Origin of the sequence: Xenorhabdus littoralis (assembly GCF_033949345.1) — a bacterium.
GTDB classification, from domain to species: domain Bacteria; phylum Pseudomonadota; class Gammaproteobacteria; order Enterobacterales; family Enterobacteriaceae; genus Xenorhabdus; species Xenorhabdus littoralis.
Genome location: NZ_VCDP01000022.1, coordinates 57,672 through 104,257 on the forward strand (window position 1 = coordinate 57,672; position 46,586 = coordinate 104,257).

Annotated in this window: 41 protein-coding genes and 2 pseudogenes (1 of these 43 only partly in view); 23 read left to right on the forward strand and 20 right to left on the reverse strand. The window is 45.1% G+C overall.

Translation table 11 applies throughout. The features are described 5' to 3' along the window. A protein-coding gene (rfaL, locus tag FE394_RS06605) for an O-antigen ligase RfaL (protein ID WP_319925605.1) crosses the window boundary here: on the reverse strand, positions 1-682 show its 5' portion. It extends 557 nt beyond the left edge of the window; the window shows 682 of its 1,239 coding nt (coding positions 1-682); its start codon is at positions 680-682; the stop codon falls past the left edge of the window. A 278-nt stretch (positions 683-960) separates the two neighbouring features. On the opposite strand from rfaL, the gene FE394_RS06610 reads away from it, so the two are divergent. From FE394_RS06610 to FE394_RS06625, 4 genes are all read left to right on the forward strand, one after another. Further along, positions 961-1,905: a phosphatidate cytidylyltransferase gene (locus tag FE394_RS06610; protein WP_319925606.1), complete on the forward strand. Its 945-nt coding sequence runs from the start codon at positions 961-963 to the stop codon at positions 1,903-1,905. 31 nt (positions 1,906-1,936) lie between these two features. Then, entirely contained in the window at positions 1,937-2,836 is a 900-nt protein-coding gene (fieF, locus tag FE394_RS06615) for a CDF family cation-efflux transporter FieF (protein ID WP_319925607.1), read from the forward strand. Between the two features lie 220 nt (positions 2,837-3,056). Next, complete coding sequence (gene pfkA, locus FE394_RS06620) at positions 3,057-4,034, forward strand: 6-phosphofructokinase (protein ID WP_319925608.1); 978 nt, start codon at positions 3,057-3,059, stop codon at positions 4,032-4,034. Positions 4,035-4,298: 264 nt separating this feature from the next. After that, positions 4,299-5,303 carry a sulfate ABC transporter substrate-binding protein gene (locus tag FE394_RS06625; protein WP_319925609.1) on the forward strand — a complete coding sequence of 335 codons (1,005 nt, stop codon included), beginning with the start codon at positions 4,299-4,301 and terminating at the stop codon, positions 5,301-5,303. A 94-nt stretch (positions 5,304-5,397) separates the two neighbouring features. On the opposite strand, the gene tpiA is transcribed toward FE394_RS06625, so the two are convergent. Then, entirely contained in the window at positions 5,398-6,165 is a 768-nt protein-coding gene (gene tpiA, locus FE394_RS06630; protein ID WP_319925610.1) for a triose-phosphate isomerase, read from the reverse strand. A gap of 88 nt (positions 6,166-6,253) precedes the next feature. Then, a complete protein-coding gene (locus tag FE394_RS06635; RefSeq protein ID WP_419836311.1) occupies positions 6,254-6,874 on the reverse strand; it encodes a DUF1454 family protein in 621 nt (206 codons plus the stop codon). 58 nt (positions 6,875-6,932) lie between these two features. Between FE394_RS06635 and FE394_RS06640 the strand changes: the two genes are divergently transcribed. Continuing rightward, positions 6,933-7,379, forward strand: a complete 447-nt coding sequence (locus tag FE394_RS06640; protein ID WP_319925612.1) for a DUF805 domain-containing protein — start codon at positions 6,933-6,935, stop codon at positions 7,377-7,379. Here the strand turns inward: FE394_RS06640 and fpr are convergent, their stop codons facing one another. Continuing rightward, positions 7,380-8,126, reverse strand: coding sequence for a ferredoxin--NADP(+) reductase (fpr, locus tag FE394_RS06645; RefSeq protein ID WP_319925613.1), 747 nt, complete (start codon positions 8,124-8,126; stop codon positions 7,380-7,382). It abuts the gene before it with no gap. A 378-nt stretch (positions 8,127-8,504) separates the two neighbouring features. Here fpr and emrD point away from each other — a divergent pair, with 378 nt between their 5' ends. Then, positions 8,505-9,692, forward strand: coding sequence for a multidrug efflux MFS transporter EmrD (gene emrD, locus FE394_RS06650; protein WP_319925614.1), 1,188 nt, complete (start codon positions 8,505-8,507; stop codon positions 9,690-9,692). 120 nt (positions 9,693-9,812) lie between these two features. On the opposite strand, the gene glpK is transcribed toward emrD, so the two are convergent. Both glpK and FE394_RS06660 read right to left on the reverse strand, forming a co-directional pair. Further along, positions 9,813-11,336 (reverse strand): glycerol kinase GlpK, encoded by a 1,524-nt coding sequence (gene glpK, locus FE394_RS06655; protein WP_319925615.1) that lies wholly within the window; start codon positions 11,334-11,336, stop codon positions 9,813-9,815. Between the two features lie 85 nt (positions 11,337-11,421). Continuing rightward, on the reverse strand, positions 11,422-12,219 hold the full coding sequence (locus FE394_RS06660) for an MIP/aquaporin family protein (RefSeq protein ID WP_319925616.1): 798 nt from the start codon (positions 12,217-12,219) through the stop codon (positions 11,422-11,424). Positions 12,220-12,533: 314 nt separating this feature from the next. Here FE394_RS06660 and zapB point away from each other — a divergent pair, with 314 nt between their 5' ends. Next, on the forward strand, positions 12,534-12,776 hold the full coding sequence (zapB, locus tag FE394_RS06665; RefSeq protein ID WP_319925617.1) for a cell division protein ZapB: 243 nt from the start codon (positions 12,534-12,536) through the stop codon (positions 12,774-12,776). 91 nt (positions 12,777-12,867) lie between these two features. Here the strand turns inward: zapB and rraA are convergent, their stop codons facing one another. From rraA to priA, 7 genes are all read right to left on the reverse strand, one after another. Then, positions 12,868-13,371, reverse strand: coding sequence for a ribonuclease E activity regulator RraA (gene rraA / locus FE394_RS06670; protein ID WP_319925618.1), 504 nt, complete (start codon positions 13,369-13,371; stop codon positions 12,868-12,870). 108 nt (positions 13,372-13,479) lie between these two features. Then, positions 13,480-14,397 carry a 1,4-dihydroxy-2-naphthoate polyprenyltransferase gene (locus FE394_RS06675; RefSeq protein WP_319925619.1) on the reverse strand — a complete coding sequence of 306 codons (918 nt, stop codon included), beginning with the start codon at positions 14,395-14,397 and terminating at the stop codon, positions 13,480-13,482. 167 nt (positions 14,398-14,564) lie between these two features. Next, positions 14,565-15,896 carry an HslU--HslV peptidase ATPase subunit gene (hslU, locus tag FE394_RS06680; protein ID WP_319925620.1) on the reverse strand — a complete coding sequence of 444 codons (1,332 nt, stop codon included), beginning with the start codon at positions 15,894-15,896 and terminating at the stop codon, positions 14,565-14,567. An 11-nt stretch (positions 15,897-15,907) separates the two neighbouring features. Further along, the gene (hslV, locus tag FE394_RS06685) at positions 15,908-16,438 is read right to left on the reverse strand and encodes an ATP-dependent protease subunit HslV (RefSeq protein ID WP_319925621.1); all 531 of its coding nucleotides are present in this window, start codon (positions 16,436-16,438) and stop codon (positions 15,908-15,910) included. 138 nt (positions 16,439-16,576) lie between these two features. Beyond that, positions 16,577-17,440 (reverse strand): cell division protein FtsN, encoded by an 864-nt coding sequence (gene ftsN / locus FE394_RS06690; protein ID WP_319925622.1) that lies wholly within the window; start codon positions 17,438-17,440, stop codon positions 16,577-16,579. A 69-nt stretch (positions 17,441-17,509) separates the two neighbouring features. Next, positions 17,510-18,535, reverse strand: coding sequence for a DNA-binding transcriptional regulator CytR (gene cytR, locus FE394_RS06695; RefSeq protein ID WP_319925623.1), 1,026 nt, complete (start codon positions 18,533-18,535; stop codon positions 17,510-17,512). Between the two features lie 267 nt (positions 18,536-18,802). Continuing rightward, positions 18,803-20,998 (reverse strand): primosomal protein N', encoded by a 2,196-nt coding sequence (priA, locus tag FE394_RS06700; RefSeq protein WP_319925624.1) that lies wholly within the window; start codon positions 20,996-20,998, stop codon positions 18,803-18,805. Positions 20,999-21,229: 231 nt separating this feature from the next. Here priA and rpmE point away from each other — a divergent pair, with 231 nt between their 5' ends. Then, entirely contained in the window at positions 21,230-21,445 is a 216-nt protein-coding gene (rpmE, locus tag FE394_RS06705) for a 50S ribosomal protein L31 (RefSeq protein ID WP_319925625.1), read from the forward strand. 105 nt (positions 21,446-21,550) lie between these two features. On the opposite strand, the gene metJ is transcribed toward rpmE, so the two are convergent. Then, positions 21,551-21,868, reverse strand: coding sequence for a met regulon transcriptional regulator MetJ (metJ, locus tag FE394_RS06710; RefSeq protein ID WP_319925626.1), 318 nt, complete (start codon positions 21,866-21,868; stop codon positions 21,551-21,553). A 348-nt stretch (positions 21,869-22,216) separates the two neighbouring features. Between metJ and metB the strand changes: the two genes are divergently transcribed. The 3 genes from metB (at position 22,217) to ppc (ending at position 28,793) form a co-directional block, all read left to right on the forward strand. Continuing rightward, the gene (gene metB / locus FE394_RS06715; RefSeq protein ID WP_319925627.1) at positions 22,217-23,377 is read left to right on the forward strand and encodes a cystathionine gamma-synthase; all 1,161 of its coding nucleotides are present in this window, start codon (positions 22,217-22,219) and stop codon (positions 23,375-23,377) included. A 9-nt stretch (positions 23,378-23,386) separates the two neighbouring features. After that, positions 23,387-25,822 (forward strand): bifunctional aspartate kinase/homoserine dehydrogenase II, encoded by a 2,436-nt coding sequence (locus tag FE394_RS06720; protein ID WP_319925628.1) that lies wholly within the window; start codon positions 23,387-23,389, stop codon positions 25,820-25,822. A gap of 334 nt (positions 25,823-26,156) precedes the next feature. Beyond that, a complete protein-coding gene (ppc, locus tag FE394_RS06725) occupies positions 26,157-28,793 on the forward strand; it encodes a phosphoenolpyruvate carboxylase (RefSeq protein ID WP_319925629.1) in 2,637 nt (878 codons plus the stop codon). A gap of 61 nt (positions 28,794-28,854) precedes the next feature. On the opposite strand, the pseudogene FE394_RS06730 reads toward ppc, so the two are convergent. Then, positions 28,855-29,691: pseudogene (locus FE394_RS06730) on the reverse strand (LysR family transcriptional regulator); the annotation flags it as partial. Between the two features lie 95 nt (positions 29,692-29,786). Between FE394_RS06730 and FE394_RS06735 the strand changes: the two are divergent. After that, positions 29,787-30,026: pseudogene (locus FE394_RS06735) on the forward strand (MFS transporter); the annotation flags it as partial. Positions 30,027-30,163: 137 nt separating this feature from the next. Here FE394_RS06735 and FE394_RS06740 read toward each other — a convergent pair. Together FE394_RS06740 and metF are read right to left on the reverse strand one after the other, a co-directional pair. Continuing rightward, entirely contained in the window at positions 30,164-30,673 is a 510-nt protein-coding gene (locus FE394_RS06740) for a hypothetical protein (protein ID WP_319925630.1), read from the reverse strand. Between the two features lie 354 nt (positions 30,674-31,027). Further along, entirely contained in the window at positions 31,028-31,915 is an 888-nt protein-coding gene (metF, locus tag FE394_RS06745; protein ID WP_319925631.1) for a methylenetetrahydrofolate reductase, read from the reverse strand. Positions 31,916-32,241: 326 nt separating this feature from the next. On the opposite strand from metF, the gene FE394_RS06750 reads away from it, so the two are divergent. Together FE394_RS06750 and FE394_RS06755 are read left to right on the forward strand one after the other, a co-directional pair. Then, positions 32,242-32,424: a type II toxin-antitoxin system HicA family toxin gene (locus tag FE394_RS06750; RefSeq protein ID WP_319925632.1), complete on the forward strand. Its 183-nt coding sequence runs from the start codon at positions 32,242-32,244 to the stop codon at positions 32,422-32,424. A gap of 30 nt (positions 32,425-32,454) precedes the next feature. Next, entirely contained in the window at positions 32,455-32,892 is a 438-nt protein-coding gene (locus tag FE394_RS06755) for a type II toxin-antitoxin system HicB family antitoxin (protein WP_319925633.1), read from the forward strand. 163 nt (positions 32,893-33,055) lie between these two features. Here the strand turns inward: FE394_RS06755 and argE are convergent, their stop codons facing one another. Then, on the reverse strand, positions 33,056-34,213 hold the full coding sequence (argE, locus tag FE394_RS06760) for an acetylornithine deacetylase (protein ID WP_319925634.1): 1,158 nt from the start codon (positions 34,211-34,213) through the stop codon (positions 33,056-33,058). Positions 34,214-34,315: 102 nt separating this feature from the next. Here argE and argC point away from each other — a divergent pair, with 102 nt between their 5' ends. From argC to oxyR, 5 genes are all read left to right on the forward strand, one after another. Then, positions 34,316-35,320: an N-acetyl-gamma-glutamyl-phosphate reductase gene (gene argC / locus FE394_RS06765; protein WP_319925635.1), complete on the forward strand. Its 1,005-nt coding sequence runs from the start codon at positions 34,316-34,318 to the stop codon at positions 35,318-35,320. A gap of 83 nt (positions 35,321-35,403) precedes the next feature. After that, complete coding sequence (gene argB / locus FE394_RS06770) at positions 35,404-36,177, forward strand: acetylglutamate kinase (RefSeq protein ID WP_319925636.1); 774 nt, start codon at positions 35,404-35,406, stop codon at positions 36,175-36,177. A 17-nt stretch (positions 36,178-36,194) separates the two neighbouring features. Beyond that, positions 36,195-37,421, forward strand: a complete 1,227-nt coding sequence (locus FE394_RS06775) for an argininosuccinate synthase (protein ID WP_319925637.1) — start codon at positions 36,195-36,197, stop codon at positions 37,419-37,421. A gap of 35 nt (positions 37,422-37,456) precedes the next feature. Beyond that, positions 37,457-38,830: an argininosuccinate lyase gene (gene argH / locus FE394_RS06780; RefSeq protein ID WP_319925638.1), complete on the forward strand. Its 1,374-nt coding sequence runs from the start codon at positions 37,457-37,459 to the stop codon at positions 38,828-38,830. Positions 38,831-38,930: 100 nt separating this feature from the next. Beyond that, positions 38,931-39,848 carry a DNA-binding transcriptional regulator OxyR gene (gene oxyR / locus FE394_RS06785; RefSeq protein WP_319925639.1) on the forward strand — a complete coding sequence of 306 codons (918 nt, stop codon included), beginning with the start codon at positions 38,931-38,933 and terminating at the stop codon, positions 39,846-39,848. Here the strand turns inward: oxyR and sthA are convergent. Further along, complete coding sequence (gene sthA, locus FE394_RS06790; protein WP_319925640.1) at positions 39,840-41,237, reverse strand: Si-specific NAD(P)(+) transhydrogenase; 1,398 nt, start codon at positions 41,235-41,237, stop codon at positions 39,840-39,842. The two genes, oxyR and sthA, sit on opposite strands and share 9 nt — an antisense overlap. Before the next feature lie 206 nt (positions 41,238-41,443). Between sthA and fabR the strand changes: the two genes are divergently transcribed. Continuing rightward, complete coding sequence (fabR, locus tag FE394_RS06795) at positions 41,444-42,106, forward strand: HTH-type transcriptional repressor FabR (protein ID WP_319925641.1); 663 nt, start codon at positions 41,444-41,446, stop codon at positions 42,104-42,106. A gap of 20 nt (positions 42,107-42,126) precedes the next feature. Next, positions 42,127-42,504 carry a YijD family membrane protein gene (locus tag FE394_RS06800; RefSeq protein WP_319925642.1) on the forward strand — a complete coding sequence of 126 codons (378 nt, stop codon included), beginning with the start codon at positions 42,127-42,129 and terminating at the stop codon, positions 42,502-42,504. Positions 42,505-42,599: 95 nt separating this feature from the next. On the opposite strand, the gene trmA is transcribed toward FE394_RS06800, so the two are convergent. After that, positions 42,600-43,700 carry a tRNA (uridine(54)-C5)-methyltransferase TrmA gene (trmA, locus tag FE394_RS06805; RefSeq protein ID WP_319925643.1) on the reverse strand — a complete coding sequence of 367 codons (1,101 nt, stop codon included), beginning with the start codon at positions 43,698-43,700 and terminating at the stop codon, positions 42,600-42,602. Positions 43,701-43,887: 187 nt separating this feature from the next. Between trmA and btuB the strand changes: the two genes are divergently transcribed. Both btuB and murI read left to right on the forward strand, forming a co-directional pair. After that, positions 43,888-45,726, forward strand: coding sequence for a TonB-dependent vitamin B12 receptor BtuB (btuB, locus tag FE394_RS06810; RefSeq protein ID WP_319925644.1), 1,839 nt, complete (start codon positions 43,888-43,890; stop codon positions 45,724-45,726). Further along, entirely contained in the window at positions 45,671-46,534 is an 864-nt protein-coding gene (gene murI / locus FE394_RS06815; RefSeq protein ID WP_319925645.1) for a glutamate racemase, read from the forward strand. The genes btuB and murI overlap by 56 nt, the downstream gene beginning before the upstream one ends. Positions 46,535-46,586: the final 52 nt, after the last annotated feature.

The following is a 46,586-nucleotide window of genomic DNA, read 5'->3' on the forward strand; positions in this document are numbered from 1 at the left end:
TTTTCCAATTTTTGTTCATGCTTATCATCATGAAAAACATGACAAAAACTGCAAGCCAAGCTCCCCTGGAAAGGGTTCCTAACAATACAAAAAGTACGGATAAAATAAGCAGAGTTGTTAGTGCTAAACGAACATAATTTTTGTGGTTTTGAAAATGCCAAAGAGCGACTAATGCGGGAAAAAAGAAAACAATGCCATCTGATACGCTGCGGTGGTTGTAGTTGGTAAATGGCATAATATTGTTCTGGTAATCCAGATAGAACAGATACATTTCTTTCAGCGTAATGAATAACAATCCAAGTAGAAATGAACCAATAATCATTTTCTGGATCTTAAGCTTATCCGTATGGCTTAACGCTAAAGTGATGAGAATTCCAGAAAGAACGACATCTCTGAGAAAAGGTGTTTTAAGTTCATTCAAACTAAGCTTGGGGTCAGGCGAAATAAAAATCGAATAGAGATAGGTTAAGGTTAATATTCCCAAAGCCAACACAATATTGTTTTTCAGTGCTGCAAGGCATCCTTTGGGATTTTTAATAAGAAAGTAGAGTGCGGTTAATGCTATCAGAGCAAAAAATAAGTTTTTATAGCGTGTGATACCTGTTACGTAGACAAGCGCGATGTAGCCCCCTACGAAAAATGTACTCCAAGATAAGTGATTTTTAATGGTTTCTTTAAACATAGTCTTACCAGTATGGAAAGTGGATTTCTGGTTGGTATTTTGTACCATTTTTGTAATGCAGGCACGAATAATAATATGACTCTGTTGTTATCTTAATCAATCTTGATTATCTTACGTCCAATCACATCTCTATTTAGCTCATAAGGTATTGCGTGCGCTATTAATCTCAATGGAAAACAATTTGTTAGGAGATGGTGAGCAAATCTAATCCGTTCAAGAGGGCGAAGGCAAGGAAGCGTTCCTGCAACGTGCTCAGTCTGCATTAGGGAGTTAGTGCTATGACGAAGATTGATCATGATCTGATGCTGTTGTTGGGTGGTTTATTTGGGATATTAGTCATCGCCAGTGTGATTGGCGGAGGGTTGGCTCTTTGGTCTTCGAGAGAAAAGAGCAATGCCACCATTGATAACCTGAATGCCCGAATCCGTAGTTGGTGGATGATGTGCATCGTCTGCGTGATAGCCGTTATTGCCGGGCCTGTGGGAGCGGTGATTTTGTTTGCGGTAATGTCATTTCTTGCCTTGCGCGAATTTATCACGTTAATACCGACTCATCGCAGTGATCATGGAGTTCTGTTCTGCTGTTTCTTTGTGTTTATGCCTGTGCAGTATGCCTTGATTGGTGGGCAATGGTATGGACTATTTTCGGTATTTATTCCTGTATATGTCTTCCTGTTCTTGCCCGCCTGTATTGCTTTAGCCGGGGATACAACGCATTTTCTGGAGCGAACCGCCAAAATTCAGTGGGGGATGTTGCTGACGGTGTTTGCTCTCAGCCATGCTCCGGCATTATTGATGTTGGATATCCCTGAGTATAAGGATCAAAATATCAAGTTATTGCTGTTCCTGATGATTGTGGTGCAAATGTCGGATGTTTTGCAGTACGTATTCGGGAAGTTATTTGGCAAGCATCCGATTGTGCCGAAACTCAGTCCGAATAAAACGGTTGAGGGGTTTGTCGGGGGCGTTGTAGCTTCTGTGCTGTTGGGGATATCTTTGTTCTGGGTAACGCCTTTTTCTCCGTGGGAAGCCGGTTTGATGTCGTTGGCAATGACTCTGATGGGATTTATCGGAGGATTGTGTATGTCGGCGATGAAACGGGATAGTGGGGTGAAAGATTTTGGTGGAATTATTGGAGGGCATGGTGGGATGTTGGATAGAATTGACTCTCTTTGCTTTGCCGCCCCTATATTTTTCCACTTAACACGCTATTTTTATACCTGAGACTAGCTGAATAACCGAAGGGTGATAGTCAATGAGTATAAATTATGGGAAATGGGTCAGTACTGCTGCGTTAGCGGCAACGGTACTGGCCAGTTTGTTATTGATAATAAAGATTTTTTCATGGTGGATTACGGGTTCGGTGAGTTTATTGGCCGCGCTGGTAGACTCTTTAGTCGATCTGGCGGCATCACTGACCAATTTTTTTGCCGTGCGTTATTCACTTCAACCCGCAGATGAAGAGCATGCATTTGGGCATGGTAAGGCTGAATCACTGGCAGCTCTGGCCCAAAGTATGTTTATCTCGGGTTCGGCCATTTTCCTGTTTTTGACGGGTTTTCAGCATCTGTTTTCTCCCAGGCCATTGGAACATGCGACGATAGGTATTTGGGTCATCGCCATTGCGCTGATTTCAACATTATGTTTGGTGGCGTTCCAGAGATGGGTGATTAATAAAACCCAAAGTCAGGCAATCCGCGCGGATATGCTGCATTATAAGTCCGACCTCTTGATGAATGGGGCAATTTTAGTGGCGCTGCTTTTGAGCCTGTATGGTTTTAAACATGCGGATGCGCTATTTGCTTTGGGGATTGGGGTTTATATCCTCTATAGTGCGTTACGGATGGGATATGATGCCGTACAATCTTTGCTTGACCGGGCCTTGCCGGATGAAGAACGGCAGGAGATTATTGAGATTATCCAGAATTATCCCGGCGTTGAGGGTGGGCATGAACTGCGAACCCGCCAATCCGGTCCGACCCGTTTTATCCAGTTCCATCTGGAGATTGATGATGACTTGCCGTTGGTGCAGGCTCATGCTCTGGCAGAGGGAATTGAAAATAAATTGCGGGACAGGTTTCCGGGTGCCGATATTATGATTCACCAAGATCCTATCTCTGTCGTTCCTGAGGAGAATAAAAATCGTTGGGATTGATGGGGAATTTATTCATAATCAAAAGGTCGTCAAAAAATAGACATAATCTTAATGCAGACTGAGTGTTTTTCCGTATCATAGATTTTGTTGAATCAATTCAGCTTATGAAGTGATAATCAGGTTTTGCAAAATCGCCGTAAATCTTCTCTTTTAGGGAAGCAGTCAGCAGATTGGCAAATGCTATGCCTACAAATAATGCATCTACAAGTCAGAGGTCATCATGATCAACAAGATAAAAAGAATCGGAGTCTTAACGAGTGGCGGTGATGCGCCTGGCATGAACGCCGCTATTCGTGGTGTTGTTCGTGCCGCTTTAACCGAAGGGTTGGAAGTTTACGGCATTTATGATGGCTATCTGGGGTTGTATGAAAACCGCATGAAGAAGCTCGACCGTTTCAGTGTTTCTGACATGATTAACCGTGGCGGCACGTTTTTGGGATCAGCCCGGTTCCCGGAATTCAGAGATGATAAGGTTCGTGAAATTGCCATTGAAAATATGCGTAAAAATGAGATTGATGCGCTGGTGGTGATTGGGGGCGATGGTTCCTACTTAGGTGCTAAAAAGCTGACGGAAGTGGGCTTTCCTTGCATTGGTCTGCCGGGGACGATTGACAATGATGTTGCGGGTACGGATTACACCATTGGTTATTTTACGGCGCTGGAAACAGTCGTGGAAGCGATTGACCGTCTCCGCGATACATCCACTTCTCACAAGCGGATTTCCATTGTTGAAGTGATGGGGCGTTATTGTGGCGATTTGACTTTATCGGCCGCCATTGCGGGTGGATGTGAGTTTATTGTTTTGCCAGAAAGTGAAACTCCGTTTGATCGTGAAGAACTTCTGGCTGAAATTCAGGTGGGAATACAAAAAGGTAAGCGACATGCGATTGTTGCCATCACTGAACATGTTTGCGATGTTGCAGAATTAGCGAAATATATTGAAGCGGAAACTCGTCATGAAACCCGGGCAACGGTACTGGGACATATTCAGCGTGGTGGTGCTCCGGTAGCTTATGACCGCATTCTTGCTTCCCGCATGGGTGCTTATTCCGTCCAATTATTGTTGGAGGGACAGGGAGGACGCTGCGTTGGTATCCAGAATGAGAAACTTGTTCATCACGATATCATTGATGCAGTCCAAAATATGCAGCGTATCTTTAAGAAAGATTGGTTGGAAACAGCGAAAAAACTCTATTAATCCTTCCTTCTAACCCTGATTAATCTGCAAAATTCTATTCCAGAGACAGCCACTTTTATGTGGCTGTTTCGTATCCCATATTCTTCTTATGCATAAGCATAAATTTTAAATTATTTCAGCGTTATAACGCTTTCTGTCAGTTTTTATGGTGAAAATCATAATAGCTTAGGGGAGCATGTCACTGTGGTTATGAACGCAATGATTATAAATACAAGAGTGATGAAGTCAGGTTTGAAAGGGTATGGGGTACCGTCAGGATTCTTGATGGTATTGGTAACCGCGTGGTTGGCCGGGAGTATATGGGCAGGTAGTACATGGACAAATAGTGCATGGGCAAAAGAGACTCAACTGTTGAATGTATCCTATGATCCGACCCGTGAATTATATCAACAGTATGATCAGGCATTCAGCGAATACTGGCATAAAAAAACGGGGGACAATGTGAAGATACGGCAGTCACATGGCGGTTCCGGCAAGCAGGCAACTTCAGTTATTAATGGCCTTCAGGCGGATGTCGTGACTCTGGCGCTAGCTTATGATGTGGATGCCATTGCAGAGCGTGGTCGCATTGATAAGCATTGGATTAAACGCTTGCCGGATAATTCTGCACCTTATACATCAACCATCGTTTTTCTGGTGAGAAAGGGCAATCCTAAGCAGATAAAGGATTGGTCTGATTTAATTCGTTCTGACGTCTCTGTCGTTACACCGAATCCGAAAACTTCCGGCGGTGCTCGTTGGAATTATCTGGCGGCTTGGGGATATGGATTGGCACATAACAATCAGGATCAGTCTAAAGCCAAAGAGTTTGTAAAAGCTCTTTATCAAAATGTTGAAGTACTGGATTCCGGTGCGCGTGGTGCAACGAATACTTTTGTGGAGCGCGGGATTGGTGATGTGTTGATTGCTTGGGAAAACGAAGCTCTATTGGCGATTAACGCTCTGGGTAAAGGTAAGTTTGATATCGTCACACCGAGCATGTCTATTTTGGCTGAGCCAACGGTTGCTGTCGTCGATAAGGTGGTAGATAAGCGAGGAACGCGTGAACTGGCTACAGAATATCTGAAATATCTTTATTCTCCGGTTGGACAGGAAATCGCAGCCGAAAATTATTATCGTCCCCGAGATAAAGCTATCGCAGAAAAATATACTGCCATTTTTCCTGATCTGAAACTTTTCACCATTGATGAGGTTTTCGGTGGCTGGGATAAAGCGCAGAAAGAGCATTTTGCCACGGGCGGGACTTTTGATGAGATTATTCGTCGTTAGCCATTGAGTAGGAAAAAATGAATCGAAAAAACCGCCGCGGGTTATATCTCGTGGCGGTTGAATAGCTGAGCTGCTAAATAGCTGAGCTGCGATATCAGGCTTTTTTCGCTTCGGCGGCGGCTTTTACAATCACAGCGAAAGCGTCAGCTTTCAGGGATGCACCACCGACCAGTGCTCCGTCGATATCCGGCTGGGTGAACAGCTCTGCTGCATTGCCGGCATTGACTGAACCGCCATATTGAATAATGACTTGTTCAGCGATAGCTGCATCTTGTTTCGCGATATGATCACGGATGAATTTATGAATTGCTTGTGCCTGGGCAGGAGTTGCAGACTTACCGGTGCCGATTGCCCAAACTGGTTCGTAGGCAATAACGGTATCTTGGAATGCTTCAGCGCCCAGAGTGTTCAGGACCGCATCGATTTGGCGGGCACATACCGCTTCAGTCTGACCAGCTTCATTTTCCTGCTCTGTTTCGCCAATGCACAGAACTGGGATCAAGCCCTGTTCTTTCAGGATGGCAAATTTCTTGGCAATGAGTTCGTCGCTTTCTTTGTGGTAAGTACGACGTTCAGAGTGGCCGATAATGATATATTTCGCGCCGACGTCTTTCAGCATTTCTGCGGAAGTTTCGCCAGTGAATGCACCAGAAAGGTTAACATCCACATCTTGCGCACCCAGAGCGATGCGGCTGCCTGCCAGTGCACTTTTTGCCAGAGAAACATAAACTGTTGGTGGTGCGATAGCGACGCCACAGCCGTCAACGTTGCTCAATTCTTTACGAAGGCCTGAAATCAGGTCGTTAACCATGTGGGTACTGCCATTTAATTTCCAGTTACCCATAACCAATGGATGTCGCATGTTTTTCCCTCCAACCAGAAAATAATCAAATTGCGAACAGAATGAACATTATAAAGATCATCAACGTGAATAGCTCTGCGCTATGTCACTAATTTTCATTTGCTGAGGCGCCAGATAGCGATAGCTTAATCGGTTCAATTGCGAAGGTCATTATATTTTCGCTACTTTTCACGATGACATAACGCACCGCTCCCATTTTTTGATTGGAGTTCGGCTGTTTTTCCGCTGCATTCAGAAGATTTTTCAATAGAACGTTGGCTTGATCAGGTGAAAGAGTGGGTTCAAATTGGCTGATCAGGGCTGCAATATATTGTTTCGCAAGCAGGCGGTTTTTCTCATCTTCTTGTTCGTTTTGTGAGAGCAGCAGAGTAATTTGCAGGCTTTTAATCTTTTCGCTGCCGCGTTCCAGTACTGCGGAAGAATAAATTTTTTCATTAATTTTACTGGCTGCGCGGATGAAAGGCTGGGAAATATCCCTGCTTGCAACCACCCGATATTCGTACAGCGGGATTTCAGGGTGTTTTTTGTTGTATTTTTCCCGAAAGACAGGGATGGTATCTTCGAAAGTCGGGGAGTCGGGCAGCAAATAGCTCAACAGTGAGTTTGTCTCTGGTGTGACAGAAAGCTCACCCGCAACGGCAGATAATGGTAAACCAATACCAAAAGCGATTAATATTGTCACCAGAAGTTTATTCATGCCTGTTTTCATTTTTCTACTCACTGAGTTAAATATCGGAAATACAGCACCCACAATTGGAAAAGAATACATGACATTACAACAATGGGGATTCTCATTCAAAGGTCGAATTGGACGGAGAGAGTTTTGGATCGGCGTCGGTATCTGTTTTGCCTTGATCTTTATAATTCTGACACTGCATGGAATGAATGTCCTCCCCATAAATTATGCGGCGGCGGGTGTTGCCTTGCTATTGTATCCAACTGCGGCGATTTTTGCGAAACGCTTACATGACCGCAATAAAAGCGGAGGCTGGATATTACTGCTTGCACTGGCCTGGATATTGCTGTCTCTCGACTGGAGTATGATGGCTTCAATATGGCAATGGGGAATTGGTCGTTTTGTGCCAACGCTGGTTTTCGTTATGGTGATGCTGGATTGTGGCGTCTTCCGTGGTTTTGAAGAAGCTAATCGTTTCGGTGAGGCGGCAGAAATAGTTGATTATATTTCTGCCGTAGAGCCTGCTCAAAAACGCTGATTACCAATATTGCTCGCTGGTGATATGACCGGGTTTACGACGCAGATGTTTGGTCATATTGCGCTGTTCTTTCAATAGTTGCCGGGTATCCCTGACCATTTGGGGATTCCCGCACAGCATGATATGGCTGTTTTCTGCTTGCATGGGTAATCCGACAGCGGCTTCCAGTTCCCCACCCTCAATTAATGCCGGAATCCTGCCCATCAGTGATGTTGGCTGTTTTTCCCGGCTGATGATGGTTTGTATTCTCAGTTTGCCCTGAAATGTTTTTTCTAATTGCTGCATCATCGGCAAATAACTGAGATCTTTATTCCATCTGACGGCATGAACAAGAACAATGTTTTCAAATCGTTCCAGATTTTTGCCTTGCTGGAGGATGGAAAGATAAGGGCCAATCGCGGTGCCGGTTGAAAGCATCCAAAGTGTTTGGCAATCAGGGATTTCTTCAAGGACGAAAAAACCAGCCGCCTGTTCCGTGACCAGAAGTTTATCTCCGGTTTTTAAAGCTGCTAATCGTGGGCTGAGCTTTCCTTCCGGCACAGTGACTAAGTAAAATTCCAGATTATTGTCATTGGGTGAATTGACGTAAGAGTACGCTCGCTGAATGCGCTCACCTTCAATTTCTAGTGCAAGTTTTGCAAATTGTCCGGCAGTAAATTTTTCAATCGGGGCATGAATCTTGATGCTGAAGAGTGAATCTGTCCAATTGGTTATGTCGGTAACTTTTCCTGTAACCCAGTTTGCCATTACGATTAACCTCTCTGCGAGATGCGGTGCGAATTAATTCTGTGTGAACGGATGATTTTTATGACGATTCTACGTGATTGTCTGAAATCGCATTATCGATTACGTGTTACAGTTATATTCACTGCATATTAGCCAATATCATGGATTGATATGTACACTTTTATTGACAATGATGGGGAATTTAACTGTCATTTTTTCTTGATGTAAAATTGTATACTACCAAGAAAAAATATAGATTTGCGGAGCGACAACACCTAACAGATTTCAGATTGCAGTGTGGCCAATTCGTTCGCGGCTAACACCGGAGCAAACTGAAATATGAAAGACATATCTCTAATGAAGTCAGTACATCATCATGAACGATAGTATGTAAATGCGATGAGAAAAATAGAACACTTTAATTTATTGTTGATGCTGATTGCCTTAGCTGCGGTCGGGCAGATGACACAGACAATCTATGTCCCCGTTATTGCAGATATGGCTGGTGATCTTAGCCAGCCTGCGGGTGAGGTTCAACGGGTAATGGCGGCTTATCTATTCTCTTATGGGCTTTCTCAGCTTTTTTATGGGCCCCTGTCCGATAAGATAGGACGACGCCCAGTGATTTTAGCGGGAATGTCCATTTTTCTGGTGGCAACAACATGCGCGCTGTTCGCCCCTAACCTGTTGATATTGGTAATGGCCAGTGCATTTCAGGGATTAGGGACAGGCGTTGCTGGTGTGATGGTGCGTACCATGCCACGGGATTTATATACCGGGACGATGTTGCGTTATGCCAATAGCCTATTGAATATGGCTGTGTTGGTCAGCCCTCTGGCGGCCCCGATGATTGGCGGGATAGTTGCCCACTATTTTGGTTGGCGCGCTTGTTATTTTTTTCTGTTGGTATTGGGAGCGATAGTCGCGCTCTGTTTATTCCGGCATCTACCGGAAACGCGTCCCACGCAGACTGCACATAGCACGATGCTGGCCTCTTTCCAGCAATTACTCTCCCAAAGTTCCTTTGTCGCCTATCTGATTATGCTGGTGGGTGGCTTGGCTGGGGTGGCTGTTTTTGAAGCCAGTAGCGGTGTATTGATGGGTTCTGTTTTGGGGCTGGATAGTTTAACCGTCAGTATTCTGTTTATCCTGCCAATTCCTGCTGCGTTTTTTGGTGCATGGTATGCCGGACGTGACAGTAAAACGTTTCATCGGCTGATGTGGAATTCTGTTACGTGTTGCTTGCTGGCCGGAACATTAATGTGGTTGCCCGGTTGGTTCGGGATTATGAATATCTGGACGTTACTGATACCTGCGGCACTATTCTTTTTTGGTGCAGGGATGTTGTTCCCATTGGCAACAACAGGAGCGATGGAGCCATTTCCTTATCTGGCAGGCGCGGCGGGTGCTTTAGTTGGCGGATTCCAGAATATAGGTTCGGGGGTAGCGACATGGCTATCGGCAATGCTGCCGCAAAATAGTCAGTTCAGTGTCGGCATGTTAATGTTTTCCATGGCGTTGCTGATCCTGTTTTGCTGGTTGCCTATTTCTCAGCGGATTCAGCGACAGGAACATACAGTTTCTTGAAATCGAATGTATTTTCATGAAAGGTATTTTCATAAAAAGTATCTTCATAAAAAATATCTTCATGAAAGAAGCTCTGGTATTGCAAACAATGCCAGAGCTTCTGTTTATCTGATTGTTCCGTTAGGCGCGATCTTCCCACTCCTGAGCACGGGCAACGGCTTTTTTCCAACCATTGTATTTATGATTGCGCTCCGTCGTCTCGATACTCGGGCGGAATTCTTTTTCGATTGTTGCTTTGCTCTTCACTTCATCCAGATCCTGCCAGAAACCGACCGCCAGACCTGCAAGGAAGGCAGCTCCCAATGCGGTACTTTCGCGCACTTCCGGACGCTCTACACGAGTGCCGAGGATATCAGACTGGAACTGCATCAGGAAATTGTTGGCCACAGCGCCGCCATCTACGCGCAGGGCTTGCAGACGTGTACCTGCATCGGCCTGCATCGCGTCCAGTACATCACGGGTCTGGTAAGCGATGGATTCCAGTGTGGCGCGAATAATGTGATTGCTGTTTGCGCCACGAGTCAGACCGAAAATCGCGCCACGGGCATAAGGGTCCCAATATGGTGCGCCAAGGCCAGTAAAGGCGGGAACAACATAAACGCCATTGCTGTCTTTGACTTTGGTCGCGAAATATTCTGAATCTGTGGCATCAGCGATGAGTTTCAATTCATCACGCAGCCATTGAATGGACGCTCCACCAACAAATACTGCACCTTCCAATGCATAGTTGACTTCACCACGCGGCCCGCAGGCAATGGTAGTTAACAGCCCGTGATTGGAACGAACGGCATCATTGCCTGTATTCATCAGCAGGAAGCAGCCTGTGCCGTAAGTATTTTTTGCCATACCGGGGTGAACACACAACTGTCCGTACAGGGCAGCTTGCTGGTCGCCTGCGATACCCGCGATAGGGATACGTGTGCCGCCTTTACCACCGATATTGGTTTGGCCATAAATCTCTGAAGAAGCTGCGACTTTTGGCAGCATAATGCGAGGCACCCCCAATTCTTCAAGGATTTTCTGATCCCAATCCAGATTATGGATATTGAACAGCATGGTTCGGGAGGCGTTGGTGTAATCGGTGACGTGTACGCGTCCCTGAGTCATTTTCCAGACCAGCCATGTATCGACTGTTCCGAATAATAGTTCACCATTTTCGGCACGTTGACGGGCACCCTCAACGTTGTCCAAAATCCATTTTATTTTTGTGCCGGAAAAATAAGGGTCAACGACCAACCCTGTATTTTGGCGGATATATTCTTCCAGTCCATCTTTTTGCTTCAGCTTGGTACAGATGTCTGCTGTCCGGCGGCATTGCCATACAATCGCGTTATAAACAGGTTTACCTGTCTCTTTTTCCCAAATAATGGTTGTTTCCCGTTGGTTGGTGATACCAATGCTGGCAATTTCGTCAGAACTGATATCTGCTTTTGCCAGTACTTCAACCAATGTCGAACTCTGGCTTGCCCAAATTTCCATCGGGTCGTGCTCTACCCAGCCTGGCTTGGGATAGATTTGCGGGAATTCACGCTGTGAGATGCAGACAATATTGGCATCATGATCAAGTACGACGGCTCGTGAGCTGGTTGTGCCCTGATCCAGAGCGACAATATATTTTTTTTTGGTGATATTTTCTGTTGTCATAACGATAACCTGGTTTATTCATGCATTTTTTATTGTTTTATTCGTTTGCCGTATTTCACTATGGTAAAAGTTTCATATGGCAAATTTAAATCTCGCGCGGTAAATGGCGAGCAATGAGTTTTCGGTAGCCAAAGGCACCTAAAATCGCACCCACAATCGGTGCGACTAATGGGACGAGACAATAGGGAATGTCCCGGCCACCAGTCAGGGCAATATCTCCCCAGCCGGCTAAATAAGCGACTAATTTAGGGCCGAAGTCACGGGCGGGGTTCAGGGCAAATCCGGTCAGTGAACCAAATGAACCACCGATAACCGCGATCAGAATACCAATCAGCAGAGGTGCCAAAGGCCCCCGTGGAATGCCATTGCCATCATCTGTCAGAGCCAGGATCAGGCATAACAGAACGGCTGCGATGATAACTTCGACGATAAATGCCTGTAATACGGAGATTTGTGCGACCGGGTAAGTAGAGAAAACGCCAGCCGTAAAAAGACTTTCCTGTGAGCCGCGAACCGTGTTATGAACTTGCTCATAATCAAGGAAAAGGTTGTAATACATCATGTAGACAATGAGCGCGGCAATAAAGCCACCGAGCATTTGGGCAATGATGTAAGGCAGCACTTTTTTTCTGTCAAAATTGGCAAATAGGCTTAAAGCAATCGTTACTGCGGGGTTGAGATGAGCTCCTGAGATCCCGGCGGTGAGATAAACTGCCAGGGCGACACCGAAGCCCCAGATAATGCTGATTTCCCATAAGCCTAGTTGTGCCCCTGCGAGTCGGGCGGCAGCAACGCAGCCTAAGCCAAAAAAAACGAGCAACGCAGTGCCCAGAAATTCTGAAATGCATTGACCTGATAATGTTGGAGTAGTGGTCTGGCTCATTTCTATATCCTATAAAAAAGTACAGAGAAGAGATTAATTATTAGTCATTTCTTATATATTGAGAAAAAGATCCCTGTGAATTTATCGTTAATGCGCGTAAACGAGAAATAGCGAAATTGAAATCTGCGTGTTGCGTCAACAAAATGAGCGAATTCGCATTTGATTTTGGTTTTATTTGGCTCTGAAATGTGATCTCATAAACATTTTGGTTTAGTCATTATATTTCACGTTATACCGCACATTGAAAGGATGAAACTAGACAGGCGCTAATAGGCTAAATACAATCAAGACATTGCTTACAAGAGGGCCAGAGAATGTCATTTGAAGTTTTTGAGAAGCTAGAATCTAAAGTTCAGCAGGCGATTGATACCATCACTTTGCTGCAAATGGAAATTGAAGAATTAAAAGAACAGAATGCAGTGCTATCTAAGGATGTCCAAAATGTGACAGACAACAGTGAAGCACTGGTACGTGAAAATGAGCAGCTCAAACAAGAACAATCAGCATGGCAAGAGCGCTTACGCACCCTGTTGGGTAAAATGGAAGATGTACAGTAAGGTATCTAATGAGTTAGCTGAAAAAGGGCGATGATTGCGCCCTTTTTTTATTTTTTATATAGCCAATACAGCCAACTAAAGATGATGAATATCAGACTTCATTCTCATCGTCATCAGCTTCTAGTGATACGTCTGATAAGACGATTCCTGTGTTATCCGCATAGAGATAGTCACCAGAGAAGAATGTCACGCCACCGAAATTCACCCTGATATCACTTTCTCCCACACCTTCACTGTTGGAGCCGGCAGGAATGGCGGCCATAGCCTGAATACCAATATCAAGTTCAGCAAGGTAATCGACCTGACGCACTGCGCCATAGACGACAATACCTTCCCATTCATTATTGACAGCAAGTTGAGCCAGCTCTGCATCAACGAGTGCCTTGCGTACCGATCCACCGCCATCAACGAGCAAAATGCGACCATGCCCATTTTCTTCTAGTAAATCGTAAAGCAGACCGTTGTCTTCAAAGCATTTTACCGTGATGATCTGACCACCAAATGAAGTACGTCCACCAAAGTTGGAGAATAGCGGCTCTACCACGTTTATATCTTCTTGATAGATATCACAAAGTTCGGAAGTATCATATTTCATGGGATTTACGTCTGGTTTATGCAAGGAACGGACAGTATATCCTTTTAACGATAGCGTTGGCAAAATCATCAATCTTAAAACGTGGGTATAAAATTGATATCTACTCGCCTAATTAAGTATTAATCCAATAGAAAACAGCACATTGGTCAATAATGCCGCTTTTACCATTTGTACCAGCTTAGGACGCATGCCTTCAGGTGTCGGATCATTCAGCACTTGCAAGAGATGTTTCAACAGCAGAGGACAGGCAAGCAGAAATAACCAGCTAAACCAACCGTTCAGATACACAAGCGTAAAGGCAACAAGGCAAATGATAGCGCCGATTATCAGTACAGAATGGTAATAACGTGCTTTTTTTCCACCCAATCTGACAGCCAGCGTATTTTTTCCGTTTTGGCGATCATTTTCGATATCGCGTAGGTTATTGATATTCAGAACCGCTACGGAGAGTAAACCACAGGCCGTTGCGGGCAGCACTGTACTCAGGGAAAAAGTATTGGCTTGCAGATAATAAGTACCAAGAACACTCAGCCAGCCAAAAAAAATCAGGACGGAGATATCACCGAGTCCCATATAACCATATGGTCTGGTTCCTATTGTGTATGTAATGGCAGCGGCGATCGCCAGCAAACCCAGAACCAAGAAACCGATAATATCGCTTGGGCTATTGCAGGCGACGATGATGAGGGATGTACCGGACAGACAAGAGAGCAGAACAGTGATTTTCAATGCGTTCTTCATCTGTTTTGCTGTAATCAGACCTTTTTGCATGCCACGCATCGGGCCAAGACGTTTTTCTGTATCGCTGCCTTTGGCAACATCACCATAATCATTCGCGAGGTTAGAAAGAATTTGCAGTATGGCTGCGGTTAATAACGCCAGCAACGCCACAGGCCATTTGAAATGTCCTGTCCATGATGCAAGGGATGAACCTGTTACCACGGCTGCTAAGGCCAGCGGAAGCGTTTTGAGGCGCAGGCTTTCTAACCATGCCTGCATCTGACTGATAGGTAGTGTTGAGCTCATATTGTCACTATTTGTCACTATGGTTAATGGTGATTAGTTCATGATGAATTTTATATCATCGGAAATAGAAAAAAGGGAGGCAAAAGCCTCCCTTTTTTACGATTATCTCTATTTCGCTCGGATGAATCAGTCTGGCGAATTAGATCGAATCAATACAATATTACCGATTATAAAATAAACCGGCTCAGATCTTCATTCGCAACCAACTCATCCAAATGTTCTTTGACATAGTCGGCATTGATTTCAACGGATTGTCCCTGACGCTCGCTGGCATCGTAAGAGATATCTTCCATCATACGCTCAAGTACGGTATGCAGACGACGGGCACCGATATTTTCAGTCGTTTCATTCACTTGCCATGCCGCTTCCGCGATTTTGCGGATACCGTCAGCGGTGAAGTCGATATTCATGCCTTCGGTTGCCATCAGTGCTTTGTATTGTTCAGTCAGAGAAGCATTAGGCTCAGTCAGAATACGTTCAAAATCTTCAGTTGTCAGCGCTTGCAGTTCAACGCGGATTGGCAAACGACCCTGAAGTTCTGGGATCAGGTCAGAAGGGCTGGAAACCTGAAATGCGCCGGAAGCGATGAACAGGATATGGTCGGTTTTGACCATACCGTGCTTGGTGGAAACCGTACAGCCTTCTACCAGTGGCAGCAGATCGCGCTGGACACCCTCACGGGAAACATCCGGGCCGGAAGTCTGGCCGCGTTTACAGATCTTGTCTATTTCATCGACAAAGACGATACCGTGCTGTTCAACAGCATCAATTGCCTGCTGTTTCAACTCTTCAGGATTAACCAGTTTTGCCGCTTCTTCTTCGATCAACAGCTTGAATGCGTCTTTGATTTTCATCTTACGACTTTTCTGACGCTGGCCTGCCATATTCTGGAACATGGACTGCAACTGATTGGTCATCTCTTCCATGCCCGGAGGGGCCATGATTTCAACGCCAACCGGAGAGGCTGAAACTTCGATTTCAATTTCTTTATCGTCGAGCTGACCTTCACGCAGTTTTTTGCGGAATGCCTGACGGGTTGAAGATGGCTCGGACTGAGTTTCGGACTGTCCCCAGTTATTTTTTGCTGGTGGCAGCAGGACATCCAGAATGCGCTCTTCTGCCAACTCTTCGGCACGATAGCGGTTTTTATCAATGGATTGCAGACGTACCATTTTGACGGCTGCATCAGTCAGATCTCGGATAATGGAATCGACTTCTTTACCAACATAACCGACTTCGGTGAATTTGGTGGCTTCAACCTTAATAAAGGGAGCATTGGCCAATTTTGCCAGACGGCGGGCAATCTCGGTTTTACCGACACCGGTTGGGCCAATCATCAAAATATTTTTTGGTGTGACTTCATGACGCAGTAATTCATCCAACTGCATACGGCGCCAGCGGTTACGCAGGGCAATGGCAACCGCTCGTTTTGCTTTATCCTGACCAATAATGTGATTGTCGAGTTCGTTGACAATTTCGCGAGGAGTCATTTCAGACATGCTATCTATCCTTACGCTTTTGAAGGCAGTTCTTCGAAGTTTTGATTATGGTTGGTGTAGATGCAGATATCACCAGCGATAGACAGGGCGCGTTCTGCGATTTCTCTGGCACCGAGTTCGGTTGTTTCCAGCATTGCGCGCGCTGCGGCTTGTGCGTATGAACCACCGGAACCAATGGCGATAAGGTCATTCTCTGGCTGAATCACATCACCGTTACCTGTAATAATCAGAGAAGCATTTTCATCTGCAACTGCAAGCAGGGCTTCCAGCTTGCGCAGCATGCGATCCGTTCGCCAGTCTTTGGCAAGTTCAACGGCTGCTTTGGTCAGATGCCCCTGATGCATTTCCAATTTTCGTTCAAATAGTTCGAATAGCGTGAAAGCATCAGCAGTGCCACCAGCAAAACCCGCGATGACTTTGTCATTGTAAAGGCGGCGTACTTTGCGGACATTGCCTTTCATAACGGTATGACCCATTGTTGCTTGTCCATCACCACCGATGACGACTTTGCCATTGCGGCGGACACTTACGATTGTAGTCACGAGTTAGCCTCTGGTTACAAAATAGAAAATGGTACACACGGAGCTTTGGTCTATTATTCCGCAACTGCTTGCGGTATTGCTGATAAAAGCACCGTATGTAGGTTATTAGCGATTAAGATGGGGGAATTTTCTGAATTTTCAACCCCCGGCAGGACGGAGAATACAGTCAGATACACCTGCTCCTGCAACACGTCCGCGCATCTTTTCAGCGCTTTCCTTATTTTTATAAGGACCCAGTATAACGCGATTCCAATTGTCTTTCGTGGTGATCTGGCTTTCAATGCCTGCGAATGCAAGGCTGGCACGGACAGATTCAGCCGGTTCTATCGCCCGGAAAGATCCACATTGTAGCATCCATTTGGATTTATCTACTGTTGGTTTTGGTTTGCTGACCTCACCGGAATTTGGGGATGAGGTTGATGGCTTATTTTCTTGTGGAACGGCTGGCTTCTGTTCCGGTGAATATTGCCCGGATTGCGGTTGCGTAGCTTGTTCTTGCGTAAATGGTTGCTGTGCAGGAGGGGTGATAACTACGCGTGAACGTGGAACCGAATCACTGTTATAAGGTACTTCTTTCAATGAGATAGGCGATTGTTGGCGCATATCTGCCTGCATTTGCTCAAGAAGTTGTTGCTGTTCCGGTGTGAGTTGGGTTGCGGGTTTTAGCGGTTGATTCAATATTGCAGTAGGGTCCTGTATTGAAGACTCATTCACCGGACGGTTTTCTAATTCTTTGATGTAACTCCAGCGTTCTTCTGGTTTTGGCGGCAGGTCATGACCTTTCTTTTGGTGAGTGGGTTGAGGGGCATTTTGTACACTTTCTTTTTTGCTGTGTACGATGAAATAAAGGCCACCAATAAATATGACCACTAAGGCCACAGCAACGGCTAATGTAGTTTTGGGGAATCCTTGAGCCTGATTTTTTTTCTTACCAGTACTTTTACCAGTATTTTTACGACGGGGATTGCTACGCCCGCGACTCACATAATCTCGTTGTGCCACTGTTTAATTCGCTGATTGATTAAAATTAAGGAATAGATAAATAATTTTACTTAACCTACTGTTATTTGGCTAGCTTTTAGGCGAACAGGTACTTGCGCGAATGACCAACTCGGCGTCCAATAATCTTGAACCTTTGGAAACCAAACGACCCTGAAGCTGTTCCAATAACAAAAGCATGGAATGATGCCCGATTTCATAACGAGGCTGTGCCACTGTGGTCAGGGCAGGTTCACTATATTGGGACAGATTTAAATTATCAAAGCCAATAACGGATAAATCCTCTGGTAATTGTAATCCCATTTTTTTGGCTTGCCACATTGCACCTATCGCCATGATATCACTATGACAGAAAATCGCGCTCGGAGGCTCCGGCAAGGTAAGCAGGATTTCTGCCAATTCGGCTCCACTTTCATGGGTGAAATCGCCCCGGACAATATACTCCTCGCGGATATCCACCCCTGAGCGCCGAAGTGCCTGAATGTAACCTTGCAGCCGATAGTGGCAAAGTGGCATGTTATCCGGCCCTGTAATGCAGGCGATGTGTTTATGTCCCAGTTTTTGCAAATGGTGAGTGGCATTGAAAGCGGATGTCAGGTTGTCAATATGGACAGTCGGTAGCTCCAGTTCTGGTGCAAACTCATTGGCCATAACCATCGGCGGCAGATTTTTCTGCTCTTCCTTGGAGACATCGAAAGGAATATTGGAACCCAGCAGTACCATGCCATCAATCCGCTTGGTGATCAGAAGATTAATAAACGCATGTTCCTGTTGCTGTTGATGCTTGCAGTCACCAATTAAAACTAAATAACCATGTTCTGCTGCGGTTTCTTCGATGCCGCGAATGACTTCGGTAAAAAAAGGATCGCTGATATTGGGAACGATAACCAAAATTGCTCTGGATTCATTGCGTCGTAAATTCTTGGCAAGATTATGGGGATAGTAGCCTACTTCCAATACAGCATTCTCGACTTTCTGGCGGGTACGGGCGGAAACTTTATCGGGATTCATAAGCGTTCTTGATACAGTTGCGGTAGAAACACCAGCCACTTTGGCAACATCTTTCATGGTTGCCAACGCGCAATTCTTTTTTTCCATAAGTTCACTCCTTACTTTCTACAGGCAGCGAAACGATTGCTCTCCGGCTGCTAAAAAAAAGCCAGTCATTCCTGGGAGGGGAGCGCTGGCAGATCGTTTTCTACGATTCCTACAATCATATTAATAATTTCATTTTAAACTGATTAATAAGTCAATCAGTTACTTTGTTTGCATAAAAAATGTGATATGAATCATTTCTTAGAGATACTTCGCAAATTGAGGAAATAATTGTCTCTATTTCTGTTATTGGTTAGCACTTTACTGTTATCAGCTTTCGGTAGGATCAACGTCAATGTTCCATTTCACTTTCCTTGCTTGTGGCAATGCGGTGATTTGCGGATAGATCTCCGTCATCATTTTCTGGAGAAAAATGCGTGAAGGGTGTTGGATCATCAATTGCCAGCGATAACGGCCACTCCGTTTGGCCTGTAATGCCGGTACTGGCCCCATGAGCCATAAATGTTCGTTATGTTGCTGATGATGTTCAAACAGTTGGCGCATTTGCTGCAAAAATGCGGGAGCTTGCTGATTATCGTGATCTTCTGAACGCAGCAGGATATGACTGGCAAAAGGTGGCAGATGTACTTGGTGCCGCTCTTCCATCGCTTGTTGAGCAAAGGCATCGTAGCCTTTCTCCAGTAATATCTGCAAAAGGGGATGCTCAGGGTGGTGGGTCTGAAGGAGAACTTCTCCCCGTTTACCCGCTCGTCCTGCCCGGCCTGAGACTTGTGTATATAATTGCGCGAAACGTTCTGCTGCCCGGAAATCGGCAGAAAATAGGGCACCATCGACATCAAGCAAAGCGACCAGCGTAACATCAGGGAAATGATGACCTTTCGCCAACATTTGGGTGCCAATCAAAATGCGGGCCCCGCCCTGATGGATTTCAGCTAATTGTTGTTCCAGAGCACCTTTGCGACTGGTGGTATCGCGATCGATACGAGTGACAGGAATATGCGGAAACAGTCTTGTAATACCATCTTCAAGCTGCTCAGTGCCCAGACCGACGGGTATTAAGTTAGTGGAGCCGCATTGTGGGCACTGGCGTGGAATGGGGCGTTGGCTATCACAATGATGACAACGTAAATGACGATGGTTTTGGTGCAGGGTGTAATAGTGCTCACAACGCTGGCATTCTGCTATCCAGCCACACTCATGGCAGAGCAGGGCGGGGGAATAACCACGGCGGTTCAGGAACAGAATGACCTGATTATCAGCCTTCAGGTGTTCGCCAATGCGGTTGATGAGCGGTTGTGATAATCCGACTGTTAATGGCAAGCCTTTCAAATCCAGTAAATGCTGTGTTGCAGGCTGAGCGTGACCCGCTCGTTTGGTTAAGGTTAGTTGGCGATATTTTTCCTGTTGTACGTTGTACAACGTTTCCAGAGCGGGGGTAGCTGTTCCCATAATGATCGGGATACTTTCTTTTTTTGCCCGGAATACCGCCAGATCACGGGCGTGATAACGCCAGCCTTCCTGTTGTTTGTAAGAGCTATCATGTTCTTCATCGATAATGATAACCCCCAGATGAGCAAAGGGCGTAAACAAGGCAGAGCGTGTTCCGATAACGATGGCATTTTCTCCCCGTTTAGCCCGCAGCCAAACTGCCAGCCGTTCGCTGTCATTTAAGGCTGAATGAAGAACATCAACAGGCGCATTGAAGCGCTCCCTGAATCGGCGGATAGTTTGTGGGGTTAAACCGATTTCAGGGACTAAAATCAGTGCTTGTTTACCCTGTTCAAGAATGTTTTCCAGTACGCTGAGATACACTTCCGTTTTGCCTGAACCCGTGATTCCCGCAAGTAACCAGGGAGAAAAAGTTTGATCTTCTGCGCGGATGGCACCTACCGCAGTAGCTTGTTCTGTATTGAGTTGTAACCGCTCGCCGATGATTTTAAAATGTGTATGCCAATCTTCTGCTTCCGGTTGTATTGGGTGCAGGTCGATCAATGCTTTCTTCTTCAGTGATTTTAATGCGCTGTCACTTAGCTCCAATTCCGAGACTTGGTGGCGGTAAATGGGTTTCTGGTGCAAGGCAGCCAAAGCCTGCTTTTGTTTGGCAGAACGTAGTTGCCCAAGCGGAAATTCTTGCCCTGCATCCGTGACTTGCCATTGCCAGAGTGGAGAGAACTCTGCTGCTTTCCCCTGTCGCAGCAAAACAGGCATGGCATGAAATAAAACCTCGCCCAACGGATAGTGATAATAATTGGCTGACCACAGAAGCAATTGCCAGAGATCGTCAGGAAAAAGTGGTTGGGTATCCAGAATGGCGGAAATAGACTTGAGTTGTTCAAGGGGGAATTCGCTGCTGTCTGCGATACCCGTTACGATACCAATTGCATTACGTTTACCAAATGGCATCAGTACCCGAACACCAATGGCTGGCAAGGGTAATTCTGAGGGTAATAGATAATCAAAAGCGCGGGTTAAGGGGACAGGTAACACAACCTGAACAACTGTCATAAGGTTATTTCCGGATGATTAATGACCAGATAAAAGAATACATAAAAGAACACATCGTGATACAAGGATATCATAGCAAATTAGCAGATATCATTGCGCAATAAACCGATATTCTGTATGATCCGCCGCCTTTGGTATAGAAATTACCGATACTTATTTTAATCAACACGACGTGTGGTGTCTGGCGGCAATAGGGCTGGATGGCGACACGGCCTTAACAGAGGTTTTCCCATGAAAGCAGGTATCCATCCTAAATACGAAGAAATTACTGCATCTTGTTCTTGCGGTAATGTAATGAAAATCAAATCCACCGTAAATCACGCACTGAACCTGGACGTTTGTGGCGAATGCCATCCGTTCTATACTGGTAAGCAGCGTGATGTTGCGACCGGTGGTCGTGTTGATCGCTTTAACAAACGTTTCAGCGTTCTTGGTGCTAAGAAGTAATGACTTTTTCTTGCCTGTAGTTAATACGGGCAAGATAGTTAATACGGGCAAGATAGTTGTGAAAACAAAAACGCCCGATGTTTTGCATCGGGCGTTTTTGTTGTATCAATATTCCCAAGTTTCAGGATCAATGCCGAGCTCACGCATCATGACTTTCGCTGCTTCCGGGATTTCATCATGACGCTCTTTGCGTAAATCATTGTCATTAGGCAAAGGTTGTCCAGTGAACGCATGGAGAAACGCCTCACACAGCAATTCGCTATTTGTTGCATGACGCAGATTGTTCACCTGACGACGAGTGCGTTCATCAGTCAGGATTTTCAATACCTTTAACGGAATTGAAACCGTAATTTTTTTGACCTGTTCGCTTTTTTTGCCATGTTCAGCATAAGGGCTGACATACTCACCATTCCACTCAGCCATGAGATACCTTAAATAGTTTTTAAATCAAGTAACTGTAATCAGAAATCGGAGGATATTTCTGATCTGTTTTCATATCGGTTATACGCTAGTCTAGCATAATTCCCCTATCGACTATATCGCCCCAATCGCATGAATTTATAAAATATAACCAAAGGCAATATAGGCCATGGGAGTCGCTGCTCAATTTTTGTATTAAACGATTTTGTATCAAACGATTTTGTATCAAACGATAATATCAAATGACAGTATTAAACCGTAAGGCGCTTTGGATGTCTAGATGTATTGACGTCCATCTGTCTGATCGTTATTCTTGCATGACACTAATAATAACGATGACGGGTAAAGGTTATGGAATGTAAGCAAGCGACAGTCGCGGTTCAGAGTGGTTCAAATATCGATGAACAATATGGTTGTGTAGTGCCGCCTATTTATCTTTCCAGCACATATAACTTTACTGGTTTTAATGAACCGAGAACGCACGACTACTCGCGACGTGGCAATCCCAGCCGTGATGTTGTCCAACAGGTTCTGGCAGAATTGGAAGGCGGTGCCGGGGCGGTTCTGACCAGCAGTGGTATGTCAGCCATCCATCTGTTATGCACTGTGTTCCTGAAACCAGGGGATCTATTGATAGCTCCCCATGACTGTTACGGCGGTAGTTACCGCCTGTTTGATAGTCTGAGCAAGCGCGGTGCATACAATGTCATTTTTGTTGATCAGGCAGATGAACAGGCTCTGAAACAGGCGCTGGCACAAAAGCCCAAACTGGTGCTGATAGAAACACCCAGTAATCCTTTGCTACGGATAGTCGATATTCAACACATTTGTGGGTTAGCGCATGACGTTGGGGCGTTGGCTATTGTGGATAACACTTTCCTCAGTCCCGTACTGCAAAAGCCATTGGATTTGGGGGCGGATTTAGTTGTTCATTCCTGCACGAAGTATTTGAATGGACACTCAGATCTGATTGCAGGAGCGGTTATCGCTAAAGATCCGGCGATTGCAGAAGAGTTGGCATGGTGGGCGAACAATATTGGCGTGACCGGTGCTGCTTTCGACAGCTACCTGCTACTGCGAGGGATACGTACTTTATCTGCCCGTGTATTGCTTCAACAAAACAATGCTGCGGTTATTGCGGATTACCTGCAACAGCAACCACAAGTGAAAAAGCTCTATTATCCTGCGTTGAAGGATCATGCCGGGCATGAAATTGCCGTTAAACAGCAAAAGGGATTCGGGGCGATGTTAAGTTTTGAACTGGATGGCGATGAACAGACCATGCGTCGCTTTTTATCTGCGTTAAAATTATTTACTCTGGCTGAATCTCTCGGTGGTGTGGAATCGTTGATTTCTCATACCGCAACAATGACACACGCGGGAATGTCGGCAGAAGCAAGGGCTCAGGCAGGGATTACGGATTTGCTTCTTCGTGTCTCTGTAGGAATTGAAGATAGTCAGGATTTAATTGCTGATTTGGACAACGCGTTTCAGGCAGCGACAACGAGGTAATCATTAATCATGAGTGCACTGGCAACAGCGGGGGCGGAATCTGGCCGCCAATTACATAAATTTGGCGGCAGCAGCTTGGCTGATGTGAAATGTTATCAGCGGGTTGCGGACATTATGGCTAATTATAGCCAGCCGGGTGATTTGATGGTGGTATCGGCAGCAGGGAGCACAACCAATCAGCTTATTGATTGGCTTAAATTGAGCCAAATTGACCGCATATCTGCGCATCAAGTCCAACAATCGCTGCGGCGTTATCAGCAAGAATTGATCTATGGACTATTGCCTGAAATTGTCGCAGAAGAACTGGTCGCAAAGTTTATCGCTGATCTGGAAAGATTGAGTGTGTTGTTGGATAAACCTGTTACAGATATTACCTACGCAGAAGTTGTCGGTCATGGTGAGATCTGGTCTGCACGTTTGATGGCCGCCGTGCTTGAGCATCAGGGCATTCCCAGTGAATGGCTGGACGCTCGTCAGTTTCTGCGGGCAGAGCGCGCTGTTCAGCCGCAGGTTGATGTCAGCTTATCTCAACCTTTGCTCAGCCCATTATTGAGCCAAAATTCCCATAAACGTTTGGTTGTCACCGGTTTTATTTCCAGCAATCAAAATGGCGAAACCGTGCTATTGGGACGTAATGGCAGCGACTACTCAGCCACCCAGGTTGGTGCATTAGCCGGAACCAAAAAAGTCACGATTTGGAGTGATGTGGCGGGTGTTTACAGCGCCGATCCGCGAAAAGTAAAAGATGCCTGCCTGCTGCCGCTGCTGCGTTTGGATGAAGCCAGTGAATTAGCACGTCTGGCGGCACCTGTACTTCATACCCGTACATTACAGCCTGTTTCCATCAGCGATATTGATCTGCAATTGCGTTGCAGTTACCAGCCCGAGCAAGGCTCTACCCGTATTGAGCGGGTTCTGGCGACGGGCATGGGAGCGAAGATCGTTACCAGCCATGATGATGTTTGCTTAATTGAATTGCACGTTTCTTCCGCTCATGACTTCAAGCAAATTTACAAGGATATTGATTCGTTGCTGAAACGCGCTCAAATCCGGCCACTGGCGACAGGATTGCATACGGACTGCAACTTGATCCAGCTTTGCTATACCTCTGAAGTTGTGAATAGCGTACTTGATGTATTGCAAGATGCTTCCTTACCCGGAAAACTTTCTTTGCGTGAAGGATTATCGCTGGTGGCGCTGGTGGGCGCGGGTGTGTGCAAAAATCCGTTGCATAGCCATCGTTTCTATCAGCAACTCAAAGATCAGCCGGTCGAATTTATCTGGCATGCAGAAGATGGCATCAGTCTTGTTGCTGTGCTGCGCCTGAACCAAACTTCACATGTGATTCAGGGATTGCACCAAAGCCTGTTCCGGGCAGAAAAACGGATTGGTTTGGTCTTGTTTGGTAAGGGGAATATTGGTTCGCGTTGGTTGGAGCTGTTTGCTCGGGAACAGAAAAACATTTCCGCTCGCAGTGATTTTGAATTTCTTCTGGCAGGCATTGTAGATAGTCGCCGGAGTCTGCTGAATTATCAGGGCATTGATGCCAGTCGGGCACTGGCTTTCTTTGATGATGAAGCGGTTGAACATGAAGATGATGCACTGTTTTTATGGATGCGCTCTCACCCTTATGATGATTTGGTCGTGCTTGATGTGACGGCAAGTGAAGAAATGGCCAAGGAGTATGTCTATTTTGCCAGCTATGGCTTCCACGTGATCAGTGCCAATAAAGTCGCAGGTTCTTCTGACAGCAATACATACCGCATGATCCGCGATGCTTTTGCAAAAACAGGACGCCATTGGTTATATAACGCCACGGTCGGGGCGGGATTGCCGATTAACTATTCTGTCAGGGATTTGCGGGAAAGCGGGGACACTATCCTGTCCATCAGCGGCATTTTTTCCGGGACGTTATCATGGTTGTTCCTGCAATTTGATGGTTCAGTGCCTTTCAGTGACTTAGTGGAGCAAGCATGGCAGCAAGGATTGACGGAACCTGATCCCCGCATTGATCTTTCCGGTCAGGATGTGATGCGTAAGTTGATTATTTTGGCTCGCGAAGCGGGCTATGAAGTCGAACCTGATCAAGTGCGCGTTGAATCACTGGTGCCGGAAGAGGCTCGCATGGGATCTATTGAAGAATTCTTTGAAAACAGCACCGCTATCAATGCACAAATGCTCCAACGCTTGGAAGCAGCCCGAGAAATGGGAATGGTACTTCGGTATGTCGCGCGTTTTGATGCGAGTGGCAAAGCGAAAGTGGGCGTGGAAGCGGTACGCAGTGATCATCCGCTGGCTTCATTGCTGCCCGGAGATAATGTATTTGCGATAGAAAGCCGCTGGTATCGTGACAACCCATTGGTGATCCGTGGGCCGGGAGCTGGACGAGATGTTACTGCGGGTGCAATCCAATCGGATTTGAATCGTTTGTCACAGCTTCTGTAAGCCAGTCATTTTTTTAAACCAGATTTTTTAAACGTAGATTTTGGCAGGGATTTGATTAATCATCCCTGCCACCACCTTCATTGAGCACATCAAAAACGCCTTATTATTCTTTTTATTGGGTACAAGCAAGGCAATCAGCCGGATTATCTTATAAAAAAGTAATTCTTATTAAATTTCATAAAATCCGCCCAAATTGTTTGTTTTCTGATATGAATAGAGTGTAAGAGATAAACAAAAGAACATTCTCTAATCTTGACTAAAACAGGGTAAATGCCAATTTAGCCGATTATCTGGCGAAATGGGTGACATACAGCAACACAAGGCCAGGAACCATATGAATCAACAATATTCCGCAATGCGAAGTAATGTCAGTATGCTCGGTAAGTTGCTGGGCGACACTATCAAAGAGGCTTTGGGAGAAGATATTCTTGATAAAGTTGAAACGATCAGGAAGCTATCCAAATCATCCCGCGCAGGTAACGAAGTCCACCGTCAACAGCTTTTATCAACACTGGAAAATTTATCCAATGATGAATTGCTGCCCGTCGCTCGTGCGTTTAATCAGTTTTTAAATCTGGCTAACGTGGCGGAACAATATCACAGTATTTCACCGCACGGTGAAGCCGCAAGCAATCCGGTAGCGCTGGCGGCGTTATTCGATCGCCTCAAAGACCAACAATTCAGTAACGATGATTTGGTTAAAGCAGTGAGTGAGTTGGCGATTGAATTGGTTCTGACGGCACATCCAACAGAAATTGCCCGCCGTACTCTGATCCATAAATTGGTCGAAGTTAATGGCTGCTTAGCGCAACTGGATCATGACGATTTGGCGGATTATGAACGCAATAATATTATGCGCCGTTTACGCCAGTTGATTGCTCAATCATGGCATACCGATGAAATCCGTAAAATTCGTCCAACCCCAATTGATGAAGCTAAGTGGGGTTTCGCCGTTGTCGAAAATAGTTTGTGGGAAGGTGTACCGGCATTCCTGCGTGAATTCAATGAACAACTGGAAGAATCAATAGGCTATAGCTTGCCAGTGGAGGCCGTGCCGATTCGCTTTACCTCTTGGATGGGTGGGGATCGCGATGGAAACCCTAACGTTACTGCTGAAATTACCCGTCATGTCTTGTTGCTCAGCCGCTGGAAGGCCGCTGACCTGTTCCTGAAAGATATTCAGATTTTGGTTTCTGAACTCTCAATGTCGGAATGTACACCTGAACTGCGCCAGATAGCGGGTGGTGAACATGTTCTGGAACCTTACCGTGAAATAGCCAAGCAATTGCGGACGCAATTAAGTCACACGCTGGCCTATCTGGAGAAACGGCTCAAAGGTGAACAAGTTCTGCCACCTGCGGATTTGCTGCTCCATAACGAACAGTTATGGCAACCGTTGTACGCCTGCTACCAATCGCTGAAACTCTGCGGTATGGAAATTATCGCGAACGGACAATTGCTCGATACTTTGCGTCGTATCCATTGTTTTGGCCTGTCGTTGGTGCGTATCGATATTCGTCAGGAAAGCACCCGCCATACTGATGCGATTGCAGAACTGACTCAGTATCTGGAAATGGGTGATTATGCAAGTTGGCCCGAAGCCGCTAAACAGGCATTCCTGCTAAGTGAATTGAACTCAAAACGCCCGCTTACTCCGCGTAACTGGCAGCCAAGCGCAGAAACCCAGGAAGTTTTCGAAACCTGTAAAGTGATTGCCGAATCTCCCCAAGATGCGATTGCAGCTTATGTTATCTCCATGGCGAAAGTGCCTTCTGACGTGCTGGCCGTGAAATTATTGCTGAAAGAAGCGGGATGCTCCTTATCATTGCCAGTTGCCCCACTGTTCGAAACCCTTGATGACCTGAATAATGCAGAAAGTGTAATCAGGCAACTGTTGGGGATTGAATGGTATCGCGATCTGATTCAGGACAAACAGATGGTGATGATTGGTTATTCCGATTCAGCTAAAGATGCGGGTGTGATGGCTGCGTCTTGGGCACAATATCGGGCGCAGGATGCCTTGATTAAAGTGTGTGAACAAGAAGGTGTGACACTGACTCTGTTCCACGGGCGTGGCGGCACGATTGGTCGCGGTGGGGCACCTGCGCACTCTGCTCTGCTCTCCCAACCACCGGGCAGCCTGAAAGGGGGATTGCGTGTAACGGAACAAGGGGAAATGATCCGTTTCAAATTTGGCTTGCCACAGGTGACGATCAGCAGCTTGGCGTTGTATGCCAGTGCGATTCTGGAAGCAAACTTATTGCCTCCGCCGGAGCCGAAACCAGAATGGCATCAGGTCATGGATACACTCTCGGATGTTTCCTGCGACATGTATCGTGATTATGTCCGTGAACAACCAGAATTTGTGCCTTACTTCCGGGCCGCGACGCCAGAACAAGAATTGGCAAAATTGCCGCTGGGTTCGCGACCCGCTAAACGCCGTCCAACGGGCGGGGTCGAAAGCCTGCGAGCGATCCCGTGGATATTTGCATGGACGCAAAACCGTCTGATGTTACCGGCATGGCTGGGCGCGGGTGCGGCGCTGCAACAGGTGATCGATGCAGATAAATTGCCAGTATTAACCGATATGTGCCGCGACTGGCCATTCTTCAACACGCGTATTGCCATGTTGGAGATGGTATTTGCCAAAGCAGATTTATGGCTGGCGGAATATTACGATCAGCGTTTAGTGGAGCCGAAACTCTGGCCGCTGGGGTTAAAACTGCGCAACCAGCTCGCGGAAGATATCAAAACGGTACTGACAATCTCGCAGGATGAACAACTGATGGCGGATTTGCCGTGGATTGCGGAATCTATCGCATTACGTAACGTATATACCGACCCGTTGAACGTACTACAGGCGGAATTGTTGCAGCGTTCCCGTCAGCAGGAAAACCTTGAGCCTCATCTTGAACAGGCTCTGATGGTGACGATTGCGGGCGTTGCGGCAGGTATGCGCAATACGGGCTAGTTTTGGTTTTTGCATATTTCAAAATAATAAAAGCCGAATAGGGAACTGTTCGGCTTTTATGTTGAAGTTGAGTGTTATTGGGAAATATGACGGTGACATCTTGTCGCGGTAACTTATATTCGGGAAACAATTCAACTAAATCACCGGATTCCAGATCGCTAGCGATTATCCATTCAGGTAAAACTGCAATTCCAAGAGCTGACATTACCAGAGAACGTATTGCTGAGGATGTATTAGATGTGTATTTGGCTTTACCCCGGATATTCAGGGCTGGCGCGGTAGGATGTTTAAGCTCCCATTGTGTTGGGCTATTTAAATTACTGTTTGCAATCCAATTTACATTATTCAGATCTCTTGGTGTGATTATTGGATTTTGTTCAAGCCAAGCCGGAGCGGCCACCAGTTTTATACCAAAACTGGCTAATCGCCGACTTTTCAGGGCAGAATCACTGAGGGTCCCCAGCCGAATAGCCAGATCAATCTTCTCGGTAATTAAATTATTCAAAGTAGAATCAGCAAAATAGCTGACTTCAAGCCGAGGATAAATTGCGCAGAATTGGCTAATTAGAGGGAGAAGAAATTTTTCACCAAACTCGGTTGTAGAAGTAATACGTAACCTACCTGCTAATGAATAATGTCGTTCAGCCATATTATCAAAAGCATTTTGAATATTATCAAATATAGCCTTAAAGTCCTGATAAAACGCTTTTCCCGCTTCGGTTAACGCAAGACCACGTGTATTGCGTATCAATAATGGCACGTTTAACGCCTCTTCAAGTGCTTTCACATGAATACTGGCGACGGCTTTACTGATGAAAAGGCGTTCTGCTGCGCGGGTAAAAGAACCGCATTCTACTACAGCGAGAAAAGTCTGTATTCGATTAAGGTGAGGCTGCATTTTAATTGTCAAATTTAATGAAATTAAGTGTTTAAAATAGATTGATAGACGCGATGAGTCAACAGAACTTAAACTTCTTCAACGGAGGAAAAACAATGACTTATCGCTATCGTATAGCATTGATATTTTTACTTGGTTTCTTTATAGACTGCGTCAATATTTTTATGTCGGCTATTGCGCTGCCAGATATTGCCAAGCAAATGACGGTGTCTGAATCTTACGTTTCTTGGGTCGCAAACAGTTATATTTTGGGCTTAACACTGATCATTCCTATCAGTAGTTGGCTGGCTGAACGTTTCGGTACACGGCAGATCATGACATTCTCCATGCTACTTGGAAAGCTGCCATTTTAGTTTTTAAACTTTATACTCACCTTACTTCAAGATGCATGATGCATAACTCATATTGCATTGATTTAAAACGATAATTAATCATAGTAAACCAGCATCTTGAAGTTAAATTGGTATAGAACTCACTTTTTCAATGGGATTTTCTCATTATCAAGCGTGGTTTTAGCTTTATTGTTGTTATTGTATTTTTCTTTAAGGTAATTTGCGATTTTCTTTGAAAAAATAAGATTTAATAATACAATTAAAAAGAGAGTAAATTGAATTATGAAACCAATTATAGCACCTCCCTGTTCAGCCTCGTTTTCATATTTAAGGTATATATCACTGGTTTCATTGAATGCTCCATATTGTCTAAAAAGAAATGCTAATATGAATACTATCCACGCGAATAAAAGTACTTTTTTAGCATTTTTCTTTGGCGATAAAGCTGCTGAAAATCCTGAGGATAGTATGATAAAGATAGCAATTTTAATTATCATATAAGCTATGGAATAATAAATTTCAGATGTTAATCCGAATTCAGTGAGGAATTTTGTGGCAGAAACAAGTGATTTCATTATGCCGGTAAAATGATCGAGTGACATAATGAAAAACATAATTAACATTACCCAAATACTAAATGGTTTTTTCATTATAATTCCTTTAAACAGTGATTATTTTTCTTTATTAGAATGATTGGTATGAAATTTATCATTATAACTATTTGAAATAAAATAAATTTCATTAACTTGGTGAATTTGAGTAAAAGATTCTTATGATTTAATAAATGGCATAATGTTCTTTGGAAGAAAGCAGGTACAAGAGTTGAATTACCTACGTTGGAACTAAATTAGACATATCGATGATAAAAAGATTGTTCTACTTTGTAGAATACTGAGGAGGGCGGGGAGATAATTAATCATATTTATAAATAAAAGACACTTATCTACACATACCAATAATGCCGAACTATCATTTAGCCCGGCTTCTTGGTTTCAATGGCTAAATTATACAGGGCGAACCCCCAATGTATGGCAGATGGCATAACTTAATTCCGCTCGGTTCAGGGTGTAAAAATGAAAATCTTTCACGCCTTCACGACTGAGAATTTTCACCATATCCATTGCAATAGATGCACCGACTAAGTTACGGCTTTCCGGATCATCATCCAGCCCTTCAAACATTCTGGTCATCCAGCTTGGGATGCGGACGTTAGTCATCGTGGAAAATCGTTGTAACTGACGGAAGTTCGAAACAGGCAAAATCCCCGGCACAATTTCTACATCAATTCCCGTTGCGACGCAGCGATCGCGAAAACGCAGATAACTTTCCACATCAAAAAAGAACTGGGTAATGGCACGATTGGCGCCTGCGTCAATTTTACGTTTTAAATTAATCAGATCTGACTGCGCGCTTTTCGCTTCAGGATGCACTTCTGGGTAAGCTGCGACAGAGATATCAAAGTCTGCCTCTTTTTTTAAGAGTTCTACTAAATCAGCACCATACATTTCTGTCTTACAACCGTTACCCGGTAAATCACCCCGCAATGCCACGATATGACGAATGCCGCTTTGCCAATAATCATGGGCAATGTTGCGTAATTCTTCACGGCTGGCATCAATGCAAGTCAGGTGCGGCGCGGCATCAAGGCCGGTTTTTTCTTTGATTCCCTTGATGATGCTATGGGTACGATTACGCTCGCCAGAATTAGCACCATAGGTTACAGAAACAAACTTGGGTTTCAGCTTGCTTAAACGATCGATAGATTTCCACAGGGTTTGTTCCATCTCAGTCGTGCTGGGCGGAAAGAATTCAAAGGAAACACGAATTTGCCCTTCAAGTTCAGCCAAATTCTGATTCAGCGCTTCTCGCTGATTAGCGTGAAAAAAACTCATACCCTGTGCCCTCGTGAGTAAGCGGAGTTTTTTTGTTATATCCGCTCACAATTAGATGTTTAAATGTTTACATGTCTATCCGTTTAGATGTCTAAACAGAATGGGCGAAGCGGGATTTTTAGTCAATCGAGAAATGGCTTATTTCCAATGAGGAATATTCAAAGTGATCAGGAAAGAAATTCATGTTGGGGTGGTGCACCCGCACAAACTGTCACTCTGAGTATGTGGTAAATTCATTATCATTATAAACTTTTATGTTTTGTTTTAATTCTTATTAGTTGTTTTATTTAACTTTAATGTTTATTGTTTTGGTTAGAGGGAAACAAATGAAGTACAGTGAGTTCAGGAGGTGGCTGTTACAGCAAGGCGCTGAATTTAAAAAAGCGCCGGGAGGTGGCAGTCATCAGAAAGTTAGCTTAAATGGTCGGCGCTCAGTTTTTCCTGATCATGGTTCCAAAGAAATGCCGGAACCCTTGCGCAAGAAGATAATGAAAGACTTAGGGCTTTAAATAAGCCGAATTCGAGATGAGACATAAATTATGTTCCAATACCCAGTTAAATTAGAGCGTGATGAACAAACTGGTGCCTATGTTGTATCCTGTCGCGATCTACCTTTGATGAATTCAGTGGGTGATTCTGTGGATGAGGCACTTTTGGAAGCTGTCGAGGGTGCGGTGGTAGCTATAGCTATAGAGATTGAGGAACGGCGCCCTATTCCTCTCGGTAGTGAACCGAAAGAGGATGAATATATTGTCAATGTACCTATTTTAGTCGCCATGAAAGCGGCGTTACATAACGCTATGATTGAAACAGGAACCCGTAAATCGGAGTTGGCACGTAAAATGGGGCAGAAACCAACACAAATTGATCGGTTACTCGATGTTGAACATTCATCAAAAGTAGAAACTGTAGAACTAGCTTTACATCAGTTGAATCGTAATGTGGGTGTTTCGGTTGTAGTTACAGCGCCTTTTTGAATTATGGTTGGGACCACGGTCCCAATTCAATTTTTAAGGTGGGTTTCAGTTTTGTGCGGCTCTAATAGCGAAAAACCCCGATGCACTCACCGAAGTTATAACGCCGACCGGGTTACTCCCAATCCATTTATGTTACCCAAGATAACCTATTTGGAGGATAAAACTAACCCGCATCCAAACAAAAATGCTCCACCAGCTGCGAAAGCAGTTGTCTTGTCGGTTCAATAAACGCCATATCCAGAAATTCATCGGGCTGATGCGCCTGTTCAATCGATCCCGGTCCCAAGACTAATGTCGGACATAATTCCTGAATAAAGGGGGCTTCTGTACAATAATTGACGGTATCGGCTTTTGTTCCCAACAGTTTTTCAATTACACCAACCAGTTTGTGGTCTGTCGGACACTCATAACCCGGGATCGGAGGATGGAGTTCCGTCACGCTCAGACGCCCCGGCCAACGCTGTTTCACTGGCTCCAATGCGTCATTCAGCAATCCGTTCAAATCCTGCAAGGTCAGTCCCGGCAAGGGACGAATATCCATATGCAGTTCGCAGCAGGCACAAATGCGGTTTGCAGCATCTCCGCCGTGAATATGACCGAAATTCATGGTCGGATAAGGAATGACGAACGCGGGATTGTGATAGCGCTCTTGTAAGGTGTTGCGTAGCCCGATCAATTGAGTAATGGACTCATGCATGAGATCAATGGCATTGACACCTCGTGCCGGATCGCTGGAATGCCCCGATTTTCCTTCAATGCGGATTGCCTGAGCAATGTGTCCTTTATGGGCGCGGATAGGCTGTAACGATGTGGGTTCGCCAATAATGGCGAAATCAGGCCGAATAGCGGCATGGGCAGTAAAATAACGCGCACCTGCCATTGATGTTTCTTCATCAGCAGTCGCCAGAATATAAAGGGGATGGGATAGTTTTCTGGTATCGATATCTCTCAGGGCGTCGATGATAAAGGCAAAAAAGCCTTTCATATCCGCCGTGCCAAGCCCATATAACTTGCCATCACGTTCGGTCAGAGTGAAAGGATCTTGTGTCCAGCGTCCGGCATCAAAAGGGACAGTGTCTGTGTGACCACAGAGCAATAATCCTCCCGAACCACTGCCTAATGTCGCCAGCAGGTTGAATTTTCCTCTGGTTTCAGGGACAGGTTGAATTTCAATGGAGAAACCAATTTCTTTTAACCATTCTGCCAGCAGATGGATAACAACTTCGTTGCTTTGATCGAGTTCATCATCAGTTGCGCTGATAGAGGGAGCCGCAATGAGCTGGTGATATATTTCAATAAATGACGGTAATTTAATCTTCACTGTTGACAGCCTTTTCTCATGATAGTATTAATATTTATGCATCTTAATTGAATATAAATGCAATAATGTCTTTGGGTTAATACTATAAGGTGAATAAATCCCATGTTGAATACACTGATAGTTGGTGCCAGTGGCTATACTGGAGCTGAGTTAGCAGCATATCTGCAACGTCATCCCCATGTCCATCTCTCCGGCTTGATGGTTTCTTCTCAAAGTTTAGATGCTGGGAAATGCTTCTCAGAGCTTCATCCGCAATATAAGGATATCCTTGATTTACCCTTACAGCCATTGACTGACGTAGCTGAGGCGGCGAGAGGCATTGATGTTGTTTTCCTCGCGACTGCCCACGAGGTCAGTCATGACATTGCCCCGCTCTTTCTGGAGGCGGGCTGTACTGTGTTTGATTTATCCGGCGCTTATCGTGTACAAAATACACAATTTTATGCAAAATACTACGGATTTGAACACAAAAATTCTGCATGGTTGGAGCAGGCTGTGTATGGGTTAGCGGAATGGCAGGCAGAGAAAATCAAGCAGGCACGGCTGATTGCAGTTCCCGGCTGTTACCCCACTGTTTCCCAACTTTCATTGAAGCCGCTGCTTGAACAAAATTTATTGGATACTGAGCATTGGCCTGTTATCAACGCGGTCAGCGGTGTCAGTGGCGCAGGGCGGAAAGCATCGATTACAAACAGTTTCTGTGAAGTCAGTTTGCAGCCTTACGGTATTTTTAATCATCGTCATCAACCTGAAATCGCTACGCATTTAGGCACAGAGGTAATTTTCACTCCCCATCTGGGCAATTTCTCACGCGGCATCCTTGCCACAATCACCTGCAAATTAAAATCCGGTGTGACTGAGGAGCAGGTCAGAGAAGCCTATCAGCAGGCATATCATGATAAGCCACTGGTGCGTTTATACAGCACCGGGGTTCCGTCCTTAAAAGCTGTCGTTGGTTTACCATTCTGTGATATTGGTTTTGCTATTCAGGAGCAACATCTGATTATCGTGGGAGCTGAGGATAATTTGTTGAAAGGAGCAGCAGCACAAGCCGTACAGTGCATGAATATTCGTTTTGGGTATGAGGAAACTCAGGCTTTGATTTAATTGCCAAGCCCTGAATTTCTAAAGGCTGAATTTTGAGAAATTAAGATTCCGACAGATTTTAATACCGATAGAGGATAAATCCGATGGAGCCGTTAGTTATCAAGTTAGGTGGTGTGTTGTTAGACAGTGAAGAAGCGCTGGAGCGGTTATTTACCACATTTCAGTCCTACCGGAAAACACATAAACGCCCGCTGATTATTGTTCACGGTGGTGGCTGCTTGGTTGATGAACTCATGCAGCAATTGCAGTTACCGATTTTGAAGAAACAAGGTCTGCGGGTCACGCCGGAAGATCAAATCGACATTATTACGGGCACATTAGCAGGAACGGCCAACAAAAAATTGCTGGCATGGGCAACAAAATTTCGTTTGCCTGCTATTGGATTATGTCTGGGAGATGGTGGTGTTGTGCAGGTTTCCCAACTTGATAAAGAGTTTGGTCATACAGGAACGGCGAAGCCAGGAAATCCGGATCTGCTGAAAATTTTGTTGGATGTCGGCTATATACCGATTATCAGCTCAATTGGTATCACTGAGTACGGTGAGCTGATGAATGTGAATGCCGATCAAGCGGCGACGGCTATTGCTCAGACGCTGAATGCGGATTTGGTTTTGTTGTCTGATGTCAGCGGTATTTTGGACGGGAAAGGCCAAAAAATCTCAGAGGCAACAGCAGAAAAAATAGAACAACTTATTGAACAGGGCATTATTACCGACGGCATGATTGTGAAAGTCAATGCAGCGTTGGAGGCGGCAAAAGCACTCGGGCAACCGGTTGATATCGCGAGTTGGCGGTATGCGGATCAATTGATTGCGTTATTTAATGGTATACCCATCGGCACACGAATTTTGGCGTAATTAGAAAGGTTATCTCTATGACTAAAAATATTAAAAAAATCGTTCTGGCATATTCAGGTGGTCTGGATACATCTGCCATTATTCCGTGGTTGAAAGAACATTATGGCAATTGTGAAGTGATAGCGTTTGTTGCTGATGTTGGCCAAAGTCGTGAGGATCTGGACGGTGTGGAGCAGAAAGCGTTGCGTTCCGGCGCTTCCGAATGCCATGTTGCTGATCTGCGTGAAGAGTTCACCAAAGAGTATGTTTATCCGGTATTGAAAACAGGCGCACTGTATGAAGGCAGCTACTTGCTTGGCACTTCAATGGCTCGTCCAATCATCGCAAAAGCACAGGTTGAACTGGCATTGGAAATCGGAGCGGATGCCGTTGCCCACGGTGCAACCGGTAAAGGTAATGATCAGGTTCGATTTGAAAGCACATATACCGCATTGGCACCCCATTTGAAAGTGGTTGCTCCTTGGCGGGAATGGGATCTGCGTTCCCGTGAGGCATTACTGGATTATCTGAAAGTGCGCGATATTCCCACGACTGCCACACTGGAGAAAATCTATAGCCGCGACGAAAATGCATGGCACATTTCGACTGAAGGTGGCGTTTTGGAAAGTACATGGAACGCCGCCAATAAAGATTGTTGGGTGTGGACAGCAGAGCCGGAAGATGCACCTTCTGAACCGGAATATGTCACAGTCACGGTTGAGAAAGGTGAAGTTGCTGGCGTGAATGGTCAGGAGCTTTCGCCGTATCAATGCCTCAGTGAACTGAATGAACTGGGTGCTAAGCATGGTATTGGCCGGATTGATATTGTGGAAAACCGCTTGGTGGGAATGAAATCCCGTGGTTGTTATGAAACTCCGGGTGGAACCATCATGATGGAAGCGTTGCGGGCTATCGAACAACTGGTTCTGGATCGCGATAGCTTCAAATGGCGCCAACAACTGGGGCTGGAAATGTCTTATGTTGTCTATGACGGACGTTGGTTTGCTCCATTGCGTCAGTCAATTCAGGCGGCGGCAGAAATTCTGGCTGCCACTGTCAGCGGCGAAGTTATCCTGAAACTCTATAAAGGACAGGTGACTGCGGTGCAGAAAAAATCTGCCCATAGTCTCTATTCTGAAGAATTCGCTACGTTTGGAGAGGATGAAGTCTACGACCATAGCCACGCTGAAGGATTTATCCGCCTCTATTCACTTTCTTCACGCATCCGTGCACTGAATAGCAAAAAGTCATTGTCTGGCAATTAATGGTCAATAGTAGAGCATAGAACAGGAACAATATTATGGCACTTTGGGGTGGACGTTTCAGTCAGGAAGCCGATCAGCGGTTCAAGCAATTCAACGATTCATTGCGTTTTGATTATCGTCTGGCAGAGCAGGATATAATCGGCTCGGTTGCATGGTCAAAGGCATTGGTTACGGTAGGAGTATTAACTTCCGAAGAGCAGCACAAGTTGGAACAGGCGCTGAACGAGCTATTGGACGAAGTGCGTATCAATCCCAAGGCCATTTTACAAAGCGATGCGGAAGATATTCACAGCTGGGTAGAAGGGCAACTGATCACGAAAGTGGGGGATTTGGGTAAAAAACTCCATACAGGGCGAAGCCGTAATGATCAGGTCGCAACCGATCTGAAACTATGGTGTAAAGATCAGATTGTTCATATTCTGCAAGCACTTGTTGAGTTGCAACGTGCGCTGGTGATTACTGCTGAGAATAATCAGAATGCGGTGATGCCGGGTTATACCCATTTACAGCGGGCACAACCTGTCACTTTTGCCCATTGGTGCCTTGCCTATGTTGAGATGCTGGGGCGCGATGAGAGCCGTTTGCAAGATGCGCTGAAGCGGCTGGATGTCAGCCCGTTGGGATGTGGTGCGCTGGCAGGAACAGCCTACGATATCGATCGGGAACAGTTGGCATTATGGCTAGGCTTCACCTCGGCAACACGCAATAGTCTGGATAGTGTTTCCGATCGGGATCATGTCTTGGAGCTGTTGTCAGATGCAAGCATCAGCATGATCCACCTTTCGCGTTTTGCGGAAGACCTGATTTTCTTTAACAGCGGCGAGGCTGGATTTGTTGAATTGTCAGATCGGGTCACGTCCGGCTCTTCCTTAATGCCACAAAAGAAAAATCCGGATGCGCTGGAGCTTATTCGTGGTAAATGTGGCCGGGTTCAGGGTGCATTGGCGGGAATGATGATGACACTGAAAGGGCTTCCTCTCGCCTACAATAAAGATATGCAGGAAGATAAGGAAGGTTTGTTTGATGCGTTGGATACTTGGCTGGATTGCCTGCATATGGCGGCGCTGGTGTTAGACGGCATTCAAGTGAAACGCTCTCGTTGTGAAGAGGCGGCAAAGCAAGGATATGCTAATGCGACTGAGTTAGCTGATTATTTGGTGGCAAAAGGTGTTCCGTTCCGCGAAGCACATCACATTGTTGGTGAAGCTGTCGTCGCGGCGATTGCAAAGGGTAAAGCGCTGGAAGAGCTTTCGCTGTTTGAATTGCAAAAATTCAGTGAGATTATTTCAGTGGATGTTTATGACATTTTGTCACTGAAGTCTTGTCTGGATAAGCGTCTGGCAAAAGGAGGGGTCGCAGAGAAACAAGTGAAGAAAGCGATTGATCAGGCTAAGCTGCGATTTAAGTAAAAAACACTAATAATCACAATCGGTTGATAGTTTTTTCCTCTCGTGGATATAATGATTTATTGATCAATACTATCATTGATATCAAACACAGAGGTTGGGAATGAATATCCGCGATCTGGAATACCTTGTGGCTCTTGCTGAACATCGGCATTTTCGCCGAGCCGCTGATGCTTGTCATGTCAGCCAACCGACACTGAGTGGGCAAATCCGTAAATTGGAAGACGAGCTGGGCGTGATGCTGCTGGAACGCACTAGCCGCAAGGTACTGTTTACCCAACAGGGTATGTTGCTGGTGGAACAGGCGAAAACTGTATTGCGGGAAGTGAAGGTCTTGCAGGAAATGGCCTCCCTTCAAGGTGAAAGCATGTCAGGGCCGTTGCATATCGGTCTTATTCCAACAATCGGCCCCTATCTCCTGCCATTTATCATTCCTGAGCTGCATAAGTTGTTTCCTAAATTGGAAATGTACCTGCATGAGGCTCAAACCCAAAACTTGCTGGCTCAGCTCGATAGCGGAAAACTCGATTGCGTTATTCTGGCGTTGGTGAAAGAAACCGAAGCGTTTATTGAAGTCCCGCTTTTTGAAGAGCCGATGAAACTGGCGGTGTTTGAAGGACACAAGTGGTCGGAACGAACTCAGGTCAAGATGAGTGAACTCTCCGGAGAGAAATTATTGATGCTGGAAGATGGGCACTGTTTGCGTGATCAGGCAATGGGATTTTGTTTTCAGGCAGGAGCCAAAGAAGATACCCATTTCAGGGCAACCAGTCTGGAAACATTGCGTAATATGGTGGCAGCGGGGAGCGGGATTACATTACTGCCTGATCTGTCGGTTCCCAAAGAGCGTAGGCGTGATGGTGTTTGTTATCTGGAATGCTACGAGCCTGAACCTAAGCGTTCTGTGATATTGGCCTATCGTCCTGGTTCACCTCTGCGTGGTCGCTATGAGCAATTGGCAGAGGCGATTCGGGCTAAAATGGGCAATTATTTCGACGTGCTCGGCGAAACATCAAAATAACCGGTTTAACCCATTGAGTGCTGCAACACGGTAGGCTTCTGCCATTGTTGGATAGTTAAAGGTAGTATTAACGAAATATTCGATAGTATTGCCTTCGCCTTTTTGTTCCATGATGGCTTGACCGATATGAATGATTTCTGCGGCTCGTTCGCCAAAACAGTGGATACCTAAAATCTGTTTTGTTTCACGGTGGAACAGAATTTTGATACTGCCAACATTCATCCCTACAATTTGCGCTCTTGCCAGATGTTTGAATTGAGCGCGTCCGACTTCGTAAGGGATTTTCATTGACGTCAATTGTTGCTCAGTTTTGCCAACTGAACTGATTTCAGGAATGGTATAAATCCCAGTCGGGATATCTTCCACCAGATGCAGGTCAGCTTCTCCAGTTGTAATCGCTTTTGCCGCAATGCGCCCTTGATCGTAGGCCGCAGAAGCCAAGCTTGGATAGCCAATAACATCACCAACCGCATAGATGTTTGCATTGGTGGTTTGGTAGGCACGATTGACTTTCAGTAAGCCACGGCTGTCTGTTTCCAACCCGACATTTTCCAAACCTAACGTGTCTGTATTGCCTGTTCGACCATTGGCATACAGCAGGCAGTCTGCTTTGACTTTTTTGCCGGATTTCAGGTGAACAATCACACCATTCTCGACACCTTCAATCTTCTCATATTCTTCATTGTGGCGAATGATAACGCCACTATTCCAGAAATGGTAAGACAGGGCATCAGACATTTCTTGATCAAGGAAAGACAGCAGATGATCACGGGTATTGATCAAATCCACTTTAACGCCCAAGCCCCGGAAAATAGAGGCATATTCACAGCCAATCACCCCCGCACCATAAATGATTACGTGGCGTGGTTCATGATCCAGTTGCAGAATGGTATCGCTGTTATAGATACGGGAATGGTTGAAATCAACATCAGGGGGGCAGTAAGGGCGGGAGCCAGTGGCAATAATTATTTTGTCCGCGCTCAATAGTTCAACACTATCATCAGCATAACGAACACTTACCCGATGTTCATCAATAAATGTTGCCTCTCCTGCAAACATTCGGCATCGGTTACGCTCATAAAATCCCTGACGCATTTTGGTTTGCTGATTAATCACGACTTCAGCATGTTTCAGGATTTCAGAAAACGAAGAACGAAGAATGCGGGAGTTATCACTGTAGAGGGGATTTTGATTAAATTCGATAATACGGCTGACGGCATGGCGAAGAGCTTTCGACGGTATTGTACCCCAGTGAGTACATCCACCACCGACATTATTGTAACGCTCTATAACAGCAATGTTTTTGCCTTGTTTCACCAACCCCATTGCTGCTCCTTCCCCTCCGGGACCAGAGCCAATCACAATGGCATCAAAATGAGTATATTGCATAGAGGAAAGACCTGTTTTTACACAAAATAACAACTCTATCTTAACATTAGTTGATGTGATAACCCAATGAGCATATGGTTTTTATCTCACTGTTTAGAAATAAAACAGGAAAATACCGAATAATATCTTTAAGAGAACAATCACAGCAAACTTAGCTGAATCTGTTATATTTGCTTCATTATAAGTCGAGATGGTTCAAGATTGTTGTGAGTAGCGTAACCGGCGTCAGAGCAAAACAGAAAGAAAAAACTCGTCGTTCCCTGATTGAAGCGGCATTCAGCCAACTCAGCGCTGAACGCAGCTTCACAAGTTTGAGTCTGCGGGAAGTCGCGCGGGAAGCCGGTATTGCACCGACTTCTTTCTATCGTCATTTTCGGGATGTCGATGAGTTGGGGCTGACGATGGTAGATGAAAGTGGCTTGATGCTGCGCCAGTTAATGCGTCAGGCTCGTCAGCGCATTGCAAAGGGCGGCAGTATTATCCGTACTTCTGTTTCAACATTTATGGAATTCATCGGTAATAACCCCAACGCATTCCGGTTGTTGCTGCGCGAACGCTCCGGTACATCGGCTGAATTCCGTGCGGCTGTCGCACGGGAAATCCAACATTTTATTGCTGAACTGGCAGACTACCTTGAACAAGCAAGTCATATGCCGCGTCATTTTACCGAAATACAAGCCGAGGCGATGGTCACTATCGTATTCAGTGCAGGTGCAGAAGCACTCGATATTGATGAGGAAAAAAGACGTCGCCTCGAAGAGCGCTTAGTTTTGCAACTCCGTATGATTTCCAAAGGTGCTTATTATTGGTATCGTCGTGAGCAAGAAAAAAACACTACCCCTAAAGCGATCCCTAAATCCTCTGAATAATAACGAAGGAGAACAATACGATGGAACAATACCGCCAAGATAAAAGCACTATGTTGCTTGCTCTTATCGTTGGACTAGCAACACATGGAACTTTTTCAGCATTTTTTAACGTGTATGTGCCTTTTTCCATTTTCCCGATTATTGCATTGGTTCTTTCTCTGTATTGTCTCCATCAACGTTATTTGAATTATCCAATGGCTGAAGGATTACCAAAGTTAGCTACGGGATGTTTCTTCTTGGGCATGTTCATGTACAGTGCATTTATTCGGATGGAATATCCGGCGATTGGCTCTAACTTCTTGCCTGTCATTATTGGTACTGTTTTAGTATTTTGGATTTACATGAAAGTGAAAGGACGTAAGAAGCAAGCGATACTCGCTTCAGAAAGCCAAAGCTGATGGTTTCTTACTGAAATGTATTCAATGAAAACGCCACAAGGTTAGTTCTGTGTTAGCTCTGTGGCGTTTTTGGTTTTTGGGTCAATTAATAACGATTAGACTCTTTTTTCCAGCAGTACACCGCATTCCATATGATGGGTATAAGGGAATTGATCAAAGAGTGCCAGTTTGCTGACCTTATGAGTTTGCGTCAGCGTTTCCAGATTCTGGCAGAGTGTTTCCGGATTGCAGGAAATATAAAGAATACGTGGATATGCCTGCACCATTTTAACTGTTTCTTCATCCAACCCACTGCGTGGCGGATCAACAAAAATGGTTTCGCATTGATAACTCTTTAAATCAATCCCTTTCAGTCGGTTAAATTCGCGCTCTCCATTCATCGCCTGAGTAAATTCTTCCGCTGACATGCGGATAATCTGTACATTATCAATCTGATTCGCTGCAATATTAAATTGAGCGGCGGCAACGGATGGCTTAGCAATTTCTGTCGCCAATACCTTGTCAAAATTTTGCGCCAGTGCCAGAGAAAAATTACCATTACCGCAATACAGTTCAAGCAGATCGCCTTGAGAGCCTTTGGTGCTATCAATCGCCCATTCCAACATATGAATATTGATGCTGGCATTCGGTTGTGTGAAGCTGTTTTCGACCTGACGATAAATCATGGTTTTACCCGCAACAGGCAATTCTTCATCTATATAGTCATGTTCGAGCATGATTTTGGTTTTTGAAGCGCGCCCAATAAGTTGGACATCAAACCCTTCTGCCATTAATTGACTGCGCAGAGCGACTGCATGTTCACGCCATTCATCACTCAGTTTTTTGTGGTAAAGCAGAGAGACAATGATTTTATTGCTGCGAGTGGAAAGATAATCCACCTGAAATAGTTTATGGCGCAATACGGGGTTATCTTTTACGCCAGCGATAATTGCCTGCATCATGCTATTTATTAGCGGATTGGCAACCGGAAATTGATCAATACGGATACGCTGTTTGGTTTGCTGATCAAACATAATGTGGTAGAGGTCATCTTCCTCATGCCAGATACGGAATTCTGCTCGCATTCTGTAATGTGATGCAGGGGAACGGAAAACCTCAGGCTCTGGTGCGCTAAAGGGGGTCATCATTCCTTTTAGGCGATGGGCCTTCTCCATCAATTGATTTTCATAATTTTCCGTTGGCAAAGCATTCTGCATTATCTGGTTCTCGTATGGTCGCGTTAAGAAAAATTTCCGAGCGGCATTGTAGGGCAAGCGGGAAGGATGTCCAGTTTTCTGGTGTGCCAGCTATCTTTTTTGATAATAGGGAGATTCTGGACACATTACTGCCTTCATCGTAGCATGACGCTTTATAGTTAGACGCCATTTTCTCATCACAAATATCATGATAAATAAAAAATATATTCTTTTATCTGCTGTGTCTGTAGCGGTGTTTTCTGGTTGGAGTGTTTTTGCGACTGCTGATAACCAAGATCCGCTGGTAGTGACTGCCAATCGCTATAAACAACCTGTTTCTTCCGTTTTAGCGCCAATGACGGTAATCACTCGCGAAGATATAGACCATTGGCAATCCAACAGTCTGGTTGATGTCTTGCGCCGTTTGCCCAGTGTTGATATTGCGCAGAACGGAGGAATGGGACAGAATTCTTCTTTATTTGTTCGTGGTACAAACTCAAATCATACATTGGTGCTGGTGGATGGGATTCGTTTAAATCAGGCAGGTATCACCGGAGCAGCCGACTTTAGTCAGATCCCAATCTCAATAGTACAAAGAATTGAGTACATCCGTGGCGCTCGCTCTGCCGTATATGGTTCTGACGCCATCGGAGGAGTGATCAATATCATCACAAAAAGAGAACAGCAGGGAACCACGCTGAATGCAGGAATCGGCACGAACGGATATCAAAACTATAACGGTTCGACTCAGCAGAGATTGGGTGAAGATACCTTATTAACTGCAGCAGCAGGTTATGCTTATACCAAAGGGTTTGATGTGATAGTTGATGGTAAAACAGGAGGATACCGCCAGCCAGATCGCGATGGTTTTATGAGTAAGATGCTGTGGTTGGAAATAGACCATAAAATAAATGAACAAATGAGTGGATTTGCTCGGACTTATGGATTTAATAACCGAACCGCTTATGATGCTGGGGGTATTGGCGGGACTGATACTCGCGAACTATTCAGTCGTACTTATGATGCCGGACTTCAATTTAATCAAGGTATTTACTCTTCTCAATTAATGGCCGGTTACAGTCATGTGAAAGATTATAATCACGCTCCTGACGACGGGCGTTATGGCAAAAGCACCAGCCTGAGTGATTCCAAACAATACAATGTCCAATGGGGAAACCGATGGCTGGTTGGTCATGGTGCAATCAGCAGTGGCATTGACTGGAAAAGAGAATCAATTACAGCAGGCTCCAATTATATCCCGACACAAAAAGATGTGGATAACACAGGATTGTACTTAACGGCACAGCAAAAATTCCATGATTTCATTGTAGAAGTGGCTGCACGTTCAGATCACCATTCTGAATATAATTGGAATACAACATGGCAAACCGGGGCAAGTTGGGAATTCGTTGAGGGGTATCGTTTTATAACTTCCTATGGAACGGCATTAAAAGCACCGACTTTGAGCCAGCTTTATAGCCAATGGGGAAATGAAAGCCTTAAACCAGAAGAAAGTCAACAATGGGAAGGTGGAATTGAAGGGCTGACTGGATCACTTAATTGGCGTCTGTCTGTTTATCGTAATGAAATTGAACAGTTGATCAATTTTGCCAATAACCACTATGAAAATATCGGTAAGGCGAAAATAAAAGGCATTGAGTGGACGGGAACAATGGATACCGGCATATTCCAGCATCAATTAACATTACAGTATGTTGATCCGCGTGATGGCGATAATCAGCAATTAACGCGCAGAGCTAAACAACAAGTTAAATACCAACTGGATTGGGAAGCCTTCAATGTCGATTGGGGAGTAACCTATCAATATATTGGTCAGCGCTATGATCAAGACTTTAGTATGTCTCCTCCGAAATCAGTAAAATTAGGAGGTGTAAGTTTATGGGATATCAGCGCCTCATATCCAATCACTGACCACTTAATAATACGTGCTAGAATAGCTAATCTGTTTGATAAAAATTATGAGACAGCCTATGGCTACCGCACTCCAGGAAGAGAATACTACCTCACTGGCAGCTACAACTTCTGATTTAAACAAGACCGCCCGTCCAACGATTCTGGTTTTTGACTCCGGAGTGGGTGGTTTATCTGTCTATAAAGAAATTCATCAACTCTTGCCGGATCTCCACTATATATATGCTTTCGATAATGAAGCTTTCCCTTATGGTGAAAAAACGGCTGAAGTGATTATTGAAAGAGTCGTGCAGGTTATCGATTCTATCCAGAGAAAACATCCCTTAGCGATAGCCGTCATTGCTTGCAATACTGCCAGTACGGTCAGCTTGCCCGCCTTACGTGAGCGTTTTTCTTTTCCTGTTGTTGGTGTTGTACCAGCAATTAAACCTGCGGCGAAGCTGACCTGTAATCGTGTTGTGGGATTATTGGCGACACGTGCTACGGTAAATCGCGACTATACCAAAGAATTAATCACCCGATTCGCGACGGATTGTCAGGTGCACTTAATAGGCTCCGCTGAGCTGGTGGAATTGGCGGAAAGGAAACTACACGGTAAAGATGTCCCGCCAGAAGCTTTAAAGAAGATATTGAAACCGTGGCTGAGAATGAAAGAACCGCCGGATACAGTCATTTTGGGGTGTACACACTTTCCTTTGATAGCAGAAGAACTTTCACAAGTCTTACCTGATGGAACAAGATTGATTGATTCGGGAGCAGCTATTGCCCGTAGAACGGCATGGCTGATTAAAAATCGGGAAGATTTGTTTTTAACAACAGTGGATAACTTGGCTTATTGCACAAAATTAGACGCTGATAGTGAAGCCTTGAGTCCTGTTTTATACGAATATGGCTTCTTAACGCTGGAAAAACTAGCAACTTAAGTGCAATTTGCTGCAATAGTCATCAGTCGGTGATTTTTTTGAAAAAAACTAT

What these genes read in the sequence shown, in the direction of transcription:
- sthA (WP_319925640.1), bottom strand. Translation starts at nt 41,237, where the DNA reads ATGCAATATACTCATTTTGATGCCATTGTGATTGGCTCTGGTCCCGGA.
- FE394_RS06740 (WP_319925630.1), bottom strand. Translation starts at nt 30,673, where the DNA reads ATGAAAAAACCATTTAGTATTTGGGTAATGTTAATTATGTTTTTCATT.
- argB (WP_319925636.1), top strand. Translation starts at nt 35,404, where the DNA reads ATGGAGCCGTTAGTTATCAAGTTAGGTGGTGTGTTGTTAGACAGTGAA.
- FE394_RS06610 (WP_319925606.1), top strand. Translation starts at nt 961, where the DNA reads ATGACGAAGATTGATCATGATCTGATGCTGTTGTTGGGTGGTTTATTT.
- btuB (WP_319925644.1), top strand. Translation starts at nt 43,888, where the DNA reads ATGATAAATAAAAAATATATTCTTTTATCTGCTGTGTCTGTAGCGGTG.
- rpmE (WP_319925625.1), top strand. Translation starts at nt 21,230, where the DNA reads ATGAAAGCAGGTATCCATCCTAAATACGAAGAAATTACTGCATCTTGT.
- oxyR (WP_319925639.1), top strand. Translation starts at nt 38,931, where the DNA reads ATGAATATCCGCGATCTGGAATACCTTGTGGCTCTTGCTGAACATCGG.
- FE394_RS06640 (WP_319925612.1), top strand. Translation starts at nt 6,933, where the DNA reads ATGACATTACAACAATGGGGATTCTCATTCAAAGGTCGAATTGGACGG.
- rraA (WP_319925618.1), bottom strand. Translation starts at nt 13,371, where the DNA reads ATGAAATATGATACTTCCGAACTTTGTGATATCTATCAAGAAGATATA.
- pfkA (WP_319925608.1), top strand. Translation starts at nt 3,057, where the DNA reads ATGATCAACAAGATAAAAAGAATCGGAGTCTTAACGAGTGGCGGTGAT.
- priA (WP_319925624.1), bottom strand. Translation starts at nt 20,998, where the DNA reads ATGACAGTTGTTCAGGTTGTGTTACCTGTCCCCTTAACCCGCGCTTTT.
- fieF (WP_319925607.1), top strand. Translation starts at nt 1,937, where the DNA reads ATGAGTATAAATTATGGGAAATGGGTCAGTACTGCTGCGTTAGCGGCA.
- FE394_RS06720 (WP_319925628.1), top strand. Translation starts at nt 23,387, where the DNA reads ATGAGTGCACTGGCAACAGCGGGGGCGGAATCTGGCCGCCAATTACAT.
- FE394_RS06800 (WP_319925642.1), top strand. Translation starts at nt 42,127, where the DNA reads ATGGAACAATACCGCCAAGATAAAAGCACTATGTTGCTTGCTCTTATC.
- FE394_RS06775 (WP_319925637.1), top strand. Translation starts at nt 36,195, where the DNA reads ATGACTAAAAATATTAAAAAAATCGTTCTGGCATATTCAGGTGGTCTG.
- ppc (WP_319925629.1), top strand. Translation starts at nt 26,157, where the DNA reads ATGAATCAACAATATTCCGCAATGCGAAGTAATGTCAGTATGCTCGGT.
- zapB (WP_319925617.1), top strand. Translation starts at nt 12,534, where the DNA reads ATGTCATTTGAAGTTTTTGAGAAGCTAGAATCTAAAGTTCAGCAGGCG.
- metF (WP_319925631.1), bottom strand. Translation starts at nt 31,915, where the DNA reads ATGAGTTTTTTTCACGCTAATCAGCGAGAAGCGCTGAATCAGAATTTG.
- glpK (WP_319925615.1), bottom strand. Translation starts at nt 11,336, where the DNA reads ATGACAACAGAAAATATCACCAAAAAAAAATATATTGTCGCTCTGGAT.
- metB (WP_319925627.1), top strand. Translation starts at nt 22,217, where the DNA reads ATGGAATGTAAGCAAGCGACAGTCGCGGTTCAGAGTGGTTCAAATATC.
- cytR (WP_319925623.1), bottom strand. Translation starts at nt 18,535, where the DNA reads ATGGAAAAAAAGAATTGCGCGTTGGCAACCATGAAAGATGTTGCCAAA.
- argC (WP_319925635.1), top strand. Translation starts at nt 34,316, where the DNA reads ATGTTGAATACACTGATAGTTGGTGCCAGTGGCTATACTGGAGCTGAG.
- FE394_RS06750 (WP_319925632.1), top strand. Translation starts at nt 32,242, where the DNA reads ATGAAGTACAGTGAGTTCAGGAGGTGGCTGTTACAGCAAGGCGCTGAA.
- fpr (WP_319925613.1), bottom strand. Translation starts at nt 8,126, where the DNA reads ATGGCAAACTGGGTTACAGGAAAAGTTACCGACATAACCAATTGGACA.
- argH (WP_319925638.1), top strand. Translation starts at nt 37,457, where the DNA reads ATGGCACTTTGGGGTGGACGTTTCAGTCAGGAAGCCGATCAGCGGTTC.
- FE394_RS06675 (WP_319925619.1), bottom strand. Translation starts at nt 14,397, where the DNA reads ATGAGCTCAACACTACCTATCAGTCAGATGCAGGCATGGTTAGAAAGC.
- FE394_RS06625 (WP_319925609.1), top strand. Translation starts at nt 4,299, where the DNA reads ATGGTATTGGTAACCGCGTGGTTGGCCGGGAGTATATGGGCAGGTAGT.
- FE394_RS06635 (WP_419836311.1), bottom strand. Translation starts at nt 6,874, where the DNA reads ATGAAAACAGGCATGAATAAACTTCTGGTGACAATATTAATCGCTTTT.
- murI (WP_319925645.1), top strand. Translation starts at nt 45,671, where the DNA reads ATGGCTACCGCACTCCAGGAAGAGAATACTACCTCACTGGCAGCTACA.
- FE394_RS06755 (WP_319925633.1), top strand. Translation starts at nt 32,455, where the DNA reads ATGTTCCAATACCCAGTTAAATTAGAGCGTGATGAACAAACTGGTGCC.
- emrD (WP_319925614.1), top strand. Translation starts at nt 8,505, where the DNA reads ATGAGAAAAATAGAACACTTTAATTTATTGTTGATGCTGATTGCCTTA.
- hslU (WP_319925620.1), bottom strand. Translation starts at nt 15,896, where the DNA reads ATGTCTGAAATGACTCCTCGCGAAATTGTCAACGAACTCGACAATCAC.
- trmA (WP_319925643.1), bottom strand. Translation starts at nt 43,700, where the DNA reads ATGCAGAATGCTTTGCCAACGGAAAATTATGAAAATCAATTGATGGAG.
- metJ (WP_319925626.1), bottom strand. Translation starts at nt 21,868, where the DNA reads ATGGCTGAGTGGAATGGTGAGTATGTCAGCCCTTATGCTGAACATGGC.
- FE394_RS06660 (WP_319925616.1), bottom strand. Translation starts at nt 12,219, where the DNA reads ATGAGCCAGACCACTACTCCAACATTATCAGGTCAATGCATTTCAGAA.
- tpiA (WP_319925610.1), bottom strand. Translation starts at nt 6,165, where the DNA reads ATGCGACATCCATTGGTTATGGGTAACTGGAAATTAAATGGCAGTACC.